The organism is Pseudomonas sp., from assembly GCF_049645325.1.
Classification (GTDB): domain Bacteria; phylum Pseudomonadota; class Gammaproteobacteria; order Pseudomonadales; family Pseudomonadaceae; genus Aquipseudomonas.
Genome location: NZ_JBARTQ010000215.1, coordinates 1 through 43,210 on the forward strand (window position 1 = coordinate 1; position 43,210 = coordinate 43,210).

Annotated in this window: 35 protein-coding genes, 1 other RNA gene and 1 pseudogene; 21 read left to right on the forward strand and 16 right to left on the reverse strand. The window is 56.9% G+C overall.

All coding sequences use genetic code 11. From position 1 onward, the window contains the following. Positions 1 to 1,330, reverse strand: a 1,330-nt coding sequence (gene dnaK, locus WBB95_RS09215) for a molecular chaperone DnaK (protein ID WP_424487305.1), incomplete at its 3' end; no start/stop codon positions are given. A gap of 102 nt (positions 1,331 to 1,432) precedes the next feature. Beyond that, positions 1,433 to 1,993, reverse strand: coding sequence for a nucleotide exchange factor GrpE (grpE, locus tag WBB95_RS09220; protein WP_424487306.1), 561 nt, complete (start codon positions 1,991 to 1,993; stop codon positions 1,433 to 1,435). A gap of 254 nt (positions 1,994 to 2,247) precedes the next feature. Here grpE and recN point away from each other — a divergent pair, with 254 nt between their 5' ends. Further along, complete coding sequence (gene recN, locus WBB95_RS09225; RefSeq protein WP_424487307.1) at positions 2,248 to 3,921, forward strand: DNA repair protein RecN; 1,674 nt, start codon at positions 2,248 to 2,250, stop codon at positions 3,919 to 3,921. Between the two features lie 87 nt (positions 3,922 to 4,008). On the opposite strand, the gene fur is transcribed toward recN, so the two are convergent. Continuing rightward, entirely contained in the window at positions 4,009 to 4,413 is a 405-nt protein-coding gene (gene fur, locus WBB95_RS09230; RefSeq protein ID WP_003212228.1) for a ferric iron uptake transcriptional regulator, read from the reverse strand. 98 nt (positions 4,414 to 4,511) lie between these two features. Between fur and WBB95_RS09235 the strand changes: the two genes are divergently transcribed. Continuing rightward, positions 4,512 to 5,039 carry an outer membrane protein assembly factor BamE gene (locus WBB95_RS09235; RefSeq protein ID WP_424487308.1) on the forward strand — a complete coding sequence of 176 codons (528 nt, stop codon included), beginning with the start codon at positions 4,512 to 4,514 and terminating at the stop codon, positions 5,037 to 5,039. A 63-nt stretch (positions 5,040 to 5,102) separates the two neighbouring features. On the opposite strand, the gene WBB95_RS09240 is transcribed toward WBB95_RS09235, so the two are convergent. Further along, complete coding sequence (locus WBB95_RS09240) at positions 5,103 to 5,405, reverse strand: RnfH family protein (protein ID WP_424487309.1); 303 nt, start codon at positions 5,403 to 5,405, stop codon at positions 5,103 to 5,105. Continuing rightward, positions 5,398 to 5,832, reverse strand: a complete 435-nt coding sequence (locus WBB95_RS09245) for a type II toxin-antitoxin system RatA family toxin (protein ID WP_424487310.1) — start codon at positions 5,830 to 5,832, stop codon at positions 5,398 to 5,400. The genes WBB95_RS09240 and WBB95_RS09245 overlap by 8 nt, the downstream gene beginning before the upstream one ends. A 166-nt stretch (positions 5,833 to 5,998) precedes the next feature. Here WBB95_RS09245 and smpB point away from each other — a divergent pair, with 166 nt between their 5' ends. After that, a complete protein-coding gene (gene smpB / locus WBB95_RS09250; protein WP_003235073.1) occupies positions 5,999 to 6,481 on the forward strand; it encodes an SsrA-binding protein SmpB in 483 nt (160 codons plus the stop codon). Between the two features lie 37 nt (positions 6,482 to 6,518). Here the strand turns inward: smpB and WBB95_RS09255 are convergent, their stop codons facing one another. Further along, positions 6,519 to 7,286, reverse strand: a complete 768-nt coding sequence (locus WBB95_RS09255) for a GntR family transcriptional regulator (protein WP_071485546.1) — start codon at positions 7,284 to 7,286, stop codon at positions 6,519 to 6,521. Positions 7,287 to 7,549: 263 nt separating this feature from the next. Between WBB95_RS09255 and WBB95_RS09260 the strand changes: the two genes are divergently transcribed. The 8 genes from WBB95_RS09260 (at position 7,550) to WBB95_RS09295 (ending at position 18,757) form a co-directional block, all read left to right on the forward strand. Beyond that, positions 7,550 to 9,244: a lactate permease LctP family transporter gene (locus WBB95_RS09260; RefSeq protein ID WP_424487311.1), complete on the forward strand. Its 1,695-nt coding sequence runs from the start codon at positions 7,550 to 7,552 to the stop codon at positions 9,242 to 9,244. A gap of 70 nt (positions 9,245 to 9,314) precedes the next feature. Then, positions 9,315 to 12,125 (forward strand): FAD-binding and (Fe-S)-binding domain-containing protein, encoded by a 2,811-nt coding sequence (locus tag WBB95_RS09265; protein WP_424487312.1) that lies wholly within the window; start codon positions 9,315 to 9,317, stop codon positions 12,123 to 12,125. Between the two features lie 136 nt (positions 12,126 to 12,261). After that, entirely contained in the window at positions 12,262 to 12,543 is a 282-nt protein-coding gene (locus tag WBB95_RS09270; protein WP_424487313.1) for a hypothetical protein, read from the forward strand. 104 nt (positions 12,544 to 12,647) lie between these two features. After that, positions 12,648 to 13,044, forward strand: a transfer-messenger RNA (tmRNA) gene (gene ssrA, locus WBB95_RS09275). 187 nt (positions 13,045 to 13,231) lie between these two features. Beyond that, positions 13,232 to 14,488 (forward strand): integrase domain-containing protein, encoded by a 1,257-nt coding sequence (locus tag WBB95_RS09280; protein WP_124379486.1) that lies wholly within the window; start codon positions 13,232 to 13,234, stop codon positions 14,486 to 14,488. Positions 14,489 to 15,431: 943 nt separating this feature from the next. Next, a complete protein-coding gene (locus tag WBB95_RS09285) occupies positions 15,432 to 16,412 on the forward strand; it encodes an integrase domain-containing protein (RefSeq protein WP_424487334.1) in 981 nt (326 codons plus the stop codon). Further along, complete coding sequence (locus tag WBB95_RS09290) at positions 16,409 to 16,681, forward strand: hypothetical protein (RefSeq protein ID WP_424487314.1); 273 nt, start codon at positions 16,409 to 16,411, stop codon at positions 16,679 to 16,681. The genes WBB95_RS09285 and WBB95_RS09290 overlap by 4 nt, the downstream gene beginning before the upstream one ends. 222 nt (positions 16,682 to 16,903) lie before the next feature. Then, positions 16,904 to 18,757, forward strand: coding sequence for a DUF6119 family protein (locus WBB95_RS09295; RefSeq protein WP_424487315.1), 1,854 nt, complete (start codon positions 16,904 to 16,906; stop codon positions 18,755 to 18,757). Positions 18,758 to 18,904: 147 nt separating this feature from the next. On the opposite strand, the gene WBB95_RS09300 is transcribed toward WBB95_RS09295, so the two are convergent. Genes WBB95_RS09300 through WBB95_RS09320 form a run of 5 tightly spaced genes read right to left on the reverse strand, consistent with a single transcriptional unit; the run spans position 18,905 to position 26,315 of the window. Then, the gene (locus tag WBB95_RS09300) at positions 18,905 to 21,955 is read right to left on the reverse strand and encodes a type I restriction endonuclease subunit R (protein ID WP_424487316.1); all 3,051 of its coding nucleotides are present in this window, start codon (positions 21,953 to 21,955) and stop codon (positions 18,905 to 18,907) included. A gap of 2 nt (positions 21,956 to 21,957) precedes the next feature. Then, positions 21,958 to 23,136: a restriction endonuclease subunit S gene (locus WBB95_RS09305; RefSeq protein WP_424487317.1), complete on the reverse strand. Its 1,179-nt coding sequence runs from the start codon at positions 23,134 to 23,136 to the stop codon at positions 21,958 to 21,960. Beyond that, positions 23,133 to 24,647, reverse strand: a complete 1,515-nt coding sequence (locus WBB95_RS09310) for a type I restriction-modification system subunit M (RefSeq protein WP_424487318.1) — start codon at positions 24,645 to 24,647, stop codon at positions 23,133 to 23,135. Before WBB95_RS09310 ends, WBB95_RS09305 begins: the two co-directional genes overlap by 4 nt. Beyond that, the gene (locus WBB95_RS09315) at positions 24,640 to 24,819 is read right to left on the reverse strand and encodes a hypothetical protein (RefSeq protein ID WP_256657817.1); all 180 of its coding nucleotides are present in this window, start codon (positions 24,817 to 24,819) and stop codon (positions 24,640 to 24,642) included. The genes WBB95_RS09310 and WBB95_RS09315 overlap by 8 nt, the downstream gene beginning before the upstream one ends. Then, positions 24,816 to 26,315, reverse strand: coding sequence for a type I restriction-modification system subunit M (locus tag WBB95_RS09320; protein ID WP_424487319.1), 1,500 nt, complete (start codon positions 26,313 to 26,315; stop codon positions 24,816 to 24,818). The genes WBB95_RS09315 and WBB95_RS09320 overlap by 4 nt, the downstream gene beginning before the upstream one ends. 690 nt (positions 26,316 to 27,005) lie before the next feature. Between WBB95_RS09320 and WBB95_RS09325 the strand changes: the two genes are divergently transcribed. From WBB95_RS09325 to WBB95_RS09335, 3 genes and pseudogenes are all read left to right on the forward strand, one after another. Beyond that, positions 27,006 to 27,251 (forward strand): DUF6124 family protein, encoded by a 246-nt coding sequence (locus tag WBB95_RS09325; protein WP_424487320.1) that lies wholly within the window; start codon positions 27,006 to 27,008, stop codon positions 27,249 to 27,251. Positions 27,252 to 27,357: 106 nt separating this feature from the next. Beyond that, positions 27,358 to 27,939 (forward strand): annotated as a pseudogene (locus tag WBB95_RS09330) (hypothetical protein); the annotation flags it as partial. 128 nt (positions 27,940 to 28,067) lie between these two features. Continuing rightward, the gene (locus tag WBB95_RS09335) at positions 28,068 to 29,504 is read left to right on the forward strand and encodes an ArnT family glycosyltransferase (RefSeq protein WP_424487321.1); all 1,437 of its coding nucleotides are present in this window, start codon (positions 28,068 to 28,070) and stop codon (positions 29,502 to 29,504) included. A 13-nt stretch (positions 29,505 to 29,517) separates the two neighbouring features. On the opposite strand, the gene WBB95_RS09340 is transcribed toward WBB95_RS09335, so the two are convergent. Then, a complete protein-coding gene (locus WBB95_RS09340; protein WP_424487322.1) occupies positions 29,518 to 30,006 on the reverse strand; it encodes a TIGR00645 family protein in 489 nt (162 codons plus the stop codon). Between the two features lie 163 nt (positions 30,007 to 30,169). Here WBB95_RS09340 and WBB95_RS09345 point away from each other — a divergent pair, with 163 nt between their 5' ends. Continuing rightward, complete coding sequence (locus WBB95_RS09345; RefSeq protein ID WP_424487323.1) at positions 30,170 to 31,993, forward strand: hypothetical protein; 1,824 nt, start codon at positions 30,170 to 30,172, stop codon at positions 31,991 to 31,993. Positions 31,994 to 32,091: 98 nt separating this feature from the next. Here the strand turns inward: WBB95_RS09345 and WBB95_RS09350 are convergent, their stop codons facing one another. Beyond that, the gene (locus tag WBB95_RS09350; RefSeq protein WP_424487324.1) at positions 32,092 to 32,421 is read right to left on the reverse strand and encodes a hypothetical protein; all 330 of its coding nucleotides are present in this window, start codon (positions 32,419 to 32,421) and stop codon (positions 32,092 to 32,094) included. A 348-nt stretch (positions 32,422 to 32,769) separates the two neighbouring features. Next, positions 32,770 to 35,208: a Lon protease family protein gene (locus WBB95_RS09355; RefSeq protein WP_424487325.1), complete on the reverse strand. Its 2,439-nt coding sequence runs from the start codon at positions 35,206 to 35,208 to the stop codon at positions 32,770 to 32,772. Between the two features lie 267 nt (positions 35,209 to 35,475). Here WBB95_RS09355 and WBB95_RS09360 point away from each other — a divergent pair, with 267 nt between their 5' ends. From WBB95_RS09360 to WBB95_RS09375, 4 genes are all read left to right on the forward strand, one after another. Beyond that, positions 35,476 to 35,964, forward strand: coding sequence for a DUF3015 domain-containing protein (locus WBB95_RS09360; RefSeq protein WP_424487326.1), 489 nt, complete (start codon positions 35,476 to 35,478; stop codon positions 35,962 to 35,964). A gap of 91 nt (positions 35,965 to 36,055) precedes the next feature. Next, positions 36,056 to 37,909 (forward strand): DUF4105 domain-containing protein, encoded by a 1,854-nt coding sequence (locus WBB95_RS09365; protein WP_424487327.1) that lies wholly within the window; start codon positions 36,056 to 36,058, stop codon positions 37,907 to 37,909. A gap of 305 nt (positions 37,910 to 38,214) precedes the next feature. Continuing rightward, positions 38,215 to 38,520: a chorismate mutase gene (locus tag WBB95_RS09370; protein ID WP_424487328.1), complete on the forward strand. Its 306-nt coding sequence runs from the start codon at positions 38,215 to 38,217 to the stop codon at positions 38,518 to 38,520. A gap of 242 nt (positions 38,521 to 38,762) precedes the next feature. Beyond that, positions 38,763 to 39,848, forward strand: a complete 1,086-nt coding sequence (locus WBB95_RS09375; protein ID WP_424487329.1) for a type I restriction endonuclease — start codon at positions 38,763 to 38,765, stop codon at positions 39,846 to 39,848. 218 nt (positions 39,849 to 40,066) lie between these two features. Here WBB95_RS09375 and WBB95_RS09380 read toward each other — a convergent pair whose 3' ends face one another. Then, complete coding sequence (locus WBB95_RS09380) at positions 40,067 to 40,357, reverse strand: DUF3077 domain-containing protein (protein WP_424487330.1); 291 nt, start codon at positions 40,355 to 40,357, stop codon at positions 40,067 to 40,069. 424 nt (positions 40,358 to 40,781) lie between these two features. Here WBB95_RS09380 and WBB95_RS09385 point away from each other — a divergent pair, with 424 nt between their 5' ends. Both WBB95_RS09385 and WBB95_RS09390 read left to right on the forward strand, forming a co-directional pair. Continuing rightward, positions 40,782 to 41,138, forward strand: coding sequence for a hypothetical protein (locus tag WBB95_RS09385; RefSeq protein WP_424487331.1), 357 nt, complete (start codon positions 40,782 to 40,784; stop codon positions 41,136 to 41,138). Positions 41,139 to 41,273: 135 nt separating this feature from the next. After that, the gene (locus WBB95_RS09390) at positions 41,274 to 41,771 is read left to right on the forward strand and encodes a GreA/GreB family elongation factor (RefSeq protein WP_424487332.1); all 498 of its coding nucleotides are present in this window, start codon (positions 41,274 to 41,276) and stop codon (positions 41,769 to 41,771) included. Here the strand turns inward: WBB95_RS09390 and gdhA are convergent. Then, positions 41,768 to 43,105 carry an NADP-specific glutamate dehydrogenase gene (gdhA, locus tag WBB95_RS09395; protein WP_424487333.1) on the reverse strand — a complete coding sequence of 446 codons (1,338 nt, stop codon included), beginning with the start codon at positions 43,103 to 43,105 and terminating at the stop codon, positions 41,768 to 41,770. The two genes, WBB95_RS09390 and gdhA, sit on opposite strands and share 4 nt — an antisense overlap. Between the last annotated feature and the right edge of the window lie 105 nt (positions 43,106 to 43,210).

Sequence of the window (43,210 nt, forward strand, 5' to 3'; positions counted from 1 at the left end):
CACCTTGCAGCACGTGAATGGTCACAGCGCCCTGGTTGTCGTCGGCAGTCGAGAACACTTGCGATTTCTTGGTAGGAATCGTGGTGTTTTTCTCGATCAGCGCAGTCATCACGCCACCCATGGTTTCGATACCCAAGGTCAGCGGGCTGACGTCCAGCAGCAGCACGTCTTTCACGTCGCCGGCCAATACTGCACCCTGGATAGCAGCACCCATGGCAACCGCTTCGTCCGGGTTCACGTCTTTACGTGCTTCTTTACCGAAGAACTCGGTCACCAGTTTCTGAACCAGTGGCATACGGGTCTGACCGCCGACCAGGATCACGTCGTTGATCGCGCCAACGTCGATACCGGAGTCTTTCAGCGCAATGCGGCAAGGCTCGATGGTACGTTGAACCAGGTCTTCAACCAGTGCTTCCAGCTTGGAGCGCGAGATTTTCACGTTCAAGTGCTTAGGACCGGTGGCGTCTGCAGTGATGTACGGCAGGTTCACGTCGGTCGACTGAGCGGAAGACAGCTCGATCTTGGCTTTCTCAGCGGCTTCTTTCAGGCGCTGCATCGCCAGCGGGTCACCTTTGAGGTTCATGCCGCTTTCTTTCTTGAATTCGTCAACGAGGTAGTCGATCAGACGAATGTCAAAGTCTTCACCGCCCAGGAACGTGTCGCCGTTGGTGGCCAACACTTCGAACTGGTGCTCGCCGTCAACTTCAGCGATCTCGATCACGGAGACGTCAAACGTACCGCCACCCAGGTCGTAAACGATCACGGTGTGATCGCCCTTGGCCTTGTCCATGCCGTAAGCCAGAGCGGCTGCGGTGGGTTCGTTGATGATACGTTTTACGTCCAGGCCCGCGATGCGGCCGGCGTCTTTGGTCGCTTGGCGCTGACTGTCGTTGAAGTAGGCCGGAACAGTGATCACCGCTTCGGTCACTGTTTCACCGAGGTAGTCTTCGGCGGTTTTCTTCATCTTTTTCAAGATTTCAGCCGAGATTTGCGGCGGCGACATTTTCTGGCCGTTTACTTCAACCCAGGCGTCACCGTTGTCAGCCTTGGCGATTTTGTAAGGGACCATCTTGATGTCTTTCTGTACGACTTCTTCGTCGAACTTACGACCGATCAGACGCTTTACCGCGTACAGGGTGTTATGCGGATTGGTCACAGCTTGACGCTTGGCGGACTGGCCCACCAGGATTTCGCCGTCGTTGGCATAAGCCACGATGGACGGGGTGGTACGTGCGCCTTCGGCGTTTTCAATAACTTTGGATACGCCGTTTTCCAGCACGGAGACGCAGGAGTTGGTAGTCCCCAGGTCGATACCGATAATTTTGCCCATGATTTACTCTCCCGAAACTTAGATTTTGTTGCCGCAGCAGTGGTGGCTAACTGCGGCAGTACTTAAACGCTTGACTTATAGATGGGGCCGTTACGACTTATTTCAAGCCTGCTCATCAATAGAAGGTGCAACAGGTGCAGGAGCCTTGCTCACCACAACCATTGCCGGGCGCAGCAAGCGACCGTTGAGCTGATAACCCTTCTGAAACACCTTCAACACGCTGTTCGGCTCAAGATCAGCATTTTCCTGCATTGCCATCGCTTGATGGTGCTCGGCATTGAACGGCTCACCGCCTTGCGGATCGATGGCTTCCAACTGATAACGCTTCAGGGTGTCCTGGAACATTTTCAGGGTCAGTTCGATCCCTTCGCGCATTGGGCGGATGTTTTCGTCGTCCGGGTTGGACAACTCAAGACCACGCTCCAGGCTGTCGATGATCGGCAACAGATCACCGGCGAATTTTTCCAGGGCGAATTTATGAGCCTTTTCTACATCCTGCTCGGCACGGCGGCGGACGTTCTGCAGATCGGCGGCAACACGCAAAGACTGATCCTGCGCGCCTGCCAGTTGCTCTTCGAGCACTTGTACACGAGCCGCCAGGTCTTCACCCGCTGCCTGGTTGGCGTCTGGAGTTTGCGTATCCTGCGTCTGTTCGTCAGCCATAGATTTCTCCTTTCAAAATCATGCGCGAACTCAACTCGCGCTTCTGTTCCGGTATATGGGGCCACAATTTCCAGGTTCAAGGGCGCAGTCGTTACCAAAAGTCTTTGCGGTAGCGCGGCTCAATCCCGCGTCGCTCATTCCTCATCGCGCTAAACAAGCGGCCTATTCAAGCAAATCGAGCTAAGCATCAGGATTGTCAGCCTCGAACAAAACACTGTATAAATAACCAGACCTAAAGCCTGGGAGCGGCCGTCATGCTCGTGCACCTGTCTGTACATAACTACGCCATCGTTGAACACCTGGATCTCGAACTGGATCGCGGGATGAGCGTAATCACAGGCGAAACCGGCGCCGGCAAGTCGATCATGCTCGACGCCCTGGGCCTGACCCTCGGCGACCGCGCCGACAGCGGCGTGGTACGCCCCGGCGCGGACAAGGCCGACATCCTGGCCACCTTTGACCTGGCGGACATCCCGGAAGCCGAAACCTGGCTGACCGAACGCGACCTTAATAATGAAGGCCCGTGCATCCTGCGCCGGGTCATCACCGCCGAAGGGCGCTCGCGCGGCTATATCAATGGAACGCCCTGCCCCCTCGGCGACTTGAAAGCCCTGGGCGAGCTGCTGATTGATATCCACAGCCAGCACGAACATCAGTCCCTGCTTAAAACCGACACTCACCGGCGCCTGCTTGACGAATACGCTGGCGCCACCGACCTTGCCCGCCAGGTACAACTGGCCGCCCAACGCTGGAGGCAGACGCGCCAGGAACTGGAACGCCTGTCCAATTCCGGCGACGAACAACGCGCGCGCCATCAGTTGCTCAGCTATCAACTTGAAGAGCTGGAAAGCCTTGGCCTGGGCGAAACCGAACTGGAACAGTTGGAGCAGGAACACAAGAACCTCACCAATGCCGAAACCCTGCTGGGTATTTGTCGCCAGGTGGTGGAGCAATGCAGCGAGAGCGATTCCGGGAATGTGCTGAATGCGCTGACGGCCAGCCTCAATCGACTGTCCAGTGTGAACAGCGGGTCCGGCTCATTAAGTGAGGCGACAACGCTGCTGACCAGTGCGCAAATCCAGGTAGAAGAAGCGGTCGGCGAACTGAACCGCTTCCTCGACCACTTTGATGCCGACCCGGCGCGCCTGCAGGAAATCGAGGAGCGCCTGGACACTATCTATACGCTGGCACGCAAGCATCGCATTCAGCCCACCGAAGTGGCGACGATGCAGCAGAAGCTGCTGGATGAAATCGAAACCCTGAATGCGAATGACGAATCCATCGAGCGACTCGCGGATGAACTCGCCTCTTTCGCCCGCCATTATCAAGACAAGGCCCGCGAACTGAGCGACCTTCGCCATCAAGCCGCAACAGGGCTGGCCAACGCAGTGGAGCAGGAGATCCAGCGCCTGGGCATGCCTGGCGGGCGCTTCACCATCGAACTGCATGCCAACGCCAGCAATGAGCTGCAACCCCACGGCCTGGAGCAGGTGGAACTGTTGGTCAGCGCCAACCCCGGCCAGCCGCTCAAGGCACTTGCGAAAGTGGCGTCCGGTGGCGAGCTGTCCCGTATCAGCCTGGCGATTCAGGTCATCACCGCCCAGACCTCACGGGTACCCACACTGGTGTTCGATGAAGTGGACGTGGGCATTGGCGGGCCGACGGCAGAGATTGTTGGTCAGTTACTGCGTCGCCTGGGCGACCGAGGCCAGGTGTTGACGGTCACTCACTTGCCGCAAGTAGCCGCCCAAGGGCATCAGCATTTGTTTGTGCATAAGGTGCGGGGCAGCGATGCGACGCACACGGCCGTGTCCAAGCTGAACAAGTCGGAACGTGTGGAAGAAGTGGCGCGGATGCTTGGCGGTATCGACCTGACCAAAGAGTCGTTGGCTCACGCGAAGAAAATGGTCGTGGCGGCGAAAGCCTGAGGCGCGCGTTTTTCTCTGTCATAGAAAGCACGAAGGCGACCCGAGGGTCGCCTTCAATCGTTTCGCAGAGCGAATCTGCGTCGATTTTTACTTTTTCTTACGGATGTACAGGACCAGATTATGGTCCACCAAATCGAATCCGTGCTGCTCAGCGATCATGTGCTGGAGCTTCTCGATTTCCGGACTGGTGAACTCGATAACCTCATTGGTATCCAGGTCAACCATGTGGTCGTGATGACCACCGTCAGCCAATTCGAACACTGCATGACCGCCGTCGAAATTATGACGAACCACCAGCCCTGCGGCTTCAAACTGGGTCAGCACACGGTAAACCGTGGCCAGGCCAACGTCCTCGTTAGACTCCATCAGTGCCTTGTAAACATCTTCGGCACTCATGTGGCGCTGCTCAGCAGAATCGAGCATTTGTAGAATCTTGACTCGTGGCAGAGTCACTTTAAGACCGGCTTTGCGTAGTTCGCTATTTTCAACCATGGTTAGCTTTCTCGCGGATGCTGCTTCGCAGCTTCTCTTAATACGGGTATGATCGGCGTTTACGTTGTCCCAGCCAAGATAGTGGAAGTCGCCCACCGATGCAAAACACCAAGCTCTTGCTAACCAGTTTCACCCTTGTGGGACTGCTCGCACTCGCCGGTTGTTCATTCCCCGGGGTTTACAAAATCGACATCCAGCAGGGCAATGTCGTCACGCAGGACATGATAGACCAGTTACGCCCGGGAATGACCCGACGGCAAGTACGGTTTATCATGGGTAATCCTCTGCTGACCGACACGTTCCATGCCGATCGCTGGGATTATCTCTATAGCATCCAGCCTGGTGGCGGTGAACGCCAACAGGAGCGCGTCAGTGTCATCTTCAATGGCAATGATCAGCTTGTTAGCCTGTCCGGTGACTTCATGCCCGGCGTAAGCCGTGATGAAGCCTTGCTGGGCAAGGACAAAGGCACCAACGTGACCGCGCCTGCGCAGGAAGCCGAGAAGCCGAAGTCCGAGGTGCCGGCCAAGCCAGGCTCCCTGCTGGATCAGATCCAGAAGGACGTCGACGGCGTGCAAGCCGTTCCAGTCCCGACGCCACAACCTCTGGACACCAGCCCGCAGTAACTTTGCGGCGCTCAACAAAAAGCCCGGCATGCCGGGCTTTTTGTTGTCTGCTGACTGGCAAGCCTACGAATTCTGTTGCCTGGCCAATGCCGCCTTGGCCGCACGCAACCTGCGCACCTCTTTGGGGTCAGCCAGCAAGGGCCGGTAAATCTCAATACGGTCCCCCGGCTGCACGGCATGCAACTCAGGGTTCGCGACCACTTTGCCGAATATCCCCAGCGCACATTCAGGCAACACAAGCTGTGGAAATTGCGCAGCAATCCCGGATGCCTGCACTGCCGCTCGCAGGTTCGTGCCCGCCGGCACCGTCACCGCCAACAGCACCTGGCGATCTTCGTCGGCATAGACCACTTCAACCTCAACCATGCAGTTGCTTGGCTCGCTGGCAGAACGCGTCCACCAGGGTATTGGCGGCCTGATTGAACAACGGCCCCAACGTCGCGCGAACAATTGGCCCCGCGTAATCAAAGGACAAGTCCAGGCTGATCTTGCAGGCCTTGTCGGTCAGCACCTTGAATACCCACACACCATGCAACTGGGTAAACGGCCCTTCCTGCAGATTCATTTCAATGGATTTCCCCGGCACCAGCACATTGCGCGTCACAAAGTGCTGGCTTAAGCCGCCCTTTGCCACCCCGACACGGGCGACCATGTGGTCATCGCTGCTCTCCAGCACTTCAGCGGCAGAGCACCACGGCAGAAATTCCGGGTAACGCGCCACGTCGTTGACCAGGTCGTAGAGCGCCTGCGCCGGATAAGGCAGTAAGGCCGAACGTTGAATATGCGTCGTCATGTGAGCGTTACTTCCACTGCTGAGGCAAACATCGCGAAAGAACAGCCCGATCCGCGAGAGAAAAAAATCAAAGTACAGGCTGCATTGTCCGGGATTCGTCCAACACGCTCAAGCACGCAGGTTGACCGTAGCCGACACGCTCGCAACTCCCTATAATGCCGCCCCTATGGCTAAACAAAAGAAACACCCCACAGGGACCATCGCGCAAAATAAAAAGGCGCGACACGATTACTTCATCGAACATCGGTTCGAGGCTGGTCTGGTCCTGGCCGGCTGGGAAGTAAAAAGTCTGCGCGCCAGCAAGCTGCAACTGGTCGACAGCTACGTACTGCTCAAGGATGGCGAGGCATGGCTGCTGGGCAGTCATATCACCCCGCTGACCACTGCGAGCACGCACGTGATTGCCGACCCGGTTCGCACGCGCAAGCTGCTGCTCAACGCCCGCGAACTGGAAAAGCTCGCCGCTGCCGTGCAGCAGAAAGGCTACGCCTGCATCTGCCTGTCGTGGTACTGGAGCAAGCACCTGGTCAAGTGCGAGATCGCGCTGGGCAAGGGCAAGAAGGAATACGACAAACGCGACACCGAGCGTGAACGCGATTCCAATCGCGAGTTGCATCGCGCCGTGCGCAACAAGGGCAAGGAAGACTAATCCTTGTGACGATGTAGCCTTGGGCGACCGCCCTCGGCTACATGCCTTTACGTCGCTCCGCCCGAGCCACGCGCTGAACCTCCTGACGCACCTCCTCGAGCACTTCCTGCACATACAGCAGGTGACGTGTTGAGACTTCCCGCGCCTGCTCGGCCCGCCCCTCGATAATCGCCAGGTACAGGTCCCGATGCTGACTGATCAGCATGTCCCGGGTTTCCGTGCGCTGCTGGTACATGCCGCCGATGTTGGTCACCACATTGCGCTTGAGCAAATCGAACAGGCCACGAATGGTGTGCAGCAACACCGCGTTATGGCTGGCCTCGGCAATGGCCAAGTGAAACCTCGCATCCGCCGCGCCCTCTTCCGCACGGCTCACTTCATCAGAACGCGTGTAGCAATCCTGTAACGCTTCGAACGCTGCCGTCAGCCGCTCGCGGTCAACTTCAGTAGCACGCAACGCGGCGTAATACGCACACGACGCTTCGAGGGTCTGACGAAACTCCAGCAGATCACGCTGAGCCTCGGGGTTATTTTCCAGCAGGTGCAGCAGCGGATCACTGAACGTCGACCCCAAAGAGTCCGCCACATAGTTACCGCCGCCCTGACGACTGACCAACAACCCCTTGGCCGCGAGCTTCTGGATCGCCTCGCGTAACGACGGGCGCGACACGCCAAACTGCTCAGCCAAAGCGCGCTCGGCCGGCAAGCGTTCACCCGACTTCAGCGTGCCCTCAAGGATCATGCCCTCAAGCTGCTCGACGATATCGTCAGACAAACGGCGCTGACGCACCTGATCAAACCCCATAACTCACTCTCCACAATCCCGACCACTCGCCGGGCCCTCTATTCTGGCCTATCGCCGCGCTTGCAGCACCTATCAGAACACCTTCGATTTACCCCATCAGCCCACCCGACCCACACCCCTACGACCAAAGTTTCGCAGGCGGCAAATTGACACACCCCCACCCAGGCTTTTACTCTAGCCGACGGCGCCTGTAAATTGGTATTACCAATTATCCAAGCCGACCAAACAGTGCCTGACCAACAACAATTAGGGGCCACCCCACCATGCAAACCTGGCAACAGCTTTACAGCCCTCTCGGCAGCCTCGGCCTGTCCGCATTGGCTGCCGTCATTCCGATCGTATTCTTCTTCCTGGCCTTGGCCGTGTTTCGCCTCAAAGGCCACGTGGCCGGCAGCATCACCCTGGCGCTGTCGATCCTGGTGGCGATCTTTGCCTTCCAGATGCCCGTGGACATGGCGCTGGCCGCCGCCGGTTATGGTTTTGCCTACGGCCTGTGGCCGATCGCGTGGATCATCGTCGCTGCTGTATTCCTCTACAAACTGACGGTCAAGAGCGGTCAGTTCGAGATCATCCGCAGCTCGGTGCTGTCGATCACCGACGACCAACGCCTGCAGGTGCTATTGATCGGTTTCTGCTTTGGCGCCTTCCTTGAAGGTGCCGCAGGCTTCGGTGCGCCCGTGGCGATTACCGCCGCGCTGCTGGTCGGCCTGGGCTTCAACCCGCTGTACGCCGCCGGCCTGTGCCTGATCGCCAACACCGCGCCGGTCGCCTTTGGTGCCTTGGGCATTCCGATCATTGTGGCCGGGCAAGTGACCGGCATTGACGCGTTCAAGATCGGCGCCATGGCCGGCCGCCAACTGCCGCTGCTGTCGCTGTTTGTGCCGTTCTGGCTGGTGTTCATGATGGACGGCCTGCGCGGCGTTCGCGAAACCTGGCCGGCGGCGCTGGTGGCAGGCCTGAGCTTTGCCGTCACACAGTTCTTCACCTCCAACTTCATCGGCCCGGAACTGCCGGACATCACCTCGGCCTTGGCCAGCCTGGTCGCCCTGACCCTGTTCCTGAAAGTCTGGCAACCCAAGCGCACCGCCGGCGCACACATTGCCGGTGCCACCTCCAGCGCAACGATCACCGCCAGCGCTGGCGGCTTTGGCCAACCACGCCAAACCATCGCCTCGCCCTATAGCCTCGGGCAGATTTTCAAAGCCTGGTCGCCATTCCTGATCCTGACCGTCCTGGTGACCCTCTGGACCCTCAAGGCCTTCAAGGCGATGTTCGCGGCGGGCGGGTCGATGTACAGCTGGGTATTCAACTTCGCGATCCCGCACCTCGATCAACTGGTGATCAAGGTCGCGCCGATCGTCACCACCCCTACCGCCATTCCGGCTGTGTTCAAGCTGGACCCGATTTCAGCCACCGGCACCGCGATTTTCTTCTCAGCACTGATATCCATGCTGGTGCTGAAAATCGACATCAAAACTGGTCTTACCACTTTAAAAGAAACCTTCTACGAGTTGCGCTGGCCGATCTTGTCGATTGGTATGGTGCTGGCATTCGCCTTCGTCACCAACTACTCCGGCATGTCCTCGACCATGGCGCTGGTGCTGGCCGCCACAGGCGCTGCCTTCCCGTTCTTCTCGCCTTTCCTCGGCTGGCTCGGGGTTTTTCTGACAGGCTCGGATACGTCTTCCAACGCCCTGTTCAGCTCGTTGCAAGCCACCACGGCCCACCAGATCGGCGTCAACGACACGCTGCTGGTAGCGGCCAACACCAGCGGCGGCGTGACCGGCAAGATGATCTCGCCGCAATCAATCGCCGTGGCCTGCGCCGCTACAGGCCTGGTGGGCAAAGAATCCGACCTGTTCCGCTTCACCCTCAAGCACAGCCTGTTTTTTGCCACGATCGTCGGGCTGATCACGTTGGCGCAGGCCTATTGGTTCACCGGTATGCTGGTGCACTGAGACCTGCACGTCACAGGGTAAGAATCGACGCCGGACAACGGTTCCGGCGTCAGCTATTTCTGGAGGACCGATGAGCCTGCCTGCTGCTTTTCTGAGCGACGTCGCACAACTGATCCCAAAAGGTCGTCGTTTTGACGACCCACTTTCCACCCTCGCCTTCGGCACCGACGCCAGCTTTTACCGACTGATCCCACAATTGGTGATCCGCGTGGAGTCGGAAGACGAAGTAGTGGCGCTGCTGCAGCTGGCCCAGCGTGACCGCGTACCGGTGACTTTTCGCGCAGCGGGCACCAGTTTGTCCGGCCAAGCCATCAGCGACTCGGTCCTGATCGTGTTGGGTGACAACTGGAATGGCCGTGAAATTCGCGGGCAAGGCACGCAGATCCGCCTGCAACCCGGAGTAATCGGCGCCCAGGCCAATGCGTGGCTCGCGCCGTTCGGGCGCAAGATCGGGCCGGACCCGGCGTCGATCAATGCCTGCAAAATCGGCGGCATCGTCGCCAACAATGCCAGCGGCATGTGCTGCGGGACGGCGCAGAACACCTACCACACGCTGGCGGGCATTCGCCTGGTGCTGGCCGACGGTAGCCGCCTCGACACCGAAGACACCGCCAGCGTCACCGCCTTTCGTGAACAGCAGGGCGCCCTGCTTGAACGCCTGGCGACACTCGGCCGCGAGACGCGGGCAAATGCCGAATTAGCTGCGAAAATCCGCCACAAATACCGTCTGAAAAATACCACCGGCCTGTCACTCAACGCCCTGGTGGATTTCGATGAGCCACTGGATATCCTCAGCCATCTGCTGGTGGGCTCCGAAGGCACCCTGGGCTTTATCAGCGCCGTGACTTACGACACGGTGATCGATCACCCGAACAAAGCGTCGGCGCTGATTGTGTTCCAGGATGTTGAGACCTGCTGCAACGCAGTCACGGTGCTGAAAACCCAACCGGTCTCGGCCGTTGAACTGCTGGACCGGCGCAGCCTGCGCTCCGTGCAGGACAAACCGGGCATGCCCGCTTTCGTACAGCAGCTATCGAACAATGCCTGCGCATTGCTGATCGAATCCCGCGCTGCGTCGTCGTCTTTACTGCATGAACAACTGGCGCTGATCATGGCTGCACTGGCGCCTTTCCCTGTGGAGAAACAGGTCGACTTTACCGAAGACCCGCTGGAAAACGCGCGCCTCTGGGCGATCCGCAAAGACACCTTCCCGGCCGTCGGTGCCGTGCGTAAAACCGGCACCACGGTGATCATCGAAGACGTGACCTTTCCGGTCGAGCAACTGGCCATCGGCGTTAACCGCTTGATCGAACTGTTCGACAAACATCACTACGACGAAGCCATCCTTTTCGGACACGCCTTGGAAGGTAATCTGCACTTCGTCTTCACCCAAGGCTTCAACAGCAGCGAAGAAGTCGCACGCTACCAAGCGTTCATGGACGACGTCGCGCACCTGGTGGCGGTGGAGTTCGGCGGCTCCCTGAAAGCCGAGCATGGCACCGGCCGCAATATGGCACCTTTCGTCGAGCTGGAATGGGGCAGCGATGCCTATCAACTGATGTGGCAGCTCAAGCGCCTGCTCGACCCGAACGGCATTCTCAACCCCGACGTGGTGCTCAGCGACGACCCGCAAATTCACCTCAAGCACCTCAAGCCACTGCCTGCCGCTGACGAGCTTGTGGATAAGTGCATCGAGTGCGGTTTCTGTGAGCCGGTATGCCCCTCCAAAGGCCTGACCTTGAGCCCGCGTCAACGCATCGTGATCTGGCGCGACATCCAGGCGAAAAAACGTGCGGGTATCGACACCACCGAACTGGAAACGGCCTACCACTACCAAGGCATCGACACCTGTGCCGCCACCGGGCTGTGCGCCCAACGCTGCCCTGTGGGAATCAATACCGGCGACCTGGTGAAAAAGCTGCGCGCGCGCGATGCCGACCGTACGAAAACCGCCGACTGGCTGGCCAGCCATTTCGCCACCGCCATGCAAGGTGCACGCTTTACGCTGCACGTCGCCAATGGCGCCCGCATGCTGTTCGGCGCGCCGCGCCTGGCAAAACTCTCGGCAAAAGTGACGCAACTGTCCAAGGGCCAAATCCCGCAATGGACCCACGCCATGCCGCAGCCGGAAAAAGCCATTCGCTTCAGCCCGGCCGTCACAAACGAGCGACCACGGGTGGTCTACCTGGCGGCCTGCGTCTCACGCGCCATGGGCCCGTCGGCGGGTGACAAAGAGCAGGTGTCGCTGTACGACAAAACCCGCGGCCTGCTGGAAAAAGCCGGTTATCAAGTAGTCTTCCCCGACAACCTGGACAGCCTGTGCTGCGGCCAGCCCTTCGCCTCCAAAGGCTACGCCGAACAGGCCGAGCACAAACGCCAGGAACTGATCGGCGCCCTGCTCCACGCCAGCCGTGGCGGGCTCGACCCGATCTATTGCGACACCAGCCCGTGCACCCTGCGGCTGGCGCAAGACCTTGGCGAAACGCGCCTGGACCTCTACGATCCGGTACGTTTCATCCGCACGCATTTGATGGACCGCCTCGACTTCACCCCGCAGGAAGCGCCCATCGCCGTGCACGTCACCTGCAGTACCCAGCACTTGGGCGAAAGCCAAGCCTTGATCGACCTCGCCCGGCGCTGCGCCAAAACCGTGGTGATCCCGGAGGGCATTCACTGTTGCGGCTTTGCCGGCGACAAGGGCTTTACCACCCCGGAACTCAACGCCCACTCACTGCGCACCCTGAAAGACGCCGTGCAATATTGCAGCGAAGGCATCTCCACCAGCCGCACCTGCGAGATCGGCCTGAGCCAGCATGGCGGCATTGATTACCACGGGTTGGTGTACCTCGTGGACAGGGTGACTCAGCCGCGGGTGCATTAAATAGCCAATGAAACCGAACGCCTGCGCACCGGCGTAGTCATTTGAATAGGCCTCGACGCACGAGGCTCATCAGTGACCTCGCTGGCTGCCCCGCCTTGGCGCAGCATCGAGCCTTATTTGCTCAAGGAGATACCCCATGAAGCGTACTGCTCTTGCTGGCTTGTTCATTACCGCTGCGATGCTGGCCTCCCCTGTGTTTGCAGCCGGAAAAACTGACGACCTCTGCCAGATCAACCTGGACAAAATCAATAACGGCAAAGCACTGCTCGCCACCGATACCAGCGGCAAAAGCGGCGATATCGACACCGCTGTTTCCCAGGCCAAAGCCGCCCACGCGGCCGGTGATGACAAGAAGTGCATCGATATCACCTCCAAAGCGCTCCAGGATTTGCAAAACAGCGACAAAGGCGGTCAATAAGCGCCGCGCCCGCTGAGGGCCAACCTTCGGGTTGGCCTTCCGTGACGGTTTGGCGTACACTGCACAGGCTTGTCACTCACTATGAAACAACGAGTTACAAGCACGGGGCCGTTTAGGATTCGACGCCGGTCGCGAAACTTTAGGTGCATGCCGAGTTGGTAACAGAACTCGTAAATCCACTGTTGCAACTTCTTATAGTTGCCAATGACGAAAACTACGGCCAGGAATTCGCTCTCGCTGCGTAAGCAGCCTTAGCCCTGAGCTTCTGGTACCTTCGGGTCCAGCAATCACCAGGGGATGTCTGTAAACCCAAAGTGATTGTCATATAGAACAGAATCGCCGTGCAGTACGTTGTGGACGAAGCGGCTAAAACTTACACAACTCGCCCAAAGCACCCTGCCCTTCGGGTCGCTGAGGGTTAACTTAATAGAAACGGCTACGCATGTAGTACCGACAGCGGAGTACTGGCGGACGGGGGTTCAAATCCCCCCGGCTCCACCATTTGATCAACTAAAGACGTCCACGGACGTCTTTTTTTGTGCCTTAAACCCAGCAAATACGCGGCTTCCAGCGCTTCTGCGGTCTTTTGAGAGTTTTTGAATTCCAGCCATTCGGGTATTCCAGACGGCATTCCAGTCCGTCCGGTGCTAATCTTTGGAATACCGAATTAGTGCCTGAGGACAATCTCATGCCTGCTCAAAACCTCCGCCTCTCCGATCGACAGCTCAAGGGAGTCAAACCGGCGTCCAAGGATTACGTCCTCACAGACGGTGACGGTTTGCAGCTCCGCGTACGCAACAACGGCTCGTTGCTGTGGAATTTCAACTACCGCGAACCAGTGACCAAAAAGCGCATCAACATCGGCTTCGGGACCTACCCCGAACTGTCGTTGGCGAACGCACGGAAGATGGCAGTCGATGCGCGGGAGCTGCTCGCCCAAGGCATCGATCCGAAGGTGCAGCGCAATACCCTGAATGAAGCCAAGCGCGCAGAAACGGAACATACCTTCGAGAACGTGGCCACCGCTTGGTTCGAACTCAAGAAGGACTCGGTCACCCCTGCCTACGCCGAGGACATTTGGCGGTCGCTCACGCTGCACGTGTTCCCCGATTTGAAGACGACACCACTCACGAAAATCACCGCGCCGATGGTGATCGCATTGCTTCGTCCAATCGAAGCGAAAGGCAGCCTGGAGACGGTCAAACGCCTTAGCCAGCGGCTTAACGAGATCATGACCTACGGGGTGAACTCCGGTCTGATCTTCGCCAACCCACTCAGCGGCATCAGGGCAGTATTCAAGAAGCCCAAGAAAGAGAATATGGCTGCGCTTCCGCCCGAAGAGCTCCCCGAACTCATGCTGGAGATCGCGAACGCCAGTATCAAACGCACCACCCGCTGCCTGATCGAATGGCAGCTGCACACGATGACTCGCCCCGCCGAGGCGGCGACTACTCGTTGGGCAGACATCGACTTCGAGAGGCGTGTTTGGACTATCCCACCGGAGCGGATGAAAAAACGCCGCCCTCACAGCATCCCGTTGAGTGATCACGCGGTCGCACTGTTGGAGTCACTGAGGACTCACAGCGGTCATCGCGAGTACGTCTTCCCGGCCGACAGAAATCCACGCACCCACGCCAATAGCCAGACCGCCAACATGGCGTTAAAACGTATGGGCTTCCAAGATCGGTTGGTCAGCCACGGCATGCGTTCGATGGCAAGCACCATCTTGAATGAACATGGCTGGGACCCGGAGCTCATTGAGGTGGCCCTGGCGCACGTCGACAAGGATGAGGTGCGGAGCGCCTACAACCGAGCCGACTATATCGAGCGACGGCGCCCGATGATGGCTTGGTGGAGTGAGTACATCCAGAAAGCCGCGACCGGCAGCATGCTCGCCTCTGCATACGGCCAAGCCAGAGACAAGAACGTGGTGCCGATCCGCTAGCGCTGTACAGGCTCAATAACGGTAGCAACAACTGAGCGCTCGAGATTCAGGGCAAGCAGTCTCGTTTATCCGCTTGTAAGCGCGGGTCCTTCCAAACAGGGCTGCAAAGCCGCCCTGTTTGGAAGGACCTCACTTTGAAAAACTAAAAGCCACGACGTTGTCCGGGGTTTACCACGGAATTCCATATGTGGATAACCTCACTCCAAGTCCAGAGTAACGCTGAATTTCGGCCCTTGACCGGATTTATTCACAAGCGTAGAACTGGCCGTGCAAGCGCTGTCGTTGACAGCACCCCAGGTGGCCCGAACCTTCAAGGTCACGCCGCTCCCGCGGTGGTTCTCCCCTAATGGCGATTCGCGTCCGGAAGCTCGCCCGGTCACCTCCCCGGTGATGGATGCCTACTTCAGATCATGGCCCTCATGCGCCAGACGACTACTCCGCTGCCCTGCAGCAACCTATCCGCTTGGCCGAATCTTGCGCCAACCTGCGCCCGTCTCTTTCTCCTGGAAAGAGACGGGCGCTTCTAACACTGCTGCAGCCCTCATCGCACTTGGCTTTGCGGCAACTCCACTCGTGACAATTGGCGTGACAAACGCCGATGTCACCAGCAACAGCCATGCAGATGATGGTGCCGCAGACCACGGAATGGACTGTACCTGACTGACAGTCAGGCATGCCCCGGTCATCGCTTTGCTGCTTTCACCCGGCTCAGGATCTCGCGGCACTGGTCTCGTCAGCCAATGCAGCCTCCACCCGCCCACCTGTAACGGTGCTCAGGAGACCAGATCATGAGATGCCCTTGCTCCCGGTCGTAAGGAGCCGCCAGTCCTGCGTGAGTGGACACCCCCACAGGCCGCAGGGGCCTTGATCCCTGATAACACTAAGCATTCTTGGCGGGATGACGTGGGGCGAGGATCGGAGAACGGCAGATGAGGTGATTGAGATGGCATTGGTGGGTCGACGCGATGGCCGAAATTTCGGCTACGGCAGGCAACTGAGCTACGCGGGGCCGCAAGCGCTAAAAGACATGTTCGGCGGCGGTCATTACGGCACGGTCAAGACGCACTGTGATCGGTGGTTGGCATTCGTGAAATGGTGCCGCTCCGAACAGGGGCCCGGTATCAATGATGCGCGGCAGATTGATCGAAAGGTGTTGGCCGACTACGCGGCGCATCTGCGCGACATGGTTAGGCGCGGTGATCTCGCCGTCAGTACCGCACAAAACCGGCTATCCAGCGTCAACAGGACCATGGCGGCGCTTCGCGGTGATCAGCATGTGAAACTGCCAAGCCCGAGCAAGGCGTTGGGGATGCAGCGTACCGGGGTTCGTCTTTCGGTGCCGCAGGGCCAAGGCCGCGAACAGCTTGTGCAGATCGTCAATGCGCTTTGCAGCCAACATCAGCTACGGGCCGCCGCGATTGTTCTGTTGGCGCGAGCCACCGGCATGCGCTTGCGTGAGGCCATCTTGGCTGACCTGCCAAGGCTGAGTCGTGAGGTTTTCGATCTAGGCAGGATTAACATTCAGGATGGCACCAAAGGTGGCCGCACCGGGGCGTCGGCGCCACGTTGGATCGCAGTGGACGACCCTATTCGAGGTGCACTTAGGCTTGCACGGCAGGTGTCGCCTGCGGGAAGCCACAACCTGATTGCGCCACACGAAAGCTACCTGAGTATTTTGCAAAAAATCATCCGCCCTGCGCGGGACACTCTGCATGCACACAACCTCAAAGGCTTCCATGAGCTACGAGCGGCGTACGCATGTGAGCGCTATGAGCAAATCACCCAACACCGCGCGCCTATCAATGGCGGTCACTGTTGCCAGTTAGACAGCAACCTTGATCGTGAGGCACGGAGGCAAATCAGCTACGAGCTGGGGCACGGTCGGATCGATGTGGTCGCGGCCTACATTGGAGGACGCATATGAGCAAGCCATTCGATATGGAGTTGTTCTTAGTCGGCGTGCTGAATGGGTCGCATGCGACACGGCGACGTCATTTTCGGCAAGCTAGGGCTATCCAAGTGGCTATCGCAAAGCGATGGCAGCGAGAGACACCGTGGATTTGGCAGAGGAAGCATTTAATTTGGTTTCTTGACAATTGTTTGGCAGGTCGCAGTGACGCGACGCGCTATTACTATCTACTGACAGTTCGGCTGCTCGCAAAACGCCTGAAAAAGCCATGGTTCTTACTATGATTAAAACCCGCGCCAGTCACCACGACCGACAGCATTAGATACGTCAAGAAACCGTCGAGGGGCTGATCAGAACAGCACGAAGCCTGAATAAAGGACGGCTTGCATTTGGAAGAAAATTCAGTCATATAATGAAAGATGATGGCAATATGCCAACAAGAGGATAGGATTCCCGTCACCGCTCTAAACAACATTCAATCAATGCCAACCGAAGGGATTCAACAATTGAAAAGTCGTCCTTTTACTATATTCCTGCTAAAACAAGGATTCAACGCCACTAACTCGCTAAAAGAAGAGCACGAGTTAGGTCAAGTCGTAGCATCAGATCGTCTTCCAGAGAACTCAAGCGTTTATATTCTAGACGGCCAACCAAGAGAGCCTTGGTGGCGTCAATACTTCAATATCGCTAACCCTCTCCAACAATCAAACAAAGGCGCACTAGTCTTCATACCAGTAGCAGATAGATGGTTTGCCCTATCGTTTGGACATGTATTTCATAAGCTTCGTGACAACTGCTACGAGTACGACTTTGGACTACTAGTAACACTTAATAGTCTCGATCCAAAAAAACTGAAAAGTGCAGACGTAATGGATCCTGGCGCTTCAAGAAGGAAGAGAACCCAGATCCCAGCGGCTGCAGATATAACGTTTCTTGACTTTGACAGCAATACAGAAATTGTTCGAAGCCTCACAGGGGCTGTCAGGGAGGATCTAACTGGACTTTTTAAAAGCGCAACAGGCTCAGCGAGTCTCAAGGTCAGTTTAAAGTTCCTTCCTGAGCAGCTTCATGGCCTGTGCACCAACTTACTAGCGCTGTACAACAGCAATGATTACCTGAACACTTTTCCAAATGTTGGGAAAATCTCACCTGAAAATGATCCTGATATTGTGCGCGCCCTAGATGATAAACTTCTAAAGTTTTTTATTGCCCGAGATCCGTCGCTTTCCATTTGCATCCCTGATATCGTAGATTACCGAGACAACACTTCCTGCAGATTTCAAGGACGCGGTGGACTGGCGGAAATCTATACAGACATATCGCTGGAAGCATTTTACGACTACCTTGGCGAAAAAATCGATCTGACTGATTTCACTATAGACAAATTAAAATCTTTTAGCGTTGCATTGTGCGATACAGATGGAAACATCAACAAAGCCTATAATATATATAACTGCCTATTGCTTGACATTCATGAGCAAGCAGAAATTTATCACATATGTGAAGGCTCATGGTATCGAGTAGAGCGAGAATACGTAGAGCTACTTAAAGAATACCTCGACACAAAATTCGAGCGCACGGATTTATTTGATTACAATCACGACTTTACAAAGGATGGGATCAGCCATTACAGCGAAGAATCTTATAATACTGCTGTATCTGAAAGTCTACCCGCGTTTATATGTTTGGACCAAACAAATATGAGCCTCGATGGGCAGACTGCCATTGAGCCTTGTGACTTATACACTCTGAGCAGGGCTGATGACGGCGGCCAAGAGCTGGCTAAACTCTACCACTTAAAGATATCCACTAGATCATCTCAACTCAGCCATTTATTCAACCAGGGCATAAACTCAGCTGAGCTAATAATCTTAGAGCCAAAATGCCGGGAAAAGCTGAAGGACTTGATCACAGAACGAATTGGCCAAAATAATTTACAGCAATACTGCGACGCAATTGAAAATATTAATATAAAAATAATATATGGAATTATAACAAACAAAGACCCAGAGCATCTTTCGGAAAACCTACCGCTATTTTCAAAAATCAGTCTAATGCGCTGTCTCAAGAGCTTGGAGTTGATGCAGATCCCGTCTGCGATCACTTACATTTCCGACGCAAGTCCGGCAAAGGGGAAATTCAGCGCCCTCCCTTCCGTAATTGTCGAGGTGGTGCATAGAAAAAACAAAAACGAAGCGTGGGTAACTGTCGGCCAAACTCTACAACAAGGGACTAAAGTTAGTCGCTGCGCCACCGCCATCACGGATAGTGCGGCAGGGTCTCAATTCAGAATTTTTTATAAACTTAACAAAGAAGGGGCGCCTTACTCAAGTCACCTCTGGGCCTATGAGGCGCTTTAAATAATTAAATGCCTTCAGATATAATATATGGGCCTCAGTATCAACTGTAGTTATAAGTAGCATAAGCGGCTCCTGAGCACATCTCAGGAGCTTAGCATTAAGGGTGATGCCGATGTCACCGTCAGGTCACGACGGTACGTTATCGACTTAGTAATGCTCTTCAATATAAGCATAGGCCTTCTCAAAAAGGTCTTTGTCTTTGCTTAGGCCAAACTGCGCCAGGGTCAGCATGAGTGCTTTCTGGATTTCGCGTGGACCACTGTTGGAGTTCTGCCAACCCTCAAAGCGAGTAGCGTTGACAATTTTGTCGATCTGCTCGACCACATCACCAATCAGCTTCGGCGTGGTTTCCGGGCGGGTTTCCAGGAATAGTTTGGTCAACGCCTGCTTGTTGTCTGCCTCCGTTACCACCGGGTCACCGGTTTCACGCTCGGCCTGCACCGTATCTTTGGCGGCATCCAGAAGGCCCTTGAGCCAATCGATGGCCTTGATTACGCCCGCTTCATACTCTCGGCGCAGTTTCTCCAAGCGCTCACCCAGCTCTACGAACACAGCCTCGCCATGGCCGCGCAGACGTCCCATCAAGTCTATTTCCAGTCGGCGGGCACGTTTCTCCTGCTCTTTCTTGGTCAGGGTGAAGATCGCGTGTTCATCCATGATCAGCTCATCGATGTCATCGCGTATGCGACTGATATCGGTGTGCTCGTGAATCATCTTGATGGTCTCGAGCCCTAACGCGGCCCAGACCAGTGCCCCCGTTTGACCAACCGGGCGTACTGATTCATAGATTTGCGCCAGCCATTTGTAATCCTGGCGGTAGGGTGTCAGGAAAGGGTCGGGGTTGATGGCCGACCAGAGTTTGGCCAGAACGCCAAAGGCTGCGGCAAACTCATCGCGTTTTTTATTGTCCGGCAAGCATTCCTGTGCGGCCAGGATGCCGTCGAAGCCTGCCAGGGTGCGGTCCACGTTCGGGAAGAAGGCCAGACACAGCTTCAACTGCTCTGGCAGCAACTCCTTGAATTTCTCGATGCCTTCGACAATCCCGTCGATCTCTTCCGGGTTATAGGCCAGCGCCGTGCGCAGGTTTTCGAATACGCCCAGATAATCGATGATCAGGCCCATACGCTTAACCACCCCGTCCGCCTCATACAGGCGATTGGTGCGGCACATGGCCTGCAGTAAGGTGTGGTCGCGCAGCGGTTTATCCAGGTACATGCAGTAGCAGATCGGCGCATCGAAACCGGTCAGCAGCTTGGCGGTCACGATCAGCAGTTGTAGGGGTTGTTTCGGGTCTTTGTAGGTTTCCAGCAGGTTTTTCTGCGCCTGCTCTTCACCATCGAATTTCTGCCAGCGCTCAAAGTCGGCTTGCTTGATCGGTAGATCGAGCTCTTCCTTCCACTTGTTCCAGTCCTTGTTGAGCTTACCGTTCTCATCCTTCACCGGAGCCTGGTCGAGATTCATGACCACCTCCAGTACGTCGAAACCCAGCATGTGACCAAGTAGGTAATACATCTGCACGCAGGCATCGCGGTCATAGACCACCACCATGGCCTTCATCTTTTTCGGCTGCACATGGCTGGTGAAGTGTTCGGCAATGTCGGCACTGATGGCCTCCATGCGCTTCGGTGCCTTGAGCATCACGGCCAGCTTGCCGGCGCGTTTGGACAAAGTGGCCTTTTCGTCTTCGTCCAGGTTGTTGTCTTTGACCAGTTGCTCGAACTCCTCGTTGATCGCCTCACGGTCGACCCGCAATTCGGCTAAACGGGGCTCGAACTTAACCGGGTTAGTGGCTCCGTCGCGGATCGACTGTTTGTAGCTGTAGCGGTTCATATAGCGGCCGGGATCTTCATCGGCGCCGAACAACTTGAAGGTATTGCGTTCGATACTGGAGATCGGGGTGCCGGTCAGGCCGTAGAAGTGGGCATTGGGCAGCGCCCAGCGCATCTTCTCGCCCAAGCCGCCTTCCTGGGTGCGGTGGGCTTCATCCACCAGCACGATGATGTTGTCGCGACTGTTTAGGCCCGCCAGGTTGTGCTCATCGATCTCAACATCTTTGAACTTGAAAATGGTGGTGATGAGGATGCCGCGGCTGTCCTGCTCGATATGTTCACCGAGCTTTTTACAGCTCTGCACCTTGATCAGGTTTTTCACATCGGCGCCGCCGAAGGTCTCGCTAATCTGGCTGTCCAGGTCGCGGCGATCGACCACGATCAGCACGGTGGGGTTTTTCAGCTCGTTGTCGGCCCGCAGCATCTTGGCAGCATAAAGCATCAGCAGCGACTTGCCCGAACCTTGGAAGTGCCAGATCAGGCCTTTTTTCGGGTAACCCTGTTTGACCCGCTCAACAATCTGTTTGGCCGTCTCGAACTGCGGGTAACGCGGCAGCAATTTGATGCGTTTGGGCGGTGTGTCTTTACCGGTTTTATGGGTAGAGAACAGCGCAAAAGAAGCCAGCAGTTGCAGCAGGGTTTGCGGGTTCAGTAGCCCTTCGGTGCTCGCCAGCACGGAGGCCAGGGTGTCGGGAATATCCTCACGCTGATCGGTGTGGTGCCAGGGGCCCCAATCTTTGACCCGGGCATTGATCGCTCCGTAGGCAAAGGTTTTGCCCTCACTGGCGAAGCACAGCAGGTTGGGTACGAAAAAGGCTTTTGCATGCTGCCAATAGTGTTTTTTGCCGCCCATAAAGTCAGCGGCACCGTCCTGCCAACTGACGCTGGGGCGAGTTGCGCTTTTCACTTCACCTACCACCAGCGGGATGCCGTTTACATACAGCACAATATCGAAGAACACCTCGCCAGCCGCGACATAGTGCACCTGCTGGGCCACTACAAAGTGGTTGTTGTCGAGGTTTTCGAAGTCGATCAGATTGATGGTGACATGTTCACCATTCTCACCAAAGGCCAAGGTTTTTTCGGCCAGCAGCCACGCCTGGAAATTCTCGTTGGCCCGGACCAGGCCACTGTGCGTGGCCTCCAATATTACGCCGCGCAACTTGTGGATCACCTCATCGGCATAATCCGGCTGTTGGCCGATAGCCGGGTTTAACGAACATAACCCGTCTTTTAACCATTCATCGACAAAAATATCCTGCGCCTTCTTTGGCAGGTTCTCGCCGTGGCAGTAAGTCCACTTTACCCCGCTTAAATTTTTTAAACGGTCGACAATTCCATTTTCGGTGACGGTTTGTTCGTTAAACATACTCACCCCAACAATTTATTGATCAGTAGTTTTCGCATATTTTTAGCCTGATCAATTTTTTTATCCAAAGATGCTATATGGAGATCAATTTCACTCAGCAGCATTGCTTTCTTGTCGATAGACTCCAGGTTTTTCGGGAGACTAACTATTATTCCAGAAGTTTTTTTACTGCCGATATGCTTAATTTTTGTACCCGCAGCAATGGACCTGAAATGGCCAGACCTATGCATGTAAACCATCAACCAATAGAGTGAACTGCTTGATATTTTTTTTTCGTCAGCTCTGAGACGAAGCAAAGTATTCTGAAAGGCCACCGGCCCTTCAATTTGGTTACGCCAGAACAAAGAGTCTCCAACATCACTTTCCTCTCCCCCCTCTACCAGAAGAGTATCGCCATGAGCAAGAGAATAAACGGTCAACTCTTCTAAACTAAAATCCATCTCCTTAACATCATCATCTCGAAATATCCCTTTTTTTATATTAGCTGGACGTAGATATCTAATAGGATTTAGACCCGCTTCGTATTTTGGAGATCTTTGCCGACCTCCTTTGACCTCACAAAGATCACTAAGCCTGTAATCTATCCATCCTTCCTTCTTCGTAAATGCTTCATAAATGAGTGCCATTTGGAGCTCCTGACAAGAAACTTTGGCAGCTTCGGCAGCATAAACGCTTTGATCAGAAAGCTTAAAAATATTTAATAAATTTTTCTGTTTTTTTGTATTCGGAACGGTAAAGGTGTACTTCTCCAAGTCGGACCAGTTGACATATGGATTTGTAGAGCCCTTAGAGTTCAGCACTGAATGATTGGTAAAGCCCTCGCTCAGCATTAAGTACGGAAGTAACTCCCCACAAAACAGATCTGCATTCTTTGCCTCTACAACAAAGGTGGTATTAGCTGTTATGCCATCAAAGTCTGCAACTGCAACTTTCTTTAAATATGTCCTGCGAGAGCCATACAGAATATCGCCTCGTTCAAAAATCCTATGGAAAGCTGGACCAACATAAGCTTCAGAAAAAACACCAAAACACTTGACTCGCAAGTCCTCCGACGCTAAGTGCCCCCCTTCTACATATTTTTCAAATGGATTATTTTCTCTATCAACGTTTTTTTTACGCTGCCTAGCGACATCACCAAACCGTACCTTTATGCACTCAACAGATGTCTGTTTACTTTTCATCTCTTACCCACCTCATAGCCAAACTCTTTGAGGCTCTTGAACAATTTATTAACCTGCTTATTTAGCTGTAAACGGCTGATTTTCCAAGCCTCAATTGCATGTTCAACATCATGCACTTCCCCGTCATTGATAGTCTGTACATATAGCGGAATCGATAGATTGTGCTGATTCTCGCGAATTGTCTCGATATCCACTAACGCGCTAATGGCAGGCTGCTTGCTAGGGGTAAAGTAAACTCCGGCCAGCACAGCCAGGTCATCATCCGAAAGCCAGCTATGGGCCCGCTCGCGGGTGACATGTTTGATACCATTGATGAACAGGATCTTGTCTTTGCGCTCAACGGGCTTGTTGCAGTTAAGCACCACCACACAGGATTCCATCGACGAGTTATAGAACAGATTAGGACCCAGGCCGATCACTGCTTCGATAATGTCCGACTCGATCACTTGCTTACGGATGGCCTGTTCCGAGTCACGGAACAGCACGCCGTGGGGCCAGAGCATGGCGGCGCGGCCGGTGTCGGGCTTCAGGCTTTTGATGATATGGGTGTAAAAACCGTAGTCGGCGCAACCCTGCGGTGGCACGCCGTATAGGTTGCGGCCATAGGGGTCGGCGGTGAACTTGTCACGGTTCCATTTTTTGATGGAGTACGGCGGGTTAGCGAAGATCACGTCGAACTGCTTGAGCTGGTCACCCTCGATAAATTTTGGCTCGGCCAGGGTGTCGCCGCGCAACACCTCGAACTCTTCGATCTCGTGCAGGAACATGTTCATACGGGCGATGGCAGAGGTGAGCATGTTCACTTCCTGGCCATAGAGTTTGACGCTGCGCCATTCCTGACCTTCGTCCCGCAGGTCCATCACCGCATTAAGCAGCATACCGCCGGTGCCGCAGGTGGGGTCATAGGCGGTTTCACCGGGTTTGAGACCCATGATGCGGGTCATCAGGTGCACCACCGTGCGATTGGTGTAGAACTCGGCGGCGGTGTGGCCAGAGTCGTCGGCGAACTTTTTGATCAGGTATTCATACGCTTCGCCCAGGTCGTCCTGGGCCACCGACTTGATGCCCAGAGGGATCTTGCTGAAGTGCTGAATCAAGTCGGCCAGCAGGTGGTCGGGTAGACGCTCTTTGTTGGTCCACTGGGCATCGCCGAATACGCCGTGCAGACGTTCGTTGTGGGTCTCGATCAGACGCAGGGCATTCTGGATGGCTTCGCCTATGTTCTTGCTGGTATGGCGTACCTTTTCCCAGCGCGCCTCCAGGGGGATATGGAAGCGGTGAAACATGGGCATGACGGCATAGTCGGCATCGCCCTCGTTGACTTCCATGGCCTCGACATACTCTTCCAGGTAAACGTCGGACAGGCGCTTATAGAATAGTAGCGGGAAGATGTACTGCTTGTAGTCGGAGGCGTCGATCTGCCCGCGCAGAAACTCGGCCGCTCCCCAAAGGAGGTCTTCGAGTTTCTTTTTGCCAAGTTGGGAGGCTTGGTTTTTCTGGTACTCAATCATTCTTACGAGTCTTGTCTGATAGCTGATGAGCAAGCTGGCTCAGGTCGGCGAGGCGTTTGTCTGCGCCGGCGGCATCTTCATGTTGGCGTTGCTGGTGAAACTGCTCGTACTGCGACTCGGCGTGTTGCTTGATGAACTGCGAGGTGTTGCTGTCAGCGCTATCCGTGCTCATAGCTCAAACCCTTCCTTGATCAGCAGTTCTTCCAGCTCCTGCTCGGCCTGCTCCAATGTAGCCAGTTTCTGCTGAAAGTCTTTCAGCGCCTCTTCGACGGTGATGGTTTCTTCTTCCAGTGGCTTTTGCACATAGCGGGCAATGTTCAGGTTGAAGTCGTTTTCAGCAATTTCACCTAGCGGCACCCAGCGCGCTACGCCTTCCAATGCTATCGCAGAGGGGCCTTGCTGATACTGCTCTAGGTAGATCTGGTAAATCTGATCCGCCTGGGCATTGCTCAAGGTGTTTTGCGCGCGGCCTTTGGTGAAAATCTCCTCGGCATTGATGATAAGTACATGGTCACGATGCTCATAAGGGCGCTGCTTGCGCAGCAACAGGATGCAAGCCGGGATAGCGGTACCGTAAAACAGGTTGGGCGCTACGCCGATAATGGCTTCGATGTGGTTTTCTTGGAGCAGGCTGGTGCGGATTCGGCCCTCTGCCGCACCGCGGAACAGCACGCCATGGGGCAGCACAACCGCCATTCGCCCATCGGCATTGAGGGAGGCGAACATGTGCTGTACCCAGGCAAAGTCACCGTTGGTTTTCGGGGCCAGGCCGTGACTGTTGCGGCTGTAGGCGTCCGACGCCCATTGTTCATGACCCCACTCACTGAGGCTGAACGGTGGATTGGCGATCACACAATCAAAGGTTTCGAGCCGGTCGTAGATCAGAAACTTGGGCTCACGCAGGGTATCTCCACGAACAATCTCAAAGTCTTCCTGGCCGTGGAGAAACAGGTTCATGCGGGCAATGGCTTCAGTGGTCAAATTCTTTTCCTGACCTTTGAGCTTCAGCAGCCGGGGATCACCCGCGTTTTCTCGAACGTGGTGAATGGTCTCCAGCAACATGCCCCCCGTACCGCAAGCCGGGTCATAAACGCTTTCACCCGCTTTGGGGTCAAGAATATTGACCATCAGCCGCACAATGGTGCGCGGGGTGTAGAACTCACCGGCTTTCTTGTTGGCTTTGTCGGCAAAACGCTTGATCAGGTATTCGTAGGCGCGCCCCATATCGTCGTTACGAACGCTGGCAACCCCGAGATCGACTTTGTTGAAGTGGTTGAGCAGCGTGGCTAGCAGCTCATCCGGCAAGCGCTCTTTATTGGTCCAACTGGCATCGCCGAAGATGCCGTGTAACTGGGTGTTGGCTTGCTCTATGCCTAGAAAAGCATCCTTAAGTGCCTTGCCTACATCGTGGGACTTGGCGAACACGTCATCCCAGTGGCTGCCAACAGGAACCTGGATGCGATGGAAGATTTTTTCGCGCGCCAGCTCCGCGCTCCCGACCTTGGCCAGCACCTCTTCAAACTCTTCGTCATATACATCGCAGATCCGTTTGAAGAATAGGATCGGGAATATGTAGGTTTTGTAGTCGGAGGCGTCGATGGGGCCGGTGATGATGTGTGCGGCGTGCCATAGGTGCGCTTCAAGGTCTTTTAATTTAATCAGGGTCATTTTTACTCGAAAAAATCTTGAGCAGCTGTTCGGGTAGCCCGCTCCGCTGGCAGGCTAAAGATGGGGCAAGTGTACTGGATATCATTGAATCGAAGGTCCGCATGTCGAAACTACGGAGGCCTTAGCACTGTGAGGGTGGAAGCGCTTCAGCTTAGTCAAGACAATTGGCAGAGATATCGCTGAGAATCTCAACAACCGGCGGAAACCTCTGGTATTCCAAAAGGTATTCCACACAAATCTCAAAAATAAAATTACCTATCAAAATCAACAATTTAACACTCCTGTTCAAATTACCCCGGCCCACCAATTCGAAGCATCGACAACCCGCCTAGTGCGGGTTTTGTTGTTTCTGGAGGTTGGAAAGCCTAGCCTGCGGGCCTTCGGATTTTTCCTTCAAGATGTCGCGCCTTTGATGAACTGGCTCCACTACGCGCACCCGGCTAACCTCCTCACGTCGCTGCAAAATCAGCGACCGGGTTTAGCAGCTCGGTTAATATCAAGGCCTGCAAAGCCACCACTCGTTCGAGCGATGCCTTCAGCATTTGCTGGTTCGCGTTATGGCGGCTGTGCGTGGGGCACTTTCGAGTGCGCTGGGTTCCTTGATTCCTGGTCTGCTAACCCGCGTACAGTCGCCACCCTTTTCGTTTAGCAGCGATGTCTGGCGACTCCATCAATCAAGGAGTTTGCGCCATGAAAAAAATCACCCCCAACCCCCCGGTCACCCTCTTCACCATCATCGAAAACGTCGGCCCCGAGACCCTGCTCATCCAAGCCAGCGAAACCCTCGCCTCGCTGAACGCCATGACCACCGACCTGGCCTTCGAACTCGAAGGTTCACACCGCCACACACTACTCGCGGCTCAGCAGTTGATCGTGCTGGGCGAGCTATTGATCGAGCGCGTATTGAGCACTCAGTCATTCGCGCCCCAGCCATAAAAACTGACAAAGGGCGAGTCGCCTCACAATGCCTCGCCCGCTCTGGAACGCCCCCAAACGTCCCATTACCCTGACGGCCGGTCAGACAACCGGAAGCAGATACGCGCAGGTCACGCTCAAGCTTGAGGGTGACAGCCCGGCCGTTCAGAAGATTAACCGGCAACTCGCGGCCCTGGCCGTCAACGATGATGATCAGGCTGACTACTTCCGCGAGCGCCGCGAATACCTCGGTCGAAACGGCTCGGCCCTTACCCGCGAGATCGACGTGGAGCCCACGTATTGGTCGTCCCGGTTCATCAGCGTCAAGTTCTACCATTGGGCTGCGGGAACGGGCGCCCGGGGTATCAGTTGGGGCCTGCACGCCTGGAGCCTGCAAACCGGCGAAAGTGTCGAACCGTGGGCCTGGCTTGGCGGGCATCAGCAGAGGTATGACGCGTACTCCGGCCACTTGAAACTGCCGGCCAAATTCAGCACGTGGCTCGGCAAGCAATCCACCCTGGACGAAGGCTGCCCGGCGACAACCCGTTACACCACGTTCGATCTGTGCTTCAGCACCCAAGGCCTGCAGCTTTCAACACCCGCCAATGGCGACGGCTGCGACAACGAATTGACCTTCACGTGGGAGCAATTGGAGCCGGTACTGACTGAGCAAGGCAAAGCGGCATTAGTCAGTTTGGAACGACCCTGAGTATCGGCCCCCACCAACCTTACAAAAAACTGACATTCATTCACGAAACGTTCAGAAATGCTAACCGATACTAACCGATTGCCACGGCCGCTCCCCCGAGCGGTCCCCTGCCCCCGGTAGCCAGAACCATGACGCGTCCCGCTCCTCTTCTGCTCCTCCTTCTCGCTGCGCTGTTGTTCTTCTTCGCCCTGGGTAGCCACGAGCTGCAAGGCTCCACCGAAGCCCGCGTCGCCGGCATTGCCATGGCCATGCACCTGGACAACGACTGGGTGATCCCGACGCTGTTTCGTGAACCCTTTCTGGAAAAACCACCCCTGAGCTTGTGGCTGGACGCCGGCGCGATTCGCCTGTTTGGCGGTACGCCCTTGGCCGTGCGCCTGGCCTCGGCGTTCGCCGGGCTGTTCAGCGTGATGCTGTTTTACGCAATGCTGCGCCAGTTCGGGCGGCCGAAGACGCTGGCGTTCTGCGCGGCGTTGATCCTGGCGACCATGGCCAGTTACTGGGGGAATGTGCGGGGTGTGGGCGAGGACTCGTTGCTCAGCCTCGGCGTGACCATGGCACTGCTGGGCTTTTACCAGGCGGTGCGGCCCGAGCACCAAGGTTCCAGCGCCTGGGCCTGGGCGTTGTTTACCGCCGGGATGGTCATCGCGACCTTGAGCAAAGGTGTGCTGGGGCTGGCGATGCCGGGCATTGTGATTTTCGTGTACCTGGCCAGCACCAGCCTGATGGATAAACGCCTGCGCGTCGGCGACTGGCTCAAGCCGGCGTTGTTCACGCTGCTGGCGCTGGTGCCGCTGTTGATCTGGCTGGGGTTTCTGTTCCAGCGCGGCGGCATGCAGGCGGTGGCCGAGGTGCTGTGGACCAACAGCGTCGGGCGCTTCAGCGGCTCGTTTGTGGAGGCGGGGCATTACGAGCCCATTTATTACTACATTGCGAAGCTGCCTGAGGCGTTCCTGCCGTGGAACATCCTGGTGTACCTGGGCCTGTGGCACTTTCGCAAAAGCCTGGTGCGCAACCGCTACCGCCTGTTCTTCAGCGTATGGCTGGTGGCGCAGTTCACCCTGCTGACCCTGGCGTCCAGCAAGCGCGTGGTCTACCTGATGGCGCTGACACCGGCTGCAGCCGTACTCGCCGCAGAATATGCAGGCGTGCTGCTGGAATGGCTCAAGGCGCATAAACCGGGGCTGTACCGTTATCACCGAGGCGTGATCAGCGGTGTGTTCATTCTGCTGATCGCCAGCTATATGACCGCCGCCTTCTGGTTTGCACCCAAAGCCGACAAACGTGAGTCCTTCGTGCCCGTGATCAGCCAAGCCAAGGCCTTCCAAACCGAAGGTAAAGACGTGGTGTTGTTCCAGCCCAACGAACGCATCGCCGGGTCAAGCGTGTTCTATTTGCAGGGGTATTTGCCGATCCTGCAAACCGAAGCCGAATTGCGCGCCTTCCTCACGGCCAAACCCGGCAACATTGCGTTGCTGGATCGCCCTGAACAACTGAGTGAGAAGGTGACCGTGATCAAGCAGATGGCGATTGGTCGCCAGCCTTATTACTTCGTGACGCAGTAAGGCTGGCGCGGCATCAGTGCTTGGTGAGTTTGTCCAGGAAACCCATGGCGAACGCCGAGATCACAAAGGTCATGTGGATGATCACGTACCACATCAAATGCTGCGGATCGACGTTCTTGGCGTCCATGAAGATGCGCAGCAGGTGGATGGACGAAATCGCCACGATGGACGCCGCGACCTTCATCTTCAGCGAAGAAGAGTCCATGGTGCCCAGCCAGTTGAGCTTTTCCTTGCTCTCATCGATATCCAGCTGCGAGACGAAGTTCTCGTAGCCGGAGATCATCACCATCACCAGCAGGCCGCCCACCAACGCCATGTCGATCAACGACAACAGCACCAGGATCAGTTCCGACTCGGCCATCGAGAACACGCTCGGCAGCAGGTGGATCACTTCCTGGAAGAACTTCAGCGCCAGCGCCAGCAACCCCAGGGACAAGCCGAAATAGATCGGCGCCAGCAGCCAACGCGAGGCGTACATGGCATTTTCGATAAAGCGTTCCATTGAATCTCACACAGCCAGGCTAAAAATGGCCGCGAGTATACCAGCCACTGTCAAACACCTGTCACCGCGAGAAAACCGACCTGTGCGGCATCTGTAAGAGAATTTTTCTGCTAGTGTCGAGCCCATCAAATCGGCTCGATGACGTCGAACAGGAAAAACTCAGATGATGGATGTGCGATCCCATTTGGCCACTCTCGGCCTGGGTGCGGTGCTGCTGATGAGCGGCGGCTGCTCCCCCAAAGAAGAGCAGAAGCAAGCCACCCTCGAAGAGAAAACCGCCCAGTTCGAGCAGTCGCTGGACAGCATCCAGGACCCCAAGCTGCGCGACGCCATTGCCGACCTCGGCGGCTCGCTGCTGTTGCTGGAGCGCGCACGCGTCAAGCTCGCCGACAAGCCCATCGAAGCCGAATACGGCGAAGACACCCTGGCCCTGCTCAAGCACTACCCCACGCCGCAAGCCCTGGTGGACACCTACATCAACGGCCTGTTCGTGCTGCGCAAAGCCTCGCACTCCGACTACCTGACGGATTTGCAGCCGGTCTTCCCGTTCAACTTCAACACCCCGGACCAATTCCCCTTCCCCCACGGCCTGGAATGGCAGTCGGTGACCTTGAGCAACAACAAAGTCATCCCCTTCCAGCCGGAGTGGTCGGAAACCGACCCCGGCATCCAGCTCAGCCCCAGCAGCTCCAACCTGACCAACCCCGATGACCTGACGATCACCTACCCTTTCATCGACGGCATCGAGACGGAAAACAAGAGCCAGCCGCAGCCGGTCAGCCTCAAAGGCGCGGTTGAAGTGGTCGCGCCGAGCAAAGTGCTGACGTTTGACCTGTCGAAAAAAGACGTGGGCCACAAACGCACCGAGGGCAACATCACCCTCAACCTGCTGTTGCTGGAGAAAAACTACGCCGAGATCGAGCTGACCAACAGCGCGCCGCTGGCCCCGGAAGTCGGCGACGAATCGCCGAACCCCTTGCTGGTGCAGGCCCGCGACAGCACCGGGCAATTCCTGACCCGCTCCGGCTCGATCAACGAGAACGCCGCACAAGTGGCGTTCTACGAGAAACAACTGGCCGAAATGCAAAAGCAGAAGGCGTGGTCGGAGGCCTTCGAGAAACAGCTGACTGACGAACAGAAAGCCTTCGAACACAAGCAAAGCAGCCACTACGCCAAGGTGTATTTCAATGGTGTGATCGACACCCTGCAGGTCGACGTTCTCGACTTTTCCAAGGCCACGCTCACGCGCAAGGACCTAGACCTGCCGGTGCTGCGCTTCGACAAGAACAGCCTGCAGAAAACCGTACAGGCCCTGCCGATGCCGGTCACGGTGTACGACGACAGCGCCATCAGCTGGCTCAAAGACGCCTCGATGACCGAGGAGCAACTGAAAAAAAGCGTCACCATCAGCCAGTCGACCGAAGACGCGAGCGCGGCAAAGATCGTGTTTGACCACCCTTTCACCTTCAACGACGACTTGGTCGGCGCCGAGCGCAACAACAGCGATGCGCCCATCACCTTCTTCGCCGCAGACGACAAGGGCGAGCGCGGCGAGCCGATCGAACTGCCGACCGAGGCCTTTGAGCTGAATGCCGGCAGCGGCACGCTGACGTACGACCTCAATCTGTTCCCGGAAACGCCGGCGTTTGTGGTGGGTTCGGTGCCGCTGTTCCTGGCCACCATCGACAAGGCCACGATTGAGGTGGCCAAGCTGCCCAAGGGCCTGTCGCTCAAGGACAACGCGCTGATCGTCGACCAGAAGGAATTCCCCTCCGACAGCTGGCGCTTCTACGCCAAGGACGCCAGCGGCAACTACCTCAAGGAAGTCCTCGGGGTCAGCCACCGCGCGGAGGAATACGGCACGGCACTGTTTGACGTGCATTATTTCTACGGCCAGCCGACCACCCTGGAAAGCTACCAGCGCACCGACCTCGACACGGTGCAATACGGCTTCGAGGTCAAGCTGGATAAGCCCGAGAGCAAATAGCCCCACAACTGATCGTTCCCACGCGCCGCGTGGGAATGCATCCCGTGGCGCTCCGCGTCACCTTGCGCAAGCAGGACGCCGAGCGCGCGAACGATCAATCAGTGGTGAGTATCACTGACCGGGTTTGAACGCCCGCCATTGAGTTGTCGCAGATGGGCCTGCAAGTGCAGGCACCAGATCTGCGGGTCGTCCGCCAGCTCATAGCCGTGCAAGGTCAGGCTATCGACGATCGACCCCAGAATGGTTTCTGCCACGAACGGCCCATGAAACGGGCCCTGGGACTTGATGGTGGAAGGCTGCTCGCCGGTCATTCCGGCGGCAAACAACAAGGTCCACATCCCGTTTTCCCCGGCGAGCGGGCGAATCGAACATTCGATACGGGTGACCAGGCCCAGGCATTGGCGGGTAAGGCAAAGGTTGCGCGGCATGGCGGCGACCCTCGGTAGCTCGGTGTTCAACCTCGCCGCAAGGCAAGGCTGTCTCTATCCAGCGACTCCTGTGGATATCCCTTGAAGTCAGAATAGAAGAAAACCAGTGCAAACCAAGGTTGTAGGGACCAACGGGCGTTGGCACCTAAAACCTTAGTCAATTTTATGACTCACGAACCCACCCTCGTGGTGAGCGGGCTTGCCCCGCGCTGGGCTGCGCAGCGGCCCCAAGTGGGCCGCTGCGATGTGTCAGGAAATATAGAGTTGTATGATTTTAGGGCGGCTTCGCCACCCAGCGCGGGACAAGCCCGCTCACCACAACAAGCCCACTCGCAAAACTGGCAACAATCAGGTCGGCTTGGCTTCTGCCAACGCCTGCTGCGCGAGCTCCTTCTCCGCCTCCTTCAAGTCTTCCTCGCTGATCATCTCGGCAATCGCGCGCAACCGCTCGACCACGCGCGCATTGACGGTGCCTTCGGGGAATTGCCCTTCCGCGTCCGGCTCACCGGCATCCTCGCCCACCAACAGGCTCAGTGCCTCGTCCGCCTGGCGCACGGCGTAGATATGGAACTGCCCGTCGCGCACGGCCTGCAGCACCTTCTCGTCGAGCATCAGCGTGGCGACGTTGGCTTTGGGAATGATCGCCCCTTGCTCACCGGTCAGCCCGCGTGCTTCGCAGAGGCGGAAAAAGCCTTCGATCTTCTCGTTGACCCCGCCCACCGCCTGCACTTCACCAAACTGGTTGATCGAACCGGTGATCGCAAAACACTGCTTGAGCGGCGTCTTCGACAGGGCCGAAATCAAGGTGCACGCCTCGCCCAGGGACGCACTGTCGCCGTCCACGTAACCGTAGGACTGCTCCAGCGCGATACTCGCCGAGATCGCCAGCGGGAATTCCTGGGCATAGCGGCTGCCCAGGTAACCGGTGAGGATCATCACGCCCTTGGAGTGGATCGGCTGACCGAGGTTAACCTCGCGCTCGATGTCGACAATGCCGCTGCCGCCCGGGTACACCGTGGCGGAAATCCGCGCCGGCACACCGAACGCCGAATCTCCGACTTCCAGCACCGTCAGCCCGTTGCACTTGCCGACCGCCGCGCCGGCGGTGTCGATCAGAATGACCCCGGCGAGCATGTCGTCGAGAATCCGCGCCGACACCCGCCCGGTGCGCGTGGCCTTGGCCTTGAGCGCGCGTTCGATGTGCCCGGCATCGGTCATGTCATCGCCCGCCAGGTGGCGAATGAAATCCGCCTCGCTCACCAGCTGGAACAAATCGCCGATGCGCGCCGACAAACGCCCCTGGTGTTCTGCCAGGCGGGCGCTGTAGGTCGCAAGCCGCGCAACCGCGTCCGAGGTCAGCGGCGCCATGCCTTCTTCCGACGTGCGGGTTTTCAGCAACTGGGCGAACTGCTCCAGGCTTTCGTCGACCATCGGGATGTCTTCGTCGAAGTCCACCAGCACCCGGAACATCTCCTGGAAGTCCGGGTCGGCGTCCTGCAGCGCGTAGTACAGCTGGCGCGAACCGATGATGATGACCTTGACCGCCAACGGGATCATTTGCGGGTTGAGGGTCACGGTAGCCAGGCGGCCGAGCTCACCCAGCGGCGATTCCATCTTCAGCTTGCGCGACTGCAGGGAACGCTTGAGGGCGTCCCACACAAACGGCTCGCTGAGCATTTTCTCGGCTTCAAGGATCAGGAAGCCGCCATTGGCACGGTGCAACGCGCCCGGGCGCAATTGGCGATAGGTGGTGTAGAGCGCGCCCTGGTCGGTGCTGTACTCGATACGGCCAAACAGGTTGTCGTAAGTCGGGTGCGGTTCAAACACCACTGGCGCGCCGCCGTTGACCGGGTGGCCGACCACCAGGCTTGGGCAGTATTGCTCTTCGAGCAACTTGCGGGCCTGGGCGTCGGTCTTGGCGTCGTCCACCAGTTGCTCGACCACGGTTTTGAGCAGGTACACCTGCATGGCCTGCAGATAACCGCAAACCGCGCCGTTCTCCGCGTACTTTTCCGACAGCGGCGAAAGCAAAGGCTGAAGGGCCAGGGTGATGGTTTCTTCGTTGAACTGGCGCAGTTGGTTGTTCGACTCGCGCTTCCACTGCGGCAGGCTCGCCAACTCTTCATTGAGGCGCTCCTCCAGCTCGGAAATATCCGTGTGGAAGCGTTCGCGATCGGCTTCAGGCAGCTGCGAAAACTCGGCTTCGTCCAGCGCCTTGCCGTCGAGCATCGGGGTGAAGGCGATGTTGGTACTGTCGCGGTACAGCGCCACGTCCTTTTCCAGGGCCAGGCGTTCGATCACGTCCAGCGCCTTGTCGTAACGCTGGTTGAACGCGCGGTCGATGGCGCTTTTGCGCTGTTGATACGTCGGGTGTTCGAAGACAGCCGGGAAGGTCGCCACCAGGTTGTCGATCAACCCGTTGATATCGGCGATGAACGCCGCCGCCGCACCGCCTGGCAACTCCAGGGCACGCGGTTCGCGAGGCTCATCGAAATTGTTCACATAGACCCAGTCCGCCGGGGTCTGCAGGCGTTTGCCTTCGGCCTTCAGGTAGCGTTTGACGAACGAAAAGCGGCCGGTACCGGGCTCGCCCATGACAAACACGTTGTAACCGGGGCGTGGCATGGCCACACCGAACTGCAAGGCTTCAACCGCACGTTCCTGGCCAAGCACACCGCGAAAGGGCTCCAAATCATTGGTGGTCGAGAAGCTGAACTGTTCAGCGGAAAAAGGACGAGTCAGCGCTTCGGGCGCTAAACGCAAGCTGGCAGCAACAGGATCAGGCATCGGGCTTCCTTACATCAGGCGGGGCAGATGTCGGCATTCTGGCTCCGGGTTGCGCGCTCTGGCAAGGCACGCTTTTGGGAAAGCGCAGACGCGGGATGCGTCCTACAAAAAAATCGCGATAAGTCTGATTGTTTTATAAAAAATAACGGAACCCCGGGAACGTGCCTAAACTCCAAACTGCGCGGGTTGGACTAATAACTGGCCCCTAGGGCGCCTTGAAGCGCCTGACCCCTTGTCCATTGGTTTGCACACAAAGAGAACAAAGCTATGAAACGGATCCTTCTTGGTACTCTCTTCACCGTCGTCTCCCTCAATGCAATGGCAGAAGCACCAGGTGGCCCGAACTGCGGTTGGGGCAACATGTTGTTCGAAGGCCAGCGCGGCACTCCGGCTCACTTCCTGGCCTCCACCACCAACGGCACCTCGGGTAACGCCACCTTCGGCATGACCTCCGGTACCAACGGCTGCAGCACCAACAGCGCCCTGACCTATGGCGGCAAGTCCTGGATTGCCATGAATGGCATGATGAACGAGCTGTCCGAAGACATGGCCAAAGGCAATGGCGAAGCACTGACCACCTACGCGGTGGTACTGGGCGTTGCGCCGGAAGATCGCGAGCACTTCAATGCCGTGACCCACGAGCACTTCCAGCAAATCTTCAGCAAAGCTGACGTGACCGCTGACGACGTGCACAACAACACCCTGGCGGTACTGAAAAGTGATACCCGTCTGGCGAAATACGCGACCCAAGCTTAAGCTCGACCCGCCCGCGCCTCCCAAGGCGCGGGTCTTATTTTTGGACCCACCTCCCCTTTGGGTCTCACTTTTTCCGACTTAAGTTGCCCTTATGCTCAAACGCTTTGCCTGGTTGGCACTCTTCACCTGCGCCCCGCTGTACGCGGCTACGCCTATTGATGATCAACGTTTGCAGCAACTGGCCAACGATCCGTTCTGGCTGTCTCTGGGCCACTACGAAGCCGGCAAAATCACTGGCTGGCGCAGCTATGTCAGCGACAAGAAGTTTTTCCTCGCCGCCGATGGCGCCCACCATCCGGACGCCGAGCTCAAGGCCACCGTTGAAGCGCTCTATGCGCCGGCCAGCCTGGGTGAAAAACACGCCCAATGCGTGTACCCCGCACGTACGCGCTGGCTCAAGGACCAGTTGCACCTGACCGACCTGCCCGCCCTGGACTGCAAGGAATTCACGCAATGGTTCAAGGACGTCGCGCCGCATAGTGCGGTGATGATTTTCCCGGCGGCCTACCTGAACAGCCCGTCTTCGATGTTCGGCCACACCCTGTTGCGCATCGACCAGGCCGACGTGCAGAGCAACAACACCGCACTGCTCAGCTATGCGATCAACTTCGGCGCCTACATCGAAGGCTCGGACAACAGCATTCTTTACGCCTGGAAAGGCCTGATGGGCGGCTACCCCGGCCTGTTCGCCCTGGTGCCTTACCAGGAAAAACTCTCTGAATACCGCAGCCTTGAGAACCGCGACCTGTGGGAATACCGCCTGAACCTCACCGAGGTCGAGACCAGGCGCATGGTCGAGCACGTGTGGGAGCTCAAGCAGATCCAGTTCGACTATTTCTTCTTTGACGAAAACTGCTCCTACCGCCTGCTGGAACTGCTGCAAGTCGCCCGCCCGAGCTTGCGCCTGACCGAGCAATTCCCGCTGACGGCGATCCCCACCGACACCGTGAAAGCCGTGAAAGAAGCCGGCTTGGTCGAGAAGATTGATTACCGCCCGTCTCGTGAGCGCGAACTGCTGGAACGTGCCAAGCCGCTGGACGGCGATGAGCAACAGTGGGTGCTGAAAGTCAGCGACGACCAGAAGCAATTGCAGGACCCGGCGTTCAAGGCCATCGCCAAAGACCGCCAGGCGCTGATCATCGACGCCGCCTATCGCCTGGGCCGCTACCGCGCCACTGGCCTGGAGCGCGACCCCGAGCGCTCCCAGCGCAGCTTTGAACTGCTGCGCGCGATCAACCAGAACCCTGCGCCCGACCTGAAGATCGAGCGTCCCGGCCTGCCCGAGAACGGGCACGAGTCGCGTACCTGGCAAGCGGGCATTGGCACCCGTGGCGACAAAACCTTTGGCGAATACGGCCTGCGCATGGCCTACCACGACCTCAACGACAACGCCGAAGGCTTCCCACTGGGCGCGCAGATCGAAATCCTGCAGATGAAACTGCGCCAGTACGAAGGCAACCACTGGCAACTGCAGCAACTCGACCTGGCCACCATCCGCTCACTGACGCCGCGCAACGCACTGCTGCAGCCCTGGTCCTGGCAAGTCACCGGCGGCCTGGAGCGCGTACCTGGCAAGCACGACGATGAAACCCTCGTCGCCCACGTCAACGGCGGCGCCGGCGGCACCTGGCAACTGACCGACGACATGCTCGGCTTCGCCCTTGGCACCGTGCGCGTGGAACACAACAACGACTTCAGCGAAGCCATCTCCCCGGCGGCCGGGTTCAATACCGGCGTGCTGTGGAAAAACCCCCTGGGCAATTTGAGTCTGGAAGCCAAGGGTGACTTCTTCACCAATGGCGAAGTGCGGCGCAGTGTCAGCCTGAACCAACAGTGGGAATTGTCGCGCAACCTCGGGTTACGCCTGAGCGCCCAGCGCGAATACAGCCACCTGTCGACCCCGGTGAATGAAGTGATGCTTGAAGTGAAGTGGTATCACTACTAACCAGGCCGGATAAAAACCAAATGTGGGAGCGGGCTTGCCCGCGATGGCGGTGTATCAGCAACAGCCAGGCCCACTGACCCACCGCCATCGCCGGCAAACCAGCTCCCACAGGTTTTTATGCCTGGCCTGAATCCTGCGCCCGCCACAGTTCAAATGTGGGAGCCGGGCTTGCCCGCGATAGCGGTCGTTCAGGCAACCATGTACTGGCTGACCCACCGCTTTCGCGAGCAAGCCCGCTCCCACATTTGAACGGCGCGTATAGTCAGGCACATCGCATTGCCCATCTAGTCAGGAGTTCCATCAACATGGCCGTTAACTGCACCACCCTTGAAGCCGTCCGCGAAAACATTGACCGCCTTGACCAACAAATCGTCACCCTGCTGGCCGAGCGAGGCCGCTACGTCTCCCAGGCCGCTCGCTTCAAAAAAGACACTGATGACGTGAAGGCGCCGCAACGGGTTGAACAGGTGATCGCCAAGGTGCGGGGGTTATCCGAGGCAGTGGGCGCCAACCCTGCGGTCACCGAGCAGGTGTATCGCGCAATGATTGCAGCGTTTATCCAGCAGGAATTGGCTGAACATGCATCCCTTATAAGTCCCGGCGCTCCGTGATCAAAAGACCTCAGGAAAATCGCCGCAAAACTATCAAATTCATTAGCCTGAATAGAAATATTTTTGACTACATCCAACCCTTTGATAAATAAGTAATAAAGCACATATGGTTTTTTAGCTTTTTTAAGCTGAAGCGAATTTGCTCTTTCCGCCTCGCTTTATAGAGATTTGTGTCTAGTCTCGGATAGCAATCAAATTGCCATCATGTCTATACACGGATCCGAATAGGTAAGAGGCTGACCATGGAATTTTTCGAAAAGCTAACCAGTCTGGCAGCAAAAGTCAGGTTGCAAGGCCCCGCCATACAAACAGAAGAAGCGACAAAAAATGCCTTCGTAATGCCTTTTATCAACACTGTATTAGGCTACGACGTATTCGATCCGCAAGAAGTGATGCCTGAATTCGTCTGTGATGTCGGAACGAAGAAAGGCGAGAAAATCGATTACGCAATCATGAAAAACGGTGAGATTCAGATACTCATCGAATGCAAAAAGATCGGCGAGTCATTGAGCATCAATCACGCGTCCCAGCTTTTCCGATACTTTCATGTTACGAGCGCAAGAATCTCGATTCTTACCAATGGCCAGGTCTACAGATTTTTTACTGACTTGGACGCCCCCAATAAAATGGACGAAAAACCATTTTTGGAGTTGGATCTGCTGGACATCGATGAGTACTCCGTACCGGAGTTGATCAAACTCACCAAATCAGCGTTCGATGTTGACTCTATTATCAATGCAGCTGGAGAGTTGAAATACGTCAGCCAACTCAAAAAGCTCATCGGCACTCAGGTCAGCAAACCAGAAGATGACTTCGTAAAATTTTTCGCTTCGCGTGTTTACGAGGGCGTGATCACTCAAAAAGTGCGTGAGCAGTTTTTTGAGCTGACCCGGAAAGCACTGGCCCAGTTTCTGAACGACCGGATCAATGATCGGCTCAAGTCCGCAATGAGCGGCGCGATCCAACCGACACTGGCAACAATCCCTGCCGCGAACAGTGCGAATGCAGATACGAAGGATAGGGACGAGTCAGAAGACAAGATCCTAACGACGTTAGAAGAACTTGAGGGTTATCACATCGTCAGGGCCGTCGTCCGCTCAGTGGTTGATGCCAAGCGGATCGTTCAGCGAGACACTCAGAGCTATTTCGGGATACTGCTGGACGACAACAACCGCAAGCCCATCTGCCGTCTTCACTTCAATCGAAGTCAGAAGTATCTCGGAATATTCGACGAGGAAAAGAATGAGACCCGGCATGCGATTTCGTCCATCGACGATATTTACGAGTACGCGGATCAACTGAAAAAAACAGTGGGTTATTACGCTTAGAATCCCTAGCGAGTAGCCAGAATCGTCGATAATTCTGTGGTGAGCAGAGTTGTCGAATCGTCGCAACGCCTGCGCGGGCTGCGTAGCAGCCCCAAATATGCAGCTGAGGAGTGCCAGACAAACCGCACTCATGCTTTTGGGGCCGCTCCGCAGCCCAGCGCAGGACAAGCCTGCTCACCACAAGGGCAAGGCCAGCCTTTTAAGTTGCTGGTGCCATTTTAAGTGGCAGGCGTGATTGCTTGGGTCAGGTCGTCCACGACGGCTTTGCCCATCTCGCACAGGTAATGCGCCGCCCAGGCGTATTGCTCGCCGCGCACGTCCATGGCGGCTTCCATGGCGAGTTTCTTGGAGTAGAAAAGCAAGGTGGAGGCGTGTTCCAGCGCTTCATCAATCGGCATGCCGGCGTTGACGCGGAACAGTGGTTTTTCGTTTTCACCGTAGTCGCCGAAGGTGACGACGCCGAGGGTGGTGATGGAGGACAGGGGTGGATCGGGGACGACTTTGCTCATGATGATTGCTCTCTGCTGAAGTAGAGCCGCCATATCACATCGCTAAACATGAAGGGTGGCAGCTGTGTGCAGGTTAGCGATCCGGATCAGAGGCATCCCGGGTAGACTCGAAGGTCTCCAGCACACAGCCACCATAAGACGCTAGAAGCAGGCAAACGCCGGCTGATAGTGTTGGAAGCGGTGACACGCCCGAAACCCGGATCGCTAAACCCGTTCGCTGATGTGCAGCGATCCAGGGAGGCTAGTGATCCAAACGGTACGGCGCAATAGGCTAAAGATTCTCTAGGAAACGTCCTGCAATTTAAAGGGAATCGTCGTTGATGGCCCTTTAACCCAACACTTTTCTCACCGCCCTTTCACACCTCCCCGACAAATCTCTATCTAGACTTCCCCTATCAGCCGTGAGACGGCCAGGGAGCGAGCAATGTGGCGGTATGCAGTAATGCTGTGTGCGTTGGTGTGGCTGGCAGGTTGCCAAACCACCCATCAGGATTTACTCGCCAAAGGGTATCCACCGGCCTTCGCTGATGGCTTTGACGACGGCTGCAGCAGCGGTCGCCAGGCCGCGGGCGTGATCAGCGGGGAGTTTCGCAAGAACGTACCGCGCTACCTGAAGGTTCGTGAGTACGCCGAAGGCTGGGAAGACGGTTTTCGCCAGTGCAAGGCCATGCGTGAAAACGAAGAGCTGCGCGACTACAAAGACAATCACTGGGACGACCGTGAGCGCGCCTGGGAGCAGGAAAAAGATCGCGACGCCGGCCGAGCCTATCGCTCGCAATAGGTCGCTTTTCTGACCGTGCCTGCAGCCTCACGGACCCTGCAAGCTGACGCAGAGCGTCCAAAGCGGCATTCCCACGCAGTGCGTGGGAACGATCACGCGGCGAATATGGCCCAAGCTCCATAGAAGGAGAACGTCATGAGCCGAGCTTTTGTTAACGAAGACAACGCCGCCGCCCAGGCTGATCAGCCGGTTGAGCGTCAGGTCAGTGAGCAGCCCAATCATCTAACAGCGCAAGGATTGGCGCAGTTGCAGGCCAAGGTTGCCCAGTTGCAGCAGGCATACAGCGCCGAATCAGCCAAGGGCGAACACGCCGACAAGCAGCGCCAAGCGGACCTTGAGCGGGACCTGCGCTACTTCAACCAACGCGTACAAAGCGCCCACGTCGTAACACCGGCGATGTCCACCGACAAGGTACAGATCGGCAGCTGGGTCACCTTCGCCAACGAGCACGATGAACAGCAGCGCATTCAATTGGTGGGTGAAGACCAAGCCGATGCCCACGCCAACTTGATCAACTGGGGCTCGCCCCTGGGCCGCGCCTTGCTGGGCGCCCAGGTGGGCGACGAGGTGCTGTGGAAGCGCCCCGTCGGTGATCAGGTGATTGAAGTGCTGCTGATCGAGCCCGAGGCTTAGACGATGCCTTGGGCCAGCATCGCATCGGCGACTTTCACAAAGCCCGCGATGTTGGCGCCCTTCACGTAGTTGACCCGGCCGTTTTCTTCGCCGTAATGCACGCAGGCGTGATGGATCGACTGCATGATGCTGTGCAGCTTGCTGTCGACTTCGCCGGCGGTCCACAGCAGGCGCATGGCGTTCTGCGACATTTCCAGGCCGCTCACGGCCACACCGCCAGCGTTCGACGCCTTGCCCGGCGCGAACAGAATGCCCGCCTCGATAAAGATATCCACAGCCTCAAGCGTGGTGGGCATGTTGGCGCCTTCGGCCACGCAGAGGCAGCCATTGCGCAATAAGGTGCGCGCGGCGTCGGCGTCGAGTTCGTTCTGGGTGGCGCATGGCAGGGCAATGTCGCAGGCCAGTTCCCATGGGGTTTTGCCGGCGCGGAACTCCAGGCCAAAACGCTCGGCCAGTTCGCTGATGCGCCCGCGCTGCACGTTTTTCAACGCCAGCAGGGCCGACCATTGTTCTTCGGTCAAACCGCTTTCGGCGTACAGGGTACCTTCGGAGTCGGACAGCGAAATCACCTTGCCGCCCAGGTCCATGACCTTGCGCGCCGCGTACTGCGCGACGTTGCCGGAGCCGGAGACGGCCACGCGCTTGCCCTCAACGCGCTGGCCGCTGCGCTTGAGCATTTCTTCGGCGAAGTACACGCAACCGAAACCGGTGGCTTCGGGCCGGATCAGGCTGCCGCCGTAGGTCATGCCTTTGCCGGTCAGCACCGAGGTGAATTGGTTGCTGAGGCGTTTGTACTGGCCAAACAGGAAGCCGATTTCACGCGCGCCCACGCCAATGTCGCCGGCCGGGACGTCGACGTCAGCACCGATATGGCGGTACAGCTCGCTCATGAAGGCTTGGCAGAAGCGCATCACTTCGGCGTCGCTCTTGCCCTTGGGGTCGAAGTCGGCGCCGCCTTTGCCGCCGCCCATGGGCAGCGAGGTCAGGGAGTTCTTGAAGGTTTGCTCGAAGGCCAGAAACTTCAGCACGCCCAGGTTCACCGAGGGGTGAAAGCGCAGGCCGCCTTTGTAGGGGCCGATGGCGCTGTTCATCTGGATGCGGAAACCACGATTGACCTGGACCTTGCCGTGATCATCCACCCACGAAACCCGAAACGTAATCGCGCGTTCCGGCTCACAAATACGCTCCAGGATGCCCGAGGTCAGGTAATGGGGATTGGCTTCGAGAAACGGCCACAAACTGCGCAGGACTTCTTCCACGGCCTGGTGGAATTCCGGCTGGTCGGGGTCGCGTTTCTTGAGGCGTGCAAGGAAGGATTCAACGGATTCGATCATGAAAAGTCTCGGCAAATTTATTGTCGTTAAAGGAGATTTGTCCCGGACTTTATCAATTCATGTCGCACCGCGACAGGGCAAAATGTCGCTTTTGTGAATTTAAAT

Excerpts from the sequence above, each read along its gene's own strand:
- WBB95_RS09235 (WP_424487308.1), top strand. The coding sequence starts at position 4,512 with ATGCAAAACACCAAGCTCTTGCTAACCAGTTTCACCCTTGTGGGACTG.
- WBB95_RS09370 (WP_424487328.1), top strand. The coding sequence starts at position 38,215 with ATGGCCGTTAACTGCACCACCCTTGAAGCCGTCCGCGAAAACATTGAC.
- WBB95_RS09390 (WP_424487332.1), top strand. The coding sequence starts at position 41,274 with ATGAGCCGAGCTTTTGTTAACGAAGACAACGCCGCCGCCCAGGCTGAT.
- recN (WP_424487307.1), top strand. The coding sequence starts at position 2,248 with ATGCTCGTGCACCTGTCTGTACATAACTACGCCATCGTTGAACACCTG.
- fur (WP_003212228.1), bottom strand. The coding sequence starts at position 4,413 with ATGGTTGAAAATAGCGAACTACGCAAAGCCGGTCTTAAAGTGACTCTG.
- WBB95_RS09290 (WP_424487314.1), top strand. The coding sequence starts at position 16,409 with ATGAGCAAGCCATTCGATATGGAGTTGTTCTTAGTCGGCGTGCTGAAT.
- WBB95_RS09350 (WP_424487324.1), bottom strand. The coding sequence starts at position 32,421 with ATGCCGCGCAACCTTTGCCTTACCCGCCAATGCCTGGGCCTGGTCACC.
- gdhA (WP_424487333.1), bottom strand. The coding sequence starts at position 43,105 with ATGATCGAATCCGTTGAATCCTTCCTTGCACGCCTCAAGAAACGCGAC.
- WBB95_RS09320 (WP_424487319.1), bottom strand. The coding sequence starts at position 26,315 with ATGACCCTGATTAAATTAAAAGACCTTGAAGCGCACCTATGGCACGCC.
- WBB95_RS09325 (WP_424487320.1), top strand. The coding sequence starts at position 27,006 with ATGAAAAAAATCACCCCCAACCCCCCGGTCACCCTCTTCACCATCATC.
- WBB95_RS09305 (WP_424487317.1), bottom strand. The coding sequence starts at position 23,136 with ATGAAAAGTAAACAGACATCTGTTGAGTGCATAAAGGTACGGTTTGGT.
- WBB95_RS09340 (WP_424487322.1), bottom strand. The coding sequence starts at position 30,006 with ATGGAACGCTTTATCGAAAATGCCATGTACGCCTCGCGTTGGCTGCTG.
- WBB95_RS09310 (WP_424487318.1), bottom strand. The coding sequence starts at position 24,647 with ATGATTGAGTACCAGAAAAACCAAGCCTCCCAACTTGGCAAAAAGAAA.
- WBB95_RS09375 (WP_424487329.1), top strand. The coding sequence starts at position 38,763 with ATGGAATTTTTCGAAAAGCTAACCAGTCTGGCAGCAAAAGTCAGGTTG.
- WBB95_RS09270 (WP_424487313.1), top strand. The coding sequence starts at position 12,262 with ATGAAGCGTACTGCTCTTGCTGGCTTGTTCATTACCGCTGCGATGCTG.
- WBB95_RS09265 (WP_424487312.1), top strand. The coding sequence starts at position 9,315 with ATGAGCCTGCCTGCTGCTTTTCTGAGCGACGTCGCACAACTGATCCCA.
- WBB95_RS09335 (WP_424487321.1), top strand. The coding sequence starts at position 28,068 with ATGACGCGTCCCGCTCCTCTTCTGCTCCTCCTTCTCGCTGCGCTGTTG.
- grpE (WP_424487306.1), bottom strand. The coding sequence starts at position 1,993 with ATGGCTGACGAACAGACGCAGGATACGCAAACTCCAGACGCCAACCAG.
- WBB95_RS09280 (WP_124379486.1), top strand. The coding sequence starts at position 13,232 with ATGCCTGCTCAAAACCTCCGCCTCTCCGATCGACAGCTCAAGGGAGTC.
- WBB95_RS09360 (WP_424487326.1), top strand. The coding sequence starts at position 35,476 with ATGAAACGGATCCTTCTTGGTACTCTCTTCACCGTCGTCTCCCTCAAT.
- WBB95_RS09315 (WP_256657817.1), bottom strand. The coding sequence starts at position 24,819 with ATGAGCACGGATAGCGCTGACAGCAACACCTCGCAGTTCATCAAGCAA.
- WBB95_RS09385 (WP_424487331.1), top strand. The coding sequence starts at position 40,782 with ATGTGGCGGTATGCAGTAATGCTGTGTGCGTTGGTGTGGCTGGCAGGT.
- WBB95_RS09245 (WP_424487310.1), bottom strand. The coding sequence starts at position 5,832 with ATGACGACGCATATTCAACGTTCGGCCTTACTGCCTTATCCGGCGCAG.
- WBB95_RS09345 (WP_424487323.1), top strand. The coding sequence starts at position 30,170 with ATGATGGATGTGCGATCCCATTTGGCCACTCTCGGCCTGGGTGCGGTG.
- WBB95_RS09240 (WP_424487309.1), bottom strand. The coding sequence starts at position 5,405 with ATGGTTGAGGTTGAAGTGGTCTATGCCGACGAAGATCGCCAGGTGCTG.
- smpB (WP_003235073.1), top strand. The coding sequence starts at position 5,999 with ATGGCTAAACAAAAGAAACACCCCACAGGGACCATCGCGCAAAATAAA.
- WBB95_RS09285 (WP_424487334.1), top strand. The coding sequence starts at position 15,432 with ATGGCATTGGTGGGTCGACGCGATGGCCGAAATTTCGGCTACGGCAGG.
- WBB95_RS09355 (WP_424487325.1), bottom strand. The coding sequence starts at position 35,208 with ATGCCTGATCCTGTTGCTGCCAGCTTGCGTTTAGCGCCCGAAGCGCTG.
- WBB95_RS09380 (WP_424487330.1), bottom strand. The coding sequence starts at position 40,357 with ATGAGCAAAGTCGTCCCCGATCCACCCCTGTCCTCCATCACCACCCTC.
- WBB95_RS09300 (WP_424487316.1), bottom strand. The coding sequence starts at position 21,955 with ATGTTTAACGAACAAACCGTCACCGAAAATGGAATTGTCGACCGTTTA.
- WBB95_RS09365 (WP_424487327.1), top strand. The coding sequence starts at position 36,056 with ATGCTCAAACGCTTTGCCTGGTTGGCACTCTTCACCTGCGCCCCGCTG.
- WBB95_RS09260 (WP_424487311.1), top strand. The coding sequence starts at position 7,550 with ATGCAAACCTGGCAACAGCTTTACAGCCCTCTCGGCAGCCTCGGCCTG.
- WBB95_RS09255 (WP_071485546.1), bottom strand. The coding sequence starts at position 7,286 with ATGGGGTTTGATCAGGTGCGTCAGCGCCGTTTGTCTGACGATATCGTC.